Raw genomic sequence first — 57671 nt, forward strand, 5'->3', positions numbered from 1 at the left:
CAATGCGGCGCCAGCGCCACGTCATAGGCCTCCGCCATCGCCGCGATCTTGCGGCATTCCGTGATGCCGCCGGCATGCGACAGGTCCGGTTGCAGGATGTCGACGTAGCCGTCGGACAGCACCGACTTGAAGTCCCAGCGCGAATAAAGCCGTTCACCGAGCGCAATCGGCGTCGAGCAATGGTTGGCGATCTCCTTCAGCGCCTCGCGGTTTTCCGACAGCACCGGCTCCTCTATGAACATCAGTTTGAACTGTTCGAGTTCCTTGGCCAGCACCTTGGCCATCGGCCGGTGCACGCGGCCATGGAAATCGACGCCGATGCCGATATAGGGGCCGACGGCCTCGCGGATCGTCGCGATGGTTTCGACCGCCTTCTCGACCTTGTCCCAGGTATCGACGATCTGCATCTCCTCGCAGCCATTGAGTTTGATCGCCTTGAAGCCGCGGGCAACGACCTCGCGCGCATTGTTGGCGACGTCGGCGGGGCGATCGCCGCCGATCCAGCTGTAGACCTTAATCTTGTCGCGCACCTGGCCGCCGAGGAGCGCATGGATCGGCTGGCCATAGGCCTTGCCCTTGATGTCCCAGAGCGCCTGGTCGATGCCGGCAAGGGCTGACATATGCACGGCCCCGCCACGATAGAATCCGCCGCGGTACATCACCTGCCAATGGTCTTCGATCAGCAGCGGGTCCTTGCCGATGAGATAGTCGGACAATTCCTCCACGGCGGCCTGCACCGTCAGCGCACGGCCTTCCACCACCGGCTCACCCCAGCCGACGATGCCCTCGTCCGTCTCCACCTTCAGGAACAGCCACCGCGGCGGCACGATATAGGTCGTCAGCTTCGTGATCTTCATCATGATACTCGTCTTGGAAGGGTAAAGGGCGCGGTCATTCGCCGGCGGGCGGATGTTTCCGGATGGCGAGCGCCAGGTCGCGTGCGGCAAGGTCGAGCATGCGGTGCGAGCAGTCGCGCGCCGCCGCCTTGTCGCGCATGCGCAGCGCCTCGACGAGCTGCTTGTGGATCTCGACCGCTTCTCCGCGCGCATCCACCGCCTCGTTGGAGGCGTAGAGCGAGAATTCCAGTGCCGCGCGGATGATGCTCGCAAGCTGCATGAACACCTGGTTGTGGCTGGCCTTCAGCAGGCCGGCATGGAAGGCGACGTCGGCCTCGGTGAAGCGCGCGACATCGCCCTCGGCGTCGCGCATCTGCTCCCAGGCCCGCTCGATCTCGGCCACTTCCTGAACCGTCGCGCGCTCGGCGGCGAATTCGGCCGCAAAGGGTTCGATGGCGCGGCGCGCGTCGAGCACGCATTTCAACAGGTCGAGTTCGAAGATGCGCGGCCCGATCCATTCCAGCACCTGCTGGTCGAGGATGTTCCATTCTTCCTTGGCACAGACCACGGTGCCGACGCGCGAGCGCCCGCGCACCAAGCCCTTGGATTCGAGGATCTTCAGCGATTCCCGGATGACCGTGCGGCTGACGCCGTAGCGCAGGCACAGTTCGTTTTCCGTCGGCAGGAAGCCGCCGACCGGAAAGACGTCGGCGCAGATATCCGAGGCGATCGCCCGCGTGACGTTCTTCTGCACGCGCGGGCGGCGCACGATCGCCTCGCCTTCGGGCGCGTTTACGCGCTCATCCTGTTCCTGCACAGCCATTCTCCACCCCATTCCGTCCGCGATGCATATCCCGTTTCCCGCCTGAAGGCGACGACCGGATTCGCGTCATCCCGACACTACTATCATACACTGATATTTAATTCATCATACAAACGCAATTGACGAATATGATGAAAGACATTACACCAAAGCCCACTGCAAGCGCAGTTAATTTGGGAGAGAGACAATGGGCTTTATTAAAGCAGCCATCCTGGCTGGCACCGTCGCCGTGTTCACCGCGACCTCCGCCTTCGCCGCCGACGTGAAAATTGGCTTCATCGTGAAGCAGCCGGAAGAGCCGTGGTTCCAGGACGAATGGAAGTTCGCCGACGAGGCCGCCAAGGAGAAGGGCTTCACGCTCGTCAAGATCGGCGCGGAAGACGGCGAGAAGGTTCAGTCGGCCATCGACAATCTCGGCGCACAAGGCGCGCAGGGCTTCATCGTCTGCACGCCTGATGTGAAGCTCGGCCCCGGCATCGTCGCAAAGGCGGCCGCCAACGACCTCAAGCTGATGACCGTCGACGACCGCCTGGTCAATGCCGATGGCAGCCCGATCGAGGATGTGCCGCATATGGGCATCTCGGCCACGAAGATCGGCGAGGCCGTCGGCCAGACGATCGTCGAGGAAATCAAGAAGCGCGGCTGGGACATGAAGGACGTCGGTGCGATCCGCGTTTCCTACGACCAGTTGCCGACCGCCGTCGACCGCGTCGATGGTGCGCTCTCCGTGCTGAAGGCCGCGGGTTTCCCGGAAGCCAACATTTTTGACGCCCCGCAGGCCAAGACCGACACGGAAGCGGCGCTCAACGCTTCGACCGTCGTGCTCAACAAGAATGCCGGCATCAAGCATTGGGTCGCCGTCGGCCTCAATGACGAGGCCGTGCTCGGCGCGGTGCGCGCTACGGAATCGGTCGGCATTGCCGCCGACAGCATGATCGGCGTGGGCATCGGCGGCGCGGATTCGGCTATCAACGAGTTCAAGAAGCCCTCTGCCACCGGCTTCTTCGGCACCGTGATCATCTCGCCGAAGCGTCACGGCTACGAGACCGCGCTCAACATGTATGAGTGGATCGCCAACGGCAAGGAGCCGGAAAAGCTGATCCTGACCGCCGGCCAGGTCGCGCTGCGCGACAATTACGAGACGGTTCGCAAGGACCTCGGCATCGAATAATCATCCTCCCAAGGTGATGTCATCCCGGCGGCGTGCTGCCGCCGGGCCTCTTTTCGGGGTGGAGAGATGCAGGACTTTCTTGAATTCAAGGCGATATCCAAGGGATATCCGGGCGTGCAGGCGCTCGCCGACGTTTCCTTCTCGGTGAAGAAGGGCGCGGTGCACGGCCTGATGGGCGAAAACGGTGCGGGCAAATCGACCCTCATCCGCGTGCTCTCGGGCGATCAATCCGCCGATACCGGCGAGATCCGGATCGACGGCCAGTTGCAGCACTATCGTTCGGTGCGCGACGCCTTCGACGCAGGCGTCATCGTCATCCACCAGGAACTCCAGCTCGTGCCGGAGCTGACGGTTGCCGAAAATCTCTGGCTCGGCCGCTTTCCCGGCAAGGCCGGCGTGATCGATCGTTCGCGCCTTGTCGGCGTGGTGAAGCAGAAGCTTGCGGACATCGGCATCGACATCGACCCGGCCGCCAAGGTCGCATCGCTGTCGATCGGCGAACGCCAGATGGTCGAGATCGCCAAGGCCGTGATGGCCGATGCGCGCGTCATCGCGCTCGACGAGCCGACCTCCTCGCTCTCGTCCCGCGAAAGCGAAATCCTTTTCACGCTGATCGATCGCCTGCGCGCGCAGGGCAAGGTTATCCTCTACGTCTCCCACCGCCTCGACGAGATCTTTCGCCTCTGCGACAGCCTCACCGTGCTGCGCGATGGCAAGCTCGCCGCCCATCACCCCGAGATCGCAGAGATCACGCGCGAGCAGATCATCGCCGAAATGGTCGGCCGCGAGATTTCCAATATCTGGGGTTTTCGCCCGCGCGACCGCGGCGCCGTGCGTCTGGAGGTCAAGGACCTTGCCGGCCGCAAGCTGCGCACGCCGATCAATTTTTCGGTCCGCCAGGGCGAAATCCTCGGCTTCTTCGGCTTGATTGGCGCCGGGCGCAGCGAGATGGCGCGTCTCGTCTATGGTGCGGACAGCCGCTCGCAGGGCGCCGTCAGCGTCGATAGCGTCACGGTCACGCCCGACAGCCCGCCGCACTCCATCCGCTCCGGCATCGTGCTCTGCCCGGAAGACCGCAAGTTTGACGGCATCGTGCAGGGGCGCAATATCGAGGAGAACATGGCGATCTCCTCGCGCCGCCATTTTTCGCCCTTCGGCATCTTGCAGCCGAAGAAGGAGGCGGAACTGGCAGACCGCTTCATCGCGAAACTGCGCGTGCGCACGCCCTCCCGCAAACAGGAGATCGTCAACCTCTCTGGCGGCAACCAGCAGAAGGTCATTCTCGGCCGCTGGCTTTCCGAGCAGGGCGTGAAAGTCCTCATCATCGACGAGCCGACGCGCGGCATCGACGTCGGCGCCAAGTCGGAAATCTACGAGATCCTTTACGAGCTCGCCGGCCAGGGCATGGCGATCGTCGTCATCTCCAGCGAATTGCCGGAGGTGATGGGCATCACCGACCGCATCCTCGTCATGTGCGAGGGCCGGGTCGCCGCCGATATCGAGCGCGCCGATTTCGACGAGCGCCGCATCCTCGCCGCCGCCCTTCCCGATGTGGCGAACGCCAGCGAACTTCCAACCCAGCAGGTCCAGTCACGATGACGTCCTTGAAAAAACTCCTCCTCGGCGAACAGGGTCTGGTCGTCATCTTCGCCATTGCCTTCGCCATCGTGGCCCTGACGGTCCCGAATTTTTTGACCGAGCGTAACATGCTCGGCCTCTTACAATCGGTCGTCACCATCGGCATCGTCGCCTGCACGATGATGTTCTGCCTCGCCTCGCGTGACTTCGACCTGTCAGTTGGTTCTACGGTGGCTTTTTCCGGCATGGTCGCCGTCATGGCCTCGAATGCCTCGGGCTCGATCATCATCGGCCTCCTCGCGGCCCTGCTCTGCGGCGGCGCCGTCGGCCTCGTCAATGGCGTGGTGATCGCCCGCTTCCGCATCAATGCGTTGATCACGACGCTTGCCACCATGCAGATCGTGCGCGGCCTGGCGCTGATCGCGTCCGATGGCCGCGCCGTCGGCATCAACGATCCGGGTTTCTATCAGCTCGCGCTGTCGAAATTCCTCGGCATTCCTACACCGATCTGGGTGATGGCTGTGTTCTTCATCATCTTCGGCTTCGTGCTGAACCGCACGGTCTTCGGCAAGAACACGCTGGCGATCGGCGGCAATCCGGAGGCCTCGCGCCTGGCCGGCGTAAACGTCTCCAACATGCGCATCTGGATATTTGCGCTTCAAGGCCTCGTCTGCGCCGTTGCCGGGGTGCTGCTCGCCTCGCGCATCACATCCGGCCAGCCGAATGCCGCGACGGGCCTCGAACTCTCGGTCATCTCGGCCTGCGTGCTCGGCGGCGTGTCGCTGGCCGGCGGGCGGGCGGCGATGACGGGCGTCATCGTCGGCGTGCTGATCATGGGCATCGCCGAAAACGTCATGAACCTGCTCAACATCCAGGCCTTCTACCAATATGTCGTGCGCGGCCTGATCCTTCTGCTCGCCGTGCTGCTCGACAATCTGCGCTCGGCCGCTGCGGGACGGCGCACCTAGCCCGGAGGCGGAAAGCTGCCGGGAAAGGCCTCGCGCAGCAGCGTCATCGCTGTCTTTTGCAGGGCGTCGGAGCGGACCTGGTCGGGATTGAACGTGTCCCAGTACCAGGCGCCCTGCACGAGATAGTTGAGGCCTTCGGCGAGTGTTTCCGTATCGACGCCCGCATGGCCGCCCTCGCGGGCGACCTCGGCAAGCAGCGCGCGGGTTTCGGCGAGATAGGCGCGGTCGTTGGGCAGGCTGATCTGGCGATCAAGCTGGAGGGTCTGGCGGTCGCTGCCGAACAGCACCCAGACGGAAACCCAGTCCGGATGCCGGCTGCGGAAATGCCGGGCGCAATCGAGCGCCGCGACGATGCGCCCCGCCGCCGAAAGGTCCGGCCGGCGCACGGTCTCCTGCCAGAGGCGCGCGAACTGGTCGTTGAGATATTCCAGCACGGCACGAAAAAGCTTCTCCTTCGTGCCGAAATGGAAGACGACCAGCGCATTGGACGAGCCGATCTCGCCGGCGATGCGCTGCATGGTGACCGCGGCCATGCCATCCTCCGCGATCAGGCGGATGGTCGTGTCGATGATGCGCTGGGCGCTCGCTTGCCCGCGCAGGTGACGGCGATCGGCCTTGCCGGCCTTTGTGATCGGCGCATCGTCGGCGGGGGCGGCTTTGGGTGTCTTCACTGCAAGGGTCTCGGATTGCCAGACGGTCCGTCGCCTTATCGGACGACGGACCGTCTGGGTCAACGTTACAAGGCCGGACGGCCTGCCGCATCGCGATACCAGCCGCCCTGTGCTTCCTCGAAGGCGATCCCGGCGCGAAAAACGTCGGCGTCGCAATAGGTGCGCCCGACGATCTGGATGCCGGTCGGCACGCCGTTGCCGGCATGGCCCGTGGGCACGGACAGAACGGGGCAGCGGCTCATCATGTTGAAGGGCGTCGTCATCGCCCAGCCGAGCATGGGATGCACCACCTTGCCATTGATCTCGACCGTATCCTTGGACTGGTCGAAATCGGCCGGTACGGCGGGCAGCGCATTGGTCGGGCAGACGAGCACGTCATAGCGCTCCAGCAGCGGCCCCAGCGTCTGGTACATCTCGCCGATCACCTCCAGGGTCGCGACGAAATCCGTCGACCTGGAGACCCGGCCCCGCTCGGCGAAGTGCCGCGCATAGGTCGTCATCTCGTCGCCGTGCGCGTCGAGCAGTTTCGAGACGTAGCCTCCAAAGAGATGTTGCAGGTAGCCGATGCCGGCATCGAGCACGTTCTGCTTCCAGCCAAGATCGACCTCCTCGACCGTCGCGCCGAGCGAACGGAAGGCGTCGAGAGCCGCCAGCGTGTTTTTCTGCACATCCGGATCGACCTCGAAGAAACCGAGATCCATGGAAAAGGCGATCTTCCAGCCCTTGATCGGCTTGTATTCCAGCGGCAGGCGCAGTTTCGGCCGAAGCGTCGTGATATCGTGCGGGCTCGGGCCGCTCATGACGTTCTGCAGCAGGATCGCATCCTTGACCGTGCGCGCCATCGGGCCGGTATGGCAGAAGAAATCCAGGTTGAACGGCGGGTCGTCCGGGTTGCGGCCATAGGGCGGCTTGTAGCCGACGACGCCGCAGGCGGCGGCCGGAATGCGGATCGAGCCGCCGATATCGGAGCCGGTCGCCAGCGAAGACGTGCCCGCCGCAAGCGACGCGCCGGCGCCGCCGGAAGAGCCGCCGCAGGTGAAATCCGGGTTCCAGGGATTGCGCGTGACGCCCCACAGCCGCGACCAGGTGGCGCCGGAGCAGCAGAATTCCGGCGTCGCCGTGCGCGCATGCACGATGCCGCCGGCCGCCAGGATGCGCGCATTCATCGTCGAGGTGCGCGCGCTGACATGGTTCTTGTGGATGAGCGAGCCCATGGAGCTCGGCTTGCCCTCGATCTCGCTCTCGTCCTTGATGCCGACCGGCAGCCCCTCCAGTGCGCCGGTGCGCGCACCCCGCGCATATTTCGCCTCCGCCTTGCGGGCGAGATCCATCGCTTCGTCGAAATGGGTATAGGTCAGCGCATTGATCGGCGCCTGCACCGCCTCCGCCCGGCGGATCGTCGCCGCCATCACGTCGACGGGGGAAAGCTCCCGGCTCTTGAAACGGCGGAGCGCTTCGTGGGCGGGCAGGTAGCAGAGATCGAGATCGCTCATGGGTCCTCCGGTGTGAAATCCTGTCGGCCGCGCGGCTCCTCCCCGCTGGCCGATGAAGCAAAATAAAAAACAAACTGAACACTCAGTCAAATAGTTTTCGCGCGATGGCCGACCTTTCTCCACCCACAAAATCCCGCGCAAGTGCCCTGGCCATGTCGGCCATATGAAACTTCAGAGAAAACAAGGACCCCACCCCGTTTTGGGCAATCCGGATATTGACTTTACTTGGCAGGTCGCATTCCATGAAGAACAGCTAAACCTGAGTGGGGCAGGGTCATGACCAAATTTGTTGCCGCAAAATGGACTTCACTCGCGGCCATGTTGTCAGCGTCTCTCTTCTTGAGCGGCTGCGAAACAACCGCTGGCAAGCCGACGGTCACGACCGTCAAGTGCAAACAAGGCCCCTGTAAAGTCGTGAAGAAAAAGCCCAATCGCGAATTGGCAACGACGACCCGCGGCCGTAGCAATTATTGATCCTTTCTCTCGATCCGGCACGAATCCGGCTATCGGCGCGGTCTTTCAGTGCCGGTAAACGATACGCCGCGGCTGTTCTACAGGCTGCCAGCGATATCCAGAATGCTTCTTTACTCGAGCTAGAGCGGGAAGACGGGCGGGACGTCATTCTGCCAACCAGCCGCAAGCTGATCGACCGTGTCGCGACGCTGGCCATCGCCGATTGCCTCACCGGCGGCAGCACCCATCGCAGACGGGCGATCCGCGAAGTTCTGAACGCCGCAGAGTTCCCGAGCTGGAATCCCGCCCATTTCCTGGACACTGCCGAAATGACGACGGGCGTGGCGCTCGGTCTTCTCTGGACCCGCCCCCTCCTCTCGCGCACCGAGCGCGACACGCTGGCGACGGCAATCGTCGAAAAAGGGCTTTCCTCCGGCCTTGCGGCAGCCGCGGCCGGTGCGCCCTGGATGACCGCGGAAAACAACTGGAACATCGTGTGCTGCGCTGGGATGATCGCCGGTGCAGCCGCGCTGGAGGGCACTCACAAGGAGGTGCGAGACGCCGCGCTCGGCTGCTTCGTGCCGGCGATCGACCACGGCTTGCGTGCTTTTGGGGCGGATGGCGGTTATAAGGAAGGCCCTGACTATTGGGAATATGCCGTGCGCTACGCCGTGCTTGCCCAGGCATTCATGAAGGACCTGTGCATCGGCCCCGATGCACCGGCCGCACTCCTCAACACCTGGCGCTACGGACGCGATCTCACCGGTCCGAGCGGACGGGTGTTCAATTTCGGCGATGCGACGGAAGAGCCGCGCCGTTCGCCCGTGCTCGGCTGGCTCGCCAACCGCACGGGCGATCCGGAAGCCATGGCCTGGCAACATGCCGCTCCCGGTGATCCGCATCCCTTCGATCTCCTCTGGTGCGCACCGGACCTTGAAACGGCGAGCGCGAGCGAAGGACCCGTTGCCTATGAACCGGCGGGCATCGCGGTGCTGCGCAACGGCACCACCTGGCTGGCGCTCAAGGGTGGGCGCAACGATGTCAACCACGCCCATCTGGACCTCGGCACTTTCGTGCTGGAAATGGCAGGCCAGCGTTTTGCCGGCGAACTCGGCCGCGAGAATTATGCCCTGCCCGGCTACTTCGATCGGGCGCGGCGGTTCGGCTATTTTCGCACACAGACCGCCGCCCATAATATACTGCTGATCGATGGGGCAGAGCAATCGTTCGACGCCTACGCAACTCTCCTCGGCACCGGACAGGAGGGCGAGAACCGCTTTGTGGCCTACCAGATTTTTGACGGGGAGCGGCGATCGGTCTGGCGTCGGGGCGCCGCGCTGGCGGATGGCGGCGCAGTTTTCATCGTCGACGAACTGGAGGCGGGCAACGGTCCCCTGCCGCGTGCGACATGGCAGGTCTATACGCAAGCGACGGTGACCCTCGATGGTGCACGCGCCAAACTCGCCTTGGGGGATGTGATGGCGGAGGCGGAAATCCTGGAACCGGCAGGGCTCGTCTGGTCGTTTGAAAGGGCTCCTTCCCCCGCGGGCGAGAGCAGCAACGCGGCCTTCGGACGCTTGTTCTTTGACGTGCCGGCGTCAAGGGAGGCGCAATCCATTACCGTCAGGTTCTCCCTCGCCGGTGACACCGGGACGTGGAAACCAGCCGCGATCGACGGCTGGCCGCTTGGCACCTGAGCGCCGTCTCACCCCGCTATTTCCACCCGCATCGTGCAGACTTCGTTTGACTCCGCCAAATCCCGGCAATAGCCTTGATTCATCGGCGCTTTCCGGCCTGTCCGGGGGATCGAGGAGGAGGCGGAATGGGGATTTTCGGCTGGTTGCCGCGGCGCGGCCCAAAGCCTGCAACACCGGAGGCCGAGCCGGAGCCGCCCCTCGCAATCTATGCCTCGCAGCCCGCGCTCACCGCAATTATCGTCACCCTCATCGGTGTTGATGCCGCGCAGGTCGATGAGATCATCGACGTGACGAACCAGCGTTTCGGCAGCCGGCACAAGATCGTCTATCTCACCGACAGTCTTGACTTCATGCATTTCCGCAACCGCGGTGCGATCTTCGAATATCTGCCCTCGGCGCTTGAACAGAAGCTGCATGCCGCCGAGATTTCGTGGAATGCCTATCTCGCCAAGCGCTGGCAACTGCTCGTTTCGAAATGGCAGCCGGTGCATGTCGTCAGCTACGGGCAGAACATCGATGCCTTCCTCGCCGCCGCTCCGCGCATGACGGCCCGGAACGAGCGATGAGTGCAACGCTCGACATCCTCTTCGTCGCCGACGTGCGCTTCGAGGGAGGGACATCGACCGCGCTTGCCGTCGAGATCCGGGCGGCGGCCCGGGCGGGCCTCCGGACGGGGCTTCTTGCCATCAAAGGCCCCCTGCTCGGCCTGCCCTTTCCCATGCATCCCGATTTGCGAAAACTGATCGACGACGGGCTGACGGAGCGCATCGATCCCGACATGCGGCTCACGGCCCGCCTGACGCTGATCCACCACCCGACGATCGTCGAAAACCGCCCGACGCGACGGCTGTCGATCACCACCGACAAGCTGCTGATCGTGCTGCACCACCCGATGTATGACGGTAACGGCCGCCGGCAATACGACTTGGACCGCGTCATCGCGCATGCCAGCGATGCCTTCGGCGCCGACGTGCATCTCGCGCCCGTCAGCGCCGTCGTGCGCGACAGCCTGCCGCGCCTGCTGCCGCCCTATGCGCATATGCTGGAGGAAGACTGGGGCAACCTCATAGAGTTCGACGACTGGCCGGCAAAACCGGTCCGCCCGCCCGCCTACCCCGTCGTGATCGGCCGCCATTCGCGCCCCGACCCCCTGAAATGGCCGACCGCGGAAGACGCGCTTCTCGCCTATCCCGCCGATGGCAGCCGTTTTCGTGTGCGGGCGCTCGGTGCCGATGCGTATCTTTCGGAGAAATATGGCACGCTTCCGACCAATTGGGAGCTGATCCCCTTCGCCTGGGATGGCGTTCCGGATTTCCTCGGCACGCTCGATTTCTACGTCTATTTCCACGATCCCGCCTGGTCGGAGGCTTTCGGGCGAACGATCCTCGAAGCGCTGGCGACCGGTCTTGTCGTCATCCTCCCCCCGCATTTCGCAGTGCTGTTCGCAAAAGCGGCCGTCTATGCGGAACCGGCCGAAGTCGAAAGCGTCATCGCGCGTTTCGTGGCCGATCCGGCACTCTACCGGTCCCAATGCGAGCAGGCCCGCCGCTTCGTCGAGAACAATTACGATGCGGCGATCTATGGCGATCGCGTCGCCCGCATCATGGGTGACGAAACGACATCACCGGCCGCTGCCGCGCTTTTCCCACCCCTTCCGCAGCGCAACGTACTCTTCGCCTCCAGCAACGGCATCGGCGTCGGCCATCTCACCCAGCAGCTGGCGATCGCCCAGCGCCTGCCGCCGGATTTGACGCCCGTCTTCGCGACCATGTCCTATTCCATGAAGGCGGCCGTGCAGCACGGCTACCAGGCGCATTTCCTGCCGCATCACCGCATTCTCGAAGCAGACCCGGAGGACTGGAACACCTGCCTTGCCGAAGAACTGTTCGAGCTCGTCGCCCATCTGCGCCCGGCCGTCTTCGCCTATGACGCGACGGCCGTTTTCGAGGGCGTGACGCGGGCGCTCGACATGTTTCCGGATATTTTCAAGATCTGGGTGCGTCGCCCGCTCTGGCAGGAATCCCACCGCGTCTTCCTCGAATTCTCCGACAATTTCGACGCCGTCATAGAGCCCGGCGAACTGGCGGAGACCTTTGACCACGGCCCGACGGCCGCCTGCCGCAAGGAGGTTTTCCTCGTGCCGCCGGTGCTGCACCTCGATCCGGCGGAGCGCATGTCGCGCGAAAGCGCGCGCGCCGCGCTGGGTGTTCCGGATGGCATGACGGTCGTGGCGTTCCAACTCGGCGCGGGCGCCAATTTCGACGTCAAGGAGCTGCGCGCAGAGCTTCTTGCCGAAGTACTCAGGCGTCCCGATACGATCGCGCTGGAAATCCAGTCGCCGATCACGCCGAATGCCGCAGGCCTCGAAATTCTCGGCGAGCGGCATCGCACGGTCGAACTCTTCCCGAGCTTTCGCTTCAGCCGGGCCTTCGACGCGGCGATCTCGGCGGCGGGCTACAACACGTTCCATGAGCAGGTGCTGGGCTCAATTCCAACGCTCTTCGTGCCCAACGAGGGCGACGAGATGGACCTTCAGGCAAGCCGCGCCCGCTGGGCCGAACTCACCGGCCGCGGCTGGATGATGCGCCGCGACTACGATCTCGGCTTCGCCGCCCAGCATGTCGAGCGCCTGCTGGACCCGGTGGAACGCGCGGCCGTCATTCGCCGTTGTCAGTCGATCGTGTGGAAGAACGGTGCCGTGGACATCGCCCGCTATGTGGAGGATCACGCGCGCATGCTGCGCACCGATTGGGACATAACGAAGCTCGGCAGCACGTGAGGATGTGGTGACCCCACCAGCCTGCAACATCTGTGGCAGTTCGGCCTTCGGGGATACCTATGGCAAGGCGGGCAGTGCCTTCATCCGCAGGAATGTGCGGTGCGAGGGTTGCGGCTCGCTGGAGCGCCACCGGCTGATCTTCGAAATGCTGCGTATGCGCGGCCTGCTGTCCGGAAACCGCCGCGTCCTGCATCTGGCACCCGAAGAATGCCTCGCCACCATCCTGCGCAGCCGCTTCGGCGGCAACTATCTCTGCGGCGATCTTGATCCGGGCCAGTTCTCCTTCCCCGTCACGCGCATCGACCTGTGCAGCGATCTCGACCGCTTCGCCCCCGGTTCCTTCGATATCGTGCTGCACAATCATGTGCTGGAGCATGTCGCTTGTGATTACAAAGCAGTGGCCGTGAGGTTGGATAACCTTCTGAAGCCCGGCGGCCTTCACATCTTCAGCGTCCCCTTCCTCGAAGGCGGCTTTCGCGAGGCGCTGGACGAGCGGAGCGACGATTACCGCACCGACCAATTCGGCCAGTGGGATCATATGCGGATCTTCTCGCCGGAGGATTTTTTGCAGACTCTGGGATCGGCCCTGCCGCTGCCTGGAGATTATGACGCGACCCGCCTCGTTCCAGCCGAACGGCTCCTCGCCATCAACGTGCCGGAAGACGCCTGGCGCGGCTTCAACAACAATTCCGTCTTCCTGATCGAAAAGCGGCAGCCGGAGGATGCCGTTGCGGTCTCCCCGGCCACGCGCCTCGCAGCCTCCGCGCCCTCTTCCCATCGCCCGGATGCGGTGCTGTTCGTCTCGGCCAACGGCATCGGCCAGGGCCATCTCACGCGCCAGCTCGCGGTCGCCCGACGCCTGAAGCACCGTCCGGCCGCTTTCCTGACGATGAGCTACAGTGCTGGGATCGTGCGCGACATGGGGTTTCCGGTGCATTTCGTTCCGCACCACGCCCTCTCAGGCGAAGAGCCCGGCGCTTGGAACGCCCGGCTCGCCGCGGAGATCGAGCTGCTGCTTGACGCCTACCACGTCACGACCCTGATCTACGACGTCAACTTCGTCTTCGACGGCATCATTGAGGTGCTGCGCAACAATGCGAAGCTCCAGGCGGTTTGGATTCGGCGCGCCATGTGGCCGAGCCATCATGCCAGCTATATCGGCGCCGGCGTGCATTTCCCCATCATCATCGAGCCGGACGACTATGCCGCAGCCCGCGATGCGGGGCCGACCACGACCGATCGCACGAAGACCACGCTCGTGCCGCCGATGTTGCTGATCGACCCCTCGGAGCGGCTGGAGCGTGGCGCCGCCCGTGAGGCGCTCGGCCTGCCGCAGGAGGGCTTCGTCGTCCTCGTCGATCTCTCTCGCTCCTCCAATCCAGACCTCACGCATCTGCATGGAAGGCTGCTCGACGATCTGCTGACGAGGCCGGACGTCCACATCGTGGAGCTGAAATCGCCGCTTACCGGAAACGTCGCGCCACGCCACCCGACGCGTCACCGCCTGGTCACCCTCCATCCCGCCTATGCCCATAGCCGCGCCTTCGATGCCGCGATCGTGCGGGCGGGATACAACACCTTCCACGAGCACATTGCCGGCGGCATTCCCACCCTGTTCGTGCCGGACGAAAGCCCGGACATGGACCGCCAGGTCGATCGCGCCCGCTGGGCGCAAGAGCGCGGCGCCGCCTTGATGCACCGCCTGGGCGACGGCAAAGCGGGGCTTTCGGCCGCCATCGACAGGTTGCTGTCGGCCGACGCGCGAGCTGCACTCACCGCCGCCTGCGCCGCCATCGCCGGCGAACGCTGGCGAAATGGCGCGGAAGCGCTCGCCGGCATGCTGGAAGGCCGCTTCGATGGCGGGAACACAGAATAATGCGCCGACGCATCCCGTCTTGCTCAATATCAGGCTGCGGGACTATGCTGTAATGGCTGGTCGGACTTTCATGGGATGCCGATGCACATGCAACGTTTCTTTCTGCTTCTCGCGTTCCTTCTCTGCACGGCGACGGCAACGTTCGCCGCCAAGGAAAACCGTGTCGCGCTGGTGATCGGCAACGGCAAATACAGCGCGCTCCCGCATCTGCCCAATGCGGAGGGTGACGCGCGGCTGATGGAGAAGGCGCTTTCGGCGGCGGGCTTCAAGACCTTCCCGGTCATCGACGGCAACCGCCAGCAGATGGTGCGCGCGATGCGCAGCTTTGCCGATGCGCTGACGCCTGAAACCAATGCCGTTATCTATTATGCCGGCCACGGCATCCAGTTTGCCGACGAGAACTACCTGATCCCGACGGACAGCCAGCTCACGAGCTCGTCCGACCTGCCGCTTGAGGCTTTCAGCCTGAAGATGGTGACGGAGCAGATCGAACGGGTTCGGCCTCGCATCGCCGTCTTCATCGTGGATGCCTGCCGCAACAATCCGCTGGAGACCAACCGCTCGGCGGGCGCCGCGGCCAATGATGGTGCGACCCGCGGGCTTGCGCGCGCCACCGGCCCGCTCGGCACCTTCATCGCCTTCGCCACGGCGCCGGGCAAGGTCGCGACCGATGGCACGAAGGGCAACAGCCCGTTCACGAAGGCGCTGGCCGAGCTGATCACGGCGCCGGGCCTGCCGATCGAGCAGGTTTTCAAGCGCGTGCGCGAACGAGTGGTCGACGAGACCGGTGGCGAGCAGGTGCCGTGGGACAATTCCTCGCTGACCAAGGATTTCTTCTTCACCGAAGCGCTGCCGGAAGAGCCGAAGTTCTCGGCCGAAGCGACGCAGGATGCGGAGGCCTGGCAGGCCGCGGCGGACGAGGACAACGCCGCAAGCTACAAGTCCTATCTCGCGACCTTCCCGCAGGGGCTCTTCGCTGACATTGCCGAGATGCGGGTGGAGGTGCTGGAGGAGGCTAAGAAGCCCAAGGAAGAGGAAGTCGCAGCTCTTGCCGTCGACCGCAGCATTAATGCCGCCGAAGACCTGCTGATGTGGAACGACATCCAGGCCGCAGGCACCGCCGAACAATACCGCATCTACCTCGAAAAGTTCCCTGAGGGCGTCTTCGCCAAGCTCGCGCGCCTGCGGCTGGAGGACGCCACGAAGGGTTCCGACGAGACGGTGCCGGCAATTTCCGGGCGCGTCACGGCGAACTACGAGGAATTCTCGGAAAACCCGCTCTATCCGGAAATCACCGACTGCGACCGCGAGGCCGGCCATGTGCAGGAGATCGCCGACCCCGCCGTCGGCGTCTATTTCAAGCAGATTAAGCCGGAGACCGCCGTTCCCGCCTGCATGGCCGCGCTCAAACAATATCCAGACAGCTTTCGCATTCTCATGAACTATGGCCGGGCGATCGACGCCGCGGGCCGCCACGCCGAGGCGCGCGAAATCTATCGCACGGGTGCCGCCGCCGGCTTCCCGATCGCCTATCGCTCGCTCGGCGACGTCTATCGTGACGGCCGCGGCATCGAGAAGAACCTGAATGAAGCTCGCTACTGGTATGTGCTGGGGGCTGCGAAGAAGAACGTCTTCGCCGAATTCAACCTCGCGCTCATCTACGAAAACGGCCTTGGCGTCAGCGCCGACCCGCAGAAGGCGGCCTATTGGCTCTGGCGGGCCGCAAAACAGGGTTTCGCCCCGGCCATGGAGAAGCTTTCGGCCTATTACCTCGACGGCAAGGCCGTGCCGAAGGATGTCGCACAGGCCGAAATCCTGCTGACGGGGGCCGCCGAGATGGGGCATATCTATGCCGAACTGCGGCTCGGTGACCTCTATATTGACGGCAGCGCCCTGAAGCAAAACCCGGCCGCCGGCGCCGAGTGGATCCGCAAGGCTGCGCGGCAGGGCTATAATGAGGCGCAGTTCCGGCTCGCCACGCTCTATCTCGACGGCATCGGCCTGAAGAAGGACCCCGTCGAAGCGCTCGCCTGGTTTACGTTGGCCAAGACCAACGGCGTCGAGCGGGCGCAGGAGAATGTGGCGACGCTCAGCGAGAAACTCGGCAACAAGGCGGTCAAGAAAGCCGAAAAATTCGCCTCGACCTTCCAGCCGATAGCCGTCAAATAAACCGCTTTAACGGATGATCACGCGGTCTCGGCCGGATTTCTTGGCGTCGTAGAGGGCGTTGTCCGCGCGGGAAATGACCGAGCCGACGCTTTCGCCGGTCTCGCATATCGCGCCGCCGGCACTGACCGAGACTTTGAAGGGTTCGAGGCCGACGGCGAAAAGGTCTGCGCCGATTGCGCTGCGAATGTTCTCGGCCACCGCGTAGACGGTTTCCCGCGTGCCCGCGCCCAGAACCACGGCGAACTCCTCGCCGCCCATCCGGCCGAAGCAATCGCCGGGATGCAGCACCTCGCGGCAGCGCCGGGTGAACTCGATGAGCACGAGATCGCCGACGCCATGGCCGTATCTGTCGTTGATGGACTTGAAGTGATCGATGTCGAGCATCAGGAAGGCGATCGGCGTGCCGCGCCGCTGGCTGTCCGCATGGATGCGATCGGCTTCCTCGAAGAAGCGCCGCCGGTTCATCGCGCCGGTCAGCGGATCGGTATCCGCCAGAACCTTGAGCTCTTCGGCATAGGCCCGCTCGCGCGTCACATCGATATAGAGATTGACGTTGAAATTGCCGATGGTGCGGTGGCGGAACTGGATGGTGCGCCGGGCGCCGCTGGCCGTCATCACGTCCAGGTCGAACGGCGTCATCTCGCGGTCCTCGGCGCGCGCCGCGGCGATCGACGTGTGCCACTGCGTGCGGGCGAATTCGCGATATTCGGGGTCCGGGTAGGCAAGCCGCCACCAGTCCTCGATATTGGCGATGTCGTCCATCGTGTAGCCGAACAGCTCCTTGAAGGTCGAATTGGCGAACTGGATCTGGTCTTCGGAACTGGCGATCTCGAAGCCGAACGGCAGCCAGTTGAGCAGCGAGATGACGTTTTCCTGCCAGCCGGCGAGCGTCACGGAACCTTGCGGCGGCGCATCGACGAAGCTGAAAAGGCGCAGGATCTCGTCTTCCACCGCGAGCTTGGTGACCTGCACCATGAGCGTGCGCTCCTGGCCCTGGACGAGCGCGCGGATGAGGAAAGGTTCCCCCGGGACGCCGACGGGCGCTACGCTCCAGATCTGGCCAAGCATCAGCGCTGCTTCCGGGCCGACCAGCTCGTCGACCGGGCAGGCGCCAAACGGCTCCAGGCCGAGGCCGAAGAGGATCGCGGCATTGCGGTTGGCATAACGCACCGTCAGCGCCTGCTTCTCCATGAGAACCAGCGGCGCGCCGACGCAATCCATCCAGAAATCCACCTCCTGGCGTGATCGTGCACGAGCCGGATCGCCTGCTGCCCCATCATGGGGCGAAAGGGCGTTCGTCTTGGCGGCTTCAGGCATGCTCATGCGCTCGGTACTCGCTACGGATAAGGCGTGACCATCCAGGGTCCGAGGAGATTAGTGCGTCGGTGTAAGGATTTGGTTTACGTGGGGCACAAACGTTATTCGGCTGCGGATAAGCTCGCCGCCGGCACACCGTCCCGTACAACGATGCGGCCACGGCGGATGACGGTGCGCTTTTGCGGCGTCAGTGCGACGGCTTCGGCGAGCGTGCGGGCCGGCACCAGCACGAGGTCGCCGAAATCGCCGTCCGCGAAACCGTAGCCGGCAAGACCGATGCTCTCGGCGCCGCCGAAGGTGCAGATGCGGGCGGTCTCGGTGAGGTCGGCATCGTTGGTCATGCCGTTGCGCTGCGCGAGATATTTTGCGCGCTCCAGCATGTCGCCATTGCCCCACGGCTCCCAGGTGCCCTGGATGCCGTCCGAACCGGAGGCAACGACCAAGCCGCATTGCCGCATCACGCGTAGCGGCAGGGCGGGTGCGGCGGGACTGCCGACCGTCATCCCGGCGATCCGCTCGGTCGCAAGCGCCTCTATGAGTGCGCGCTGGCGGGTCGGCTCCAGCATGCCGAGGCAATAGGCGTGGCTTACCATCACGCGGCCCTGCACGGCGAGCGCGCGGGTGCGCTCGATGATGAGTTCCAGGCAGAAGGCGCCGAGGTCGCCGAGTTCGTGCAGGTGGATGTCGATGGGCTTTGCATAGCGGTCGGCGAGCGCGAAGATCGCATCGAGATGCCGCACCGGGTCGCGCTCGATCGTGGCGGGATCGATGCCGCCGACGATATCGGCGCCGGCCCGCATCGCCGCGTCCATCAGTTCCAGCGTGCCCGCGCGCGGCAGCATGCCGCTTTGCGGAAAGGCGACGACCTGCACGTCCACCAAGTCGCGCAGCGCCTCGCGGGTTTCGAGAACGCCCTCGATGTTGGCGAGACCGATCTCGGTGTCGATATCGACATGGCTGCGGATGTGCAGAACGCCGTATTGCAGCGTCTGCATGATCTGGCGGGCGGATTGCCGGCGGGCATCGATGGCGAGTTCGCGCTTGGCCTTGCGGTCAGCGAGGATGCGCTCGTTGCGGGTCGGGCCGATGCGGTTTTCGAACCAATCCATGCCGATCAGCGTCTTGTCGAGATGGGTATGCGCCTCGACGAGCCCCGGCAGTGCGATATGGCCTGAGGCATCGATCTCCTGTTCCGGCCGGTCGCCGGCCGCGCTGAAACGGCCGTTGCGGATGACGAGGTCCACCGGCTCGCCGCCCATGGGGCGGGCGTTGCGGATGAGAATGTCTGCGGTCATGTCCGGTCCTCCCTCAGGCCAGCACGGCGCGTTTCATCGCCAGCCGGAACGCCGCTTCCGCGCGGTCGAGGATCGCACCTTCGTCCTGGTGCACCAGTTTGCGCCCGCGCATCAGAACGCGGCCGTCGACGATGGTCGTGTCGACATCCGCACCGTTGGCGAAGCGGGCCAGGCGCTGCACCGGATCGACCGGCGGCCAGAGATGCGGCTGGCGCATGTTGATCAGCAGGATATCGGCGCGCTTGCCGACCTCCAGCGAGCCGATCTCGTCCTCCATCGAAAGCGCGCGCGCACCCTCGATCGTCGCCATTTCGAGAAGCTGGAGCGGCGGCAGCACGGTGTCGTCGCAGAAATGGCGGGCGTGATAGCGGTGCGCCTGGAACATGTTACGGAACATGTCGAAGGAGCGGTCGGGCGCCGCCGCATCGGTGCCGAGCGAGACGGTCACGCCGTCCGCCATCAGCTCCGGCGCCGGGCAGCGGGCGTAGACGGACATCAGCGCGCTCGGGTTGTGGGCCACCTTGGCGCCGGTGCGCTTCAGCACTTCCCGGTCGGCGTCGGTGAGATCGACGCAATGGGCGAGCAGTGAGCGGTTGTCGAAAAGGTCGAGGCGGGCGTCGTTTGCGGCAATCGAGCCGTCGCGATGGCCATCCTGCACCAGCAGCACGCTCTTTTCCCGTGCCAGCGCCCGGGCTTTGCGGGAGAGCGCAAAAACGGCATCGTCTTCCAGCTCTCGCGCGGTGAACACCGGCAGCGAGACCGCCAGCCGCAACCGGTCATTGCGGCCCGCCCAGGCATCGATCAGGGTCGCTGTGACCACGAGTTGCGTATCCGTAGATATGACAATCTCATTATACAATTCACCGTGGTAATTTCTGTATACACTAGCCGCTGACGGACGGTTAGGGCCGATGGCGAGCACCTCGCGCACGCCCATTTCGGCGACGGCGGCAAGGTGGGCCTCGGCGGCCTCGGGGGCTTCGCTGCGCATGATATCCGGGCCGCCGCCGAACAACAGCGCGGCGGTGGTGGTGCCGCATTTGATGCGCTCGGCGGCGGAAAGCGCGGCCTCGGCCGCCCAGAAGTCCGGATCGGTCGCCTCGGCGTAGATCCGCCCGGTTACCGTCATCCATTCTTCGGAATCGCTGCCTAATCCCTTGGTTAGCATGTGCCCGGCATGGGCGTGCGTGTCGATCAGCCCCGGCATCACCACCATGCCTACGGCATCGATGCGTTCGGCTTCCGGCGCGATGGCGGGCGCGTCAACGCCGATCGCGGCGATGCGGCCGTCTTCCACCAGCACATAACCGCGCTCCAGGACGCGCCGGCCGGCATCCATGGTGACGATCACGCCATTCTCGATCAACAGGGTTTTGGTCATCGAATCTCTCTCCCAACAAGGATCGCATACACATTTTACAGATTATGTACGCAAAATCTAATTCTGCCATCTTGATATTGTGCGTGTATTATGTACAGTCATATTGAGAATTATCGTATGCAAATTTTTTGGGAACCTGCATACAAATTGGGAGAACCCTCGTGAAATCCACCGTAAAAGCCCTTCTGGCGGGGCTGGCCATCCTGGCGCCGCTCTCCGCCCCCGCCTTTGCCGAGACGCTGCGCTGGTCGGCCTCCGGCGACGTCATATCCTATGATCCGAACGCCCAGGTCGACAGCTTTACCCAGAGCGTGCAGCACATGGTGTTCGACCCGCTCGTTCGCCGCAACAAGGAACTGGTGCTGGAACCGGCGCTTGCCACCTCCTGGGAAATCATCGAGCCGACCCGCTGGCGCTTCAAGCTGCGCCAGGGCGTGAAATTCCACGAGGGCCAGGCCTTCAATGCCGACGACGTCGTGGCGACCATAGAGCGCCAGATCGATCCCGGCGCCCGCAACCGCGAAAACCTCTCCGCCGTCACCGGCGTCGAGAAGGTGGACGACTATACGGTCGACCTCATCCTGCGCGGTCCCTATCCGCTGCTCCTCAACGACCTTGCCGCCATCTACATCATGAGCAAGCCGTGGATGGCCGAGCACGATGCGCTGAAGCCGGGCAACACGGCGACCGGCGTCGTCACCTATGCCAGCAACCACGCCAACGGCACCGGCCCTTTCAAGCTGAAGAGCTACGAGCCGGATTCGCGCTCGATCTTCGAGGTGAACAAGGAGTGGTGGGACAAGCCGCAGCATAACCTGACCGAGGTCGAGTTCCGCCCGATCGCCTCCGATGCCACCCGCGTCGCCGCCCTCCTGTCCGGCGAAGTCGACATGGTCGTGCCGGTTCCGTTGCAGGATGTCGACCGCATCGCTTCCACCGAGGGTCTGAAGGTCGTCGAGAACCCATCGCTGCGCACCATCATGCTGGCGCTGAACTTCAAGAAGGAGCTGCACGCCGCGCCGGGCGTCGCCAACCCGATGCTGAACGTCAAGGTGCGCCAGGCTCTGTGGCATGCCATCGACCTCAACACGATCCAGAAGCGCCTGATGCGCGGCAAGTCGCGCGTCGCCGCCATGCTCGTCGCCCCCGCCGTCACCGGCCACGACGATGCGATCGACGTGCCGCTGGACTACGATATCGACAAGGCTAAGGCCCTACTCACGGAAGCCGGCTACCCGGATGGCTTCAAGACGGGCCTTTCCTGCTCGAACGACCGTTACATCGCCGATGAGCAGATTTGCCTGGCGATCTCCTCCATGTGGGCAAAGATCGGCGTGCAGGTCGACCTCAGCGTCGAGAGCAAAACGACCTATTTCCCGCGCATGGATAATGGCGAACTCGACGTCTACATGCTCGGCTGGGCCTCGCTCCCGCCGATGGACGGCTTCAGCGTGCTCCAGGCGCTGCTCGCCACCAATGACGGCACCTATGGCGGCTCGAACCCGAACGGCCTTTCCGATCCGCGCATCGATGCGCTCGCCCGCTCGGCGGCTGTCGAACTCGACGAAGCCAAGCGCGTCGACATGTTGAAGGAAGCCTTCCGCATCACCCATGACGAGGCGCTGTTCATCCCTCTGCACCAGCAGCCGGTCGCCTGGGCCATGAGCAACAAGGTCGATATCCCGCAGTTCCCGGATGAATATGTTCGTCCGTGGTTCGCGCAGGTCAAGCAGTAACGGGTTTCTCCCGAGACGCGATCCCGGCAGGCGAAAGCTTGCCGGGATCGCTTGGCAACCGGCCCGACCCCTCCTGAAGCCGCTGGCATGGAGGGGAACAGAGCGAAACGGCCCGGTTTTTCGCTCACTTTGTTTCGACGCAGTTCCGGACGCAAAACCGCGTTCCGCACTTTTGCTGGAACTGCTTCTGGGGCCTGATCGCTCGCAAGGACTATTCCGATGTTCAGACTTTTCTCGATGAGGCTGCTACAGGCCATCCTCGTGATGATTGCCGTGACGGCCATCGCCTTCGTCATGTTCCGCTTCGTCGGCGATCCGATCTCCTCCATGGTGCGCGAAGGTGCCACCCAGGCGGAAAAGGATGCGCTGCGCATGGCGCTCGGCCTCGACAAGCCGATCCTCACGCAGTTCTTCGATTTCCTCGGCCAGGTGCTGACCGGCGATCTCGGCACGAGTTTTCGCTATCAGCAGCCGGTCGTGAGCCTGCTGATGAGCCGGCTGCCCGCAACGCTGGAGCTGGTGATCGTCGCCACCTTCCTGGCGCTCGCGGTCGGCATTCCGCTCGGCGTGCTCTGCGCGCTGAAGCCGCATTCCTTCCTGTCGCGGCTTACCCAGGCAACGACGCTCATCGGCATTTCCATGCCCACTTTCGTCACCGGTCTGCTCCTGATCCTGGTCTTCGCCGTGACCCTGCGCTGGCTGCCATCCTCCGGGCGCGGCGATCTCGTCGATCTCGGTCTTTGGAAGACCGGCTTCCTGACGCTTTCGGGGCTGAAATCGCTGATCCTGCCGTCGATCACGCTGGCGCTGTTCCAGCTCACGCTGATCATGCGGCTGGTGCGCTCGGAGATGATCGACGTGCTGTCGTCAGATTACATCCGCTTCGCCTTCGCCCGCGGCCTGCCGCGCGCCTATATCTACGGGCGCCTTGCGCTGCGCAACGCGCTGATGCCCGTCGTCACCGTCACCGGCCTGCAGATCGGCCAGCTCATAGCCTTCGCCATCGTCACCGAAACGGTGTTTCAGTGGCCGGGCATGGGTCTGCTCTTCACCAATGCCGTCGGTTATCCGGACGTGCCGGTGCTCGCCGCCTACCTGCTCTTCGTCGGCTTCCTGTTCGTCATGATCAACATGATCGTCGACATTCTCTACACCTTCATCGATCCGCGCCTGAGGACACGATAATGGCCACGCAATCCCTGATGCGCCGGCTGCCGCCGGTTTCCGTGATGATCGCCGGCCTGGTGCTCGCCATCATGCTCGTGCTCGTCGTCTTCGCGCCGCTGATCGCGCCGATGGACCCGCGCGACGTCTCCTCCTATTCGCTCATCGACATGGAAATTCCTCCATCCTTCATGGATGGCGGCGATCCGCGCTTCCTGCTCGGCACCGACAACCAGGGGCGAGACCTCGTCTCGGTCATCCTGTTCGGGCTGCGCATCTCCGTCGTCATCGGCCTCGGCGCGGTGCTCTTCGCCGCAGCCCTCGGGGTCGTGCTCGGCCTCGTCGCCGGCTTCTTCGGCGGCGTCGTCGATAGCATCGTGATGCGCATCGCCGACGTGCTCGTCAGCTTCCCGACCATCCTCGTGGCGCTGCTCATTAGCGGCATCGCGCGGGCGCAGCTCAGCGCCGATACGATGCTGACATGGGCGCCGCTGGTGCTGATCTTTTCCATCGCCGTCAACGAATGGGTGCAATATGCCCGCACGGTGCGCGCCTCCACCATGGTGGAAGTTGCGCGGGACTATGTGCGCGCCGCCAAGGTCATCGGCCTTCCCGCCGGGCGCATCATGGGCCGTCACATCCTGCCGAACGTCATGAGCTCGGTCATGGTCATCGCCACGATCAACCTGGCCGGCGCGATCCTGACCGAGGCGACGCTGTCCTTCCTGGGCGCCGGCATGCCGCCGACCTATCCCTCGCTCGGCACGCTGATCCGCATCGGCAACCAGTTCCTGTTCTCCGGCCTCTGGTGGATCGCCGTGATGCCGGCGGCGGTTCTCGTCGTCCTCGTGCTCGCCGTCAATGTGATCGGCGATTATCTGCGCGATCGCTTCAACCCGAAACTGATGGCCCGCTGATATGACCGACACGAAAACCCCTGTCCTCGACATCCAAAAACTCCGCGTCGAATATCCGCTGGCGAGCGGCGACACGCTCGTCGCCGTCAAGGATATCGACCTTCTCATCCGCCCCGGCGAAATCCACGCCCTCGTCGGCGAATCCGGCGCGGGCAAGACCACCGTCGGCAACGCACTGATGGGCCTGTTGCAGGCGCCGGGGAAAATCGTCTCCGGCTCCATCGAGATCGCCGGCAAGCCGATCGATCTTCGCACCGGCCGCACCGAGGGCATCGTGCCCGGCCGCGATGTCGGCGCGATCTTCCAGGACCCGATGACGAGCCTCAACCCGCTCTTCACCGTGGAAAGCCAGCTCAGCGAGGGCATGCTCGCCCACCTGAAACTCTCCAGAGCGGAGGCGAAGGCCCGCGCGCTGGAGCTGATGAATGCCGTCGGCATTCCCGAACCGGAACGCCGGCTCGGCTCCTATCCGCACCAGCTTTCCGGCGGCCAGCGCCAGCGTGTCGTCATCGCGACGGCGCTCGCCTGTAGCCCGCAGCTCATCGTCGCGGACGAGCCGACCACAGCGCTCGACGTCTCCGTGCAGGCGCAGATCCTCAAGCTGATCCGTGATCTCGCGGACCAGCGCGGCGTCGGCGTGCTGCTCGTCACGCACAATATGGGCGTCGTCGCCGAGATCGCCGACCGCGTCACCATCATGCAGAACGGCGCTGTCGTCGAAAGCGGCTCGGCCCGCGAGGTGCTGACGTCACCCAAGGCGCCCTATGCCCGCACACTGATCGCCGCCGTGCCGCCGATCGAGATCCGGCTCGACCGCCTGCCGGTGCCGAGCGAGGAGACGCAGGTGACGCTCGATGCCCGCGCCGCCGTGCGCAGCAAGAGCACGAAGAGCGAGACGGGCAGCCGCGACGACGTCGTGCTGTCCGTGCGCGATCTTGCGGTTGAATATGGCGCCCGCTCGCTGATCCCCGGCCGCAAGGCTTCGGTGTTCAAGGCGGTCAAGGGCGTTTCCTTCGATGTCCGCCGCGGCGAGGTCTTTGGCCTCGTCGGCGAATCCGGCTGCGGCAAGACCACCGTCGCCAACACCATTGCCGGCCTCGTCACCCAGAGTTCCGGCAGCATCGATTTCCAGGGCACGGCGCTCGGCGCAAGACGCGAAAAGTCCGTGCGCAAATCCCTGCAGATGGTATTCCAGGACCCGTATTCGGCGCTCAACCCGCGCCTGCGCATCAACTCGACCATCGCTGAGCCGATCCTGTTCTACAAGCTCGCCTCCAATGCAGAGGAAGCCCGGCAGGACGCCAGGACGCTGCTGGAAGCGGTCGGATTGCCGGCGGATGCGGGCAGCCGCTTCTCGCACGCCTTTTCCGGCGGCCAGCGCCAGCGCATCGCCATCGCCCGCGCGCTCGGTCCGCGCCCGTCGCTGCTGATCTGCGACGAGCCGACCTCGGCGCTCGACGTGTCGGTGCAGGCGCAGCTTCTCAACCTCCTGAAGGACCTGCGCGATCTTGCCGGCCTCTCCATGCTGTTCATCAGCCACGATCTGGCGGTGATCCGCCAGATGTGCGACCGCATCGCGGTGATGAAATCGGGCGAGATCGTCGAGCTGGCGGAGACCGAGACGCTGTTCACCGCCCCGCAGCACGACTACACCAAGGAACTGCTGCGCCTCGCGCCCTCGCTCGACCGTATCCTGTCGCGGCAGGCCGCGGAATAAACCGGAGATCTCGCCATGGCCGACATCCTCATCAAGAACGGCACCGTCATTGCCATCGACCCGGACCGCCGCATCATCGCCGACGGGGCGGTCGCCATCACCGGTGACCGCATCGTCGCCGTCGGCAGGACGGATGAGGTCGAGGCCGCGCACCCGGCCGGGGAGGTCATCGATGCGCGCGGCATGGCGATCATGCCGGGCTTCGTCGATGCCCACGCCCATGCCGGCCACGGGCTGATCAAGACGCTCGGCGGCGGCAAGAGCGATCCTTGGTATCAGGCCTGCCGTGGTGCCTACACGGTCGGCTCGACGCCCGACTTCTGGTTTGCCGAAGCACAGCTTGCCGCTCTGGAACGCCTGCGCTTCGGCGTCACTACCGGCGTCTCGCTGCTTGGCGGCGGCGATTCCGTCATGCGCACGGACGAGCCCGTCTATGGCGATGCCCATATGGAGGGCGTGCTCGGCATCGGCACGCGCTCCGTGGTCGCCGTCGGCACGACGCGCCCGCCGCATCCGCTGACTTATGCGCGCTGGGAGGGCGAGACGCGTACCGACTATCCCGTCTCCTTCGACCAGCAATTTTCCACCTGCAAGACGCTGATCGACCGCTGGCACGGCAGCCATGACGGCCGCCTGCATCTCGCCCTGCTGACACCGACGCTGCATCGCGGGTATCAGGAGGCTGCCGGTGCGGAAGAGGCCGTCGCCCAGTCGCGCGCAGTCAAGCAATTCGCGGAGGACCGCGGCCTCGTCTTCACGCAGGACGGTCACACCAAGGGCAGCGTGCGCATCGCCCGTGAGATCGGCATTCTCGGCCCGCGCACCCTCTTGTCCCATGCGACGGGTCTCGATGAAGAGGAAGTCGCGATCTGCGCCGAGACGGGCACGACCATCGTGCACAATCCGAGCGCCGTCGCCGCCATTCTAGCGCGCTGCCCGGTGACGGAGCTGCTGGATGCCGGCGTCACCGTCGTCATCGGCTCGGACGCCACGGCGCCGGACCGCTCGGCCGACATGTTCCGCCACATGCAGCAATGCATGCACTACCACCGCACGCATTTCCACGATCCGAGCTGGCTTCCGCCGGGCAAGGCCTTGGAAATGTGCACGATCGACGCCGCCCGCGTGCTAGGTCTCGAAGCCGAGATCGGCTCGCTTGAGCCGGGCAAGAAGGCCGATATCATCCTCGTCGACCTGCGTCGCCCGCACCTTTACCCGGCTCACATGCCGGAATTCCGCGTCACCTATTTCGCCAATGGCAATGACGTGCACACCGTGCTTGTCGGCGGTAAGGTGCTGCTGCGCAATCGCGTCGCCATCCATGTGGATGAGGATGCCGTGCTTGACGCCGCCCAGCGCGAAGCCGAGCTGATGATCGACCGGCTCGGCCTGCGCTATGCGCTGGAGACGCCACGCATGTTCTGGGGCCACAGCCGCGACACGGACGTGCTCGACTAGGCGGTCACGGTGATGCGGCTTTCCAAGGCCAGCGTCTCGCCCGGCGCCAGGATTTTCAGGCCGTGATCTTCGGCTGCGCCGGGAAGGTTGAAGGCGTCGACGGGGTGCGTGACGGGCTCGAAGCAGAAGAAATCCGCATCCGCCGCGGGAGAGAAGACGACATAGTGGCGTAGCGCCTGGCTCGCGGTGACCTCCGCGACAAGGCCGCGCGCGGGCCACTCGATGCGGGCCTCGCCGTCCCAACCATCGAACCAGTTGTTGATCCAGCGCGCGGGCAAGGGTAGCGGCTGGTTGAAATCCATGTCTGGATGCGCGGCAATCGGCTCATACGCCTTCGGAAGATGGTCGGGTTGCTCCAGCCAGACGCCGCGGGCCGGTGCCGACAGCGTCGTATCCGCATCGCGCGAGAACCAGGGGTGGAAGCCCGCGCCATATGGCAGGCGGATTCCCGCGCGGTTGACCACGCTCAACGCCATGACGAGGCTTATGCCTTCGAGCCGATAGTTCATCGTCGCATCATAGCGGAAAGGCCCCGGCCCCTTGGAGGAGAGGCTGAGCGAGATGGCATCCGCGCTCTGCGAGATCACATCCCAGTTCGCCGAGAAGCCGTTGCCGTGCAGCGGATATTTCTCCGCCTCCACGTTGCGCGGCAGGGCGTGAAAAGTCCCGTCGAACGAAAGACCACCACCCGACACCCGCCCGGAAAACGGCATGAGCAGGATGTTGGAAAGGGCGAAGGGATGCGCCGTCGCCGGATCGACCCTGCGCAAGATCGCTTGCCAGCCGCCGCCCTGCCGCACATCGAAGGCCGTCAGGCCGGCGCCGAGATCGGGGCGCACGACGATCCGGGCCGTACCATTATTGAGTTCGATCGCAGTCATCACCAGCCGCCGTCAATTGCAATGTTCTGGCCGGATCATATCGGAGGTCAGCGAGACAAGGAAATGCTCGCGTTCGGCCACGTCGATCCGCTGGAGGCTGGCCTTAGCGACTGGTTTTCGAAGATTGCACGGCGATGACGTGCGCTTCTGTCTCCAAGACCACTGCGCTTTTGGAGGCGACATAGGCGTTTTCCGCCTACTTCTCAATTGTTAACGCGAATTTGGCGGCACCGAAATCCGCAGCAAATTTTACAAATGACAGTCATAGATCATCTTTTGTCATTTTCATGTATTGACATATGTCGACGTAAGGGTGTTATTTGTCAGTACGCGATGGGAGTGTCGTGGGAATGCCGGGAGGGAAGCATGCAGCCGCTCTTGAAGGTGGAAGGGCTAAGGAAGTCGTTTGGTGGCGTTGCGGCCCTGCGCGACGGCCGTTTCGAGCTCGCAGCCGGCTCGGTGCATGCGCTTTGCGGCGGTAACGGCGCCGGCAAATCGACGTTTCTTTCGATACTCATGGGCATTCACAAGCGCGACGGCGGCACCATCCTGCATCGCGGCAAGCCGGTCGAATTCGGCAGTCCGGCGGAGGCTCTGCGCTCGGGCATCGCCATCATCGAGCAGGAACTGAGCCCGGTTCCGCACATGACGGTGGCGGAAAACATCTATCTCGGCCGCGAACCTTCGGCCCGCTTCGGCGGCATCGATTTCAAGACGATGAACCGCAATGCGCAGGCGCTGCTGGACCGTCTCGAATTCAGCATTTCCGCACGCGAATACATGATGAACCTCTCGGTCGCGCAGATGCAGCTCGTCGAGATCGCCAAGGCGCTGAGCCATGAGGCGGACGTCATCTTCATGGATGAGCCGACCTCGGCGATCGGCGAGAAGGAAGCCCAGCATCTCTTTTCGGCGATCCAGCGCCTGAAGGCGGACGGCAAGGGCATCGTCTACGTCTCGCACCGGCTGTCCGAAATCTTCCAGATCGCCGACAGCTACACGGTCTTCCGCGACGGCGGCTTCGTCGGTGCCGGAAACCTGGCCGACATCGACCGGCGCGGCCTCATCCGCATGATCGTCGGCCGCGAGCTCGGCGAGGAATATATCAAGACGAACACGCCGACCGAGATCGCCGGCCTCGAAGTCGCCGGGCTCTCGGCTCCCGGCAAGATCGAGGACATTTCGTTCACCGCCCATAAGGGCGAGATCTTCGGCATCTATGGCCTGATGGGCTCCGGCCGCACGGAAATCTTCAATTGCCTCTTCGGTATGGATCGCCCGTCCGCCGGCGATATCCGCCTCGACGGCCGCGCCGTGACCATCCGCCAGCCCGCCGACGCCATGGCCGAGGGCATCGCCTTCGTCACCGAAGACCGCAAGGTGACGGGCCTCAACCTCATCGACAGCGTGCGCAACAATATCTGCCTCGCCAGCCTGCCGGACATGAGCCCCAGTTTCGTCATGCAGAAGAGCCGCGAACAGGCGTCGAGCGCCGAGATGATCGAGCGTTTCGCCATCAAGGCGGCGCGTGACACCATGCCGGTCTCCGGTCTTTCGGGCGGCAACCAGCAGAAGGTGGTGCTGGGAAAATGGTTCCTGCGCCAGCCGCGCGTGCTGCTGCTCGACGAACCGACCCGCGGCGTCGATGTCGGCGCCAAGCGCGAGATCTACCGCATCATCTGCGACTTCGCGGCCGCCGGCGGCACGGTCGTGATGATCTCCTCCGAAATCGACGAAATCCTGGGCATGTCCGACCGCATCCTCGTCATGCGGCAGGGACGCTCCGCGGGCATCCATGACCGGCGGGATACGGACGCCCAGTCGCTCGTGCACCTGTCGACCTGAAGAACCACGACGACCGCCGCACGCATTGAACCCGCATGGCAAGAGGTGACACCCGTGTCCAGCATTGAGAACAAGTCGTCCAGCTCCTGGCTGAATTCCGATCGCCGCCGGCTGATCTTGCAGGAATACGGCATCTTCCTCGCCTTCCTGCTGCTCGTCGGCATTTTGGCGCTCTCGAACGAGTTCTTCCTGACGCCGGGCAACATTTCCAACGTGCTGCTCCAGACGTCGATCAACGGCGTGCTCGCCATCGGCATGACCTTTGTGATCCTGACGCGCGGCATCGACCTGTCGGTCGGCTCGGTCGTGGCGCTGGCCGGCATGGTGAGCGCCAGCTTCGTCACGAGTTCGGCGACGGCCGGCATCGCCGGAGCGCCCTATCCGATGGTGGTGGCGCTGGCGGCCGGCATCCTCGTCGGCGTCTGCTGCGGCGCGCTGGTCGGCTTCATCGTTTCGCGCTTTTCCGTGCCGGCCTTCGTGGCGACGCTCGGCATGCTGTCCGCCGCCCGCGGCGCCACCCTCATCTATGGCGGCGGCAAGCCGGTACCGGCGCTGTCGCCGGACTTCCGCTGGATCGGCACCGGCAACATCCTCGGCATTCCGATGCCGGTCATCCTGCTCGGCATCGTCTTCGCCGTCTCCTGGTGGGTGCTGACCCGCACGCGCTTCGGCCGCTACATCTACGCCGTCGGCGGCAACCCGCATGCCGCCAAGACCTCCGGCCTCAACGTCACGCGCATCCGTTTCCTCGTCTATGTCATCTCGGGCGCGCTTTCCGGACTTGCCGGCATGATCCTCTCGGCGCGCACCGGCTCCGCCCTGCCGCAGGCCGGCATCGCCTACGAGCTCGATGCGATCGCGGCGGTCGTCATCGGCGGCACCTCGCTTTCGGGCGGCGTCGGCCGGGTGACGGGCACGCTGATCGGCGCCCTCATCATCGGCGTCATGAACAACGGCCTCGATCTGATGGGTATCCAATCCTACTACCAGCAGGTCCTCAAGGGCGCCCTCATCGTCGGCGCCGTCATGCTCGACCAGAAGCGAAACCAGGGCGGCTAGCCCCCGAAATGCGGGCGCCCTGCGCCCGTCGTCGAAACGGTTTGCCAGAGGGCAGCCGGAATCTCAAAGGAGGAGAATGTCATGAAGAAACTGATGATTGCCCTTGCGTCCGCGACGGTGCTTTTCGCCTCGTCCGCGATCGCCCAGGAGAAGCTGAAGATCGGCGCTGCGCCCTACGGCCTCAACGCTGAATTCATGCAAATTTGGTCCGCTGCGCTCGAAGAGCACCCGGCCGTGAAAAGCGGCGAAGTCGAGCTCACCGTCTTCGACGGCCGCTATGATGCGCTGGTCCAGCAGGAGCAGTTCAACACGATGATCACCCAGAAGTTCAACGCGATCATCTTCGTGCCGATCGACATCGAAGCCGGCGCCACCGCCGTGCAGGCGGCCTCCGATGCCGGCATTCCGGTCGTCGGCTCCAACACCCGCGTGAACTCCGACCTGCTGGCCGCCTATGTCGGCTCCGACGACACGATCTCCGGCTACATGGAAGCCAAGGCCGTGCTCGACAAGATCGGCTGCAAGGGCAACGTGGTCATCATCGAAGGCCCGATCGGCCAGTCGGCGCAGATCTCGCGCCTCGAAGGCAACCAGAAGGCGCTCGCCGAGTGCCCGGACGTCAAGGTGCTGGAACAGCAGACCGCCAACTGGTCGCGCGCTGAAGCCCAGACGCTGATGGAGAACTGGCTCACGTCCCATCCGGGCCAGATCAACGGCGTCATCGGCCAGAACGACGAAATGGCGCTCGGCGCGGTCGAGGCGATCAAGTCCGCCGGCCTCAAGACGAGCGACTTCGCCATTGCCGGCATCGACGGAATCACGGATGCGCTGACCGCCGTCAAGGAAGGCACGATCACCTCGATCCTGCAGGATGCCCGCGCCCAGGCGCAGGGCGCTCTCGACCTCGCGATCCTTCATGCCAAGAAGGGCGACTACAAGCCGCAATCCGACATCTGGGCGCAGTATCCGGACATGCCGTTCAACGACGGCAAGGACAAGGAGTACAATGTTCCGTGGACGCCGGTTACGGCCGACAATGTCGATAAGCTCCTGGAAATGCGTAAGTAACACATGATCTGCGGGGCGGCCCTGCCGCCCCGTTTCTCCCGAACACGAAGGCTGGACCGATGACCGATACCCCTCCCAAGATCGACCTCAACTTCCCGCTCGACGGCAAGGTCGCGCTCGTCACCGGCGGCGCCTCCGGCATCGGCGCGGCCATCGCCTCGGCTTTCGCGTCGAAGGGCGCCAGGGTCGCCGTGCTTGACATCAATGCCGATATCGCGAGGGCGAAGGCGGAAGAGCTTGGCGGCGCGGCACGGCCCTTCGTCTGCGACGTGGCCGATGCCGCCTCCGTCCAGAAAGCCGTCGATGATGTGGTCGCAGCCTTCGGCGGCATCGACATCGCGGTCAACAGCGCCGGCATCGTGGCGCTTGCGCCTGCGGAAGACCTGACGCTCGCGCAGTGGGACAAGACGATCGACATCAATCTGAAGGGCAGCTTCCTCGTCACGCAGGCGGTTGGCCGCCGCATGATCGCGGCCGGCAAGGGCGGCAAGATCGTCAATCTCGCCTCGCAGGCGGGCTCCGTCGCGATCGAGGAACACGTTGCCTATTGCGCCTCGAAATTCGGCGTCATCGGCATGTCGAAGACGTTCGCCGCCGAGTGGGGCAAACACGGCATCACCGTCAACACCATTTCGCCCACCATCGTGCTGACCGAGCTCGGCAAGAAAGCCTGGGCCGGCGAGAAGGGCGAGGCCGCCAAGAAGCGCATCCCGACCGGCCGCTTCGCCTTCCCGGAAGAGATTGCCGCCGCCGCCGTGTTCCTGGCCTCGCCGGGCGCCGACATGATCAACGGCGCCGATCTCGTCATCGACGGCGGCTACACCATTCTGTGAGAGGACTTGTCATGCAGCGTTTCATCAACGATCCGGATCTGGTGGTCGAGGATACCGTCAAGGGTTTCGTCAAGGCCCATTCGGATATCGTGCGGCTGGCGGAAAACCCGCGCGTCGTCGTCGCAAAACACGCGCCCGTTGCCGGCAAGGTGGGCGTGGTGACGGGCGGCGGCTCGGGCCATGAGCCGGCCTTCATCGGCTATACCGGCAAGAACATGCTCGACGCCGTCGCGGTCGGCGAACTGTTCTCCTCGCCGACCGCCAAGAGCTTTCACGATGCCATCCGCGCGGCCGATGGCGGCAAGGGTGTCGTCGTGCTCTACGGCAACTATGCCGGCGACAACATGAACGTGAAGATGGCGACGAAACTCGCCGCCAAGGACGGCATCGAGATCGCGACCGTCGTCGCCAATGACGACGTCTGCTCCGCGCCGCTTACCGAGCGCGAAAAACGCCGCGGCGTGGCCGGCGAAATCTTCATGTGGAAGATGGGCGGCGCGAAGGCCGCGACAGGCGCCAGCCTTGAGGAGGTGCGCGCCACCGCCCAGAAGGCGATCGACAATTGCCGCTCGATCGGCGTCGGCCTCGGCCCCTGCACGCTGCCCGCCGTCGGCCATCCGAATTTCCAGATCGAGCCTGGCACGATGGAGGTCGGCATCGGCCATCATGGCGAGCCGGGCGTGCGCGTCGAAAAGCTGAAGACGGCGGAAGAGGTTGCCAAGGACATGGTGAAGATCGTGCTCGACGATCATGACCTGCCGGAAGGCACCGAGGTCGCCGTGCTCGTCTCGGGCCTCGGCGCCACGCCGCTCAACGAGCTCTACATCCTGAACGACACGATCGAGAGCGAGATTTCCGCCCGCGGGCTGAAAATCCACAAGACCTGGATCGGCAACTACTTCACCTCGCTGGAAATGGTCGGCGCGACGCTGACCGTGATGGCGCTCGACGACGACCTGAAAACGCTGCTCGATGTCGAGACGCGTTGCACGATGATCCTGTGACGGGAGGACACCTCATGCAGACCTTCGACAATGCATCCTCCGGCGCCATCGTGCTGTCCATGGCCGAACGGATCGTGGAAAACCGCGCCTATCTCAGCGAGATCGACGGCAAGATCGGCGACGGCGACCACGGCGTGAACATGGCCAAGGGTTTCGGCATGGCGGCCGAGCGGCTGAAGGGCAAGGATGTGGCGCTCGCCGAATCGCTCGACACGCTCGGCACCGTGCTGATGACGGAAATCGGCGGCTCGATGGGGCCGCTCTATGGCGTGATGTTCACGGAATTCGCCGAGACGATCCAGGGCGTGGAAAAGATCGACGCGGCGGCCTACAGCAAGATGCTGCATGCCGGTCTCGCTGGCATCCAGGCGATCGGCTCCGCCAAGGTCGGCGACAAGACGCTGATCGATACCTTCGTGCCGGCCATCGAGGCCTTCGACAAGGCTACCGCGGAAGGAAAACCCTTCGGCGAGGCGCTGGCGGCCCTGGTCGTCGCAGCGGAGGCCGGTCGCGACTCGACGATCAACCTGGTTGCCAAGATCGGCCGCGCCAGCCGCCTCGGCGAGCGTTCGCTTGGCGTGCTCGATGCGGGGGCCACCTCCTGTGCGATCATTCTCAAGGAACTGTCCGATGGCGCGCGCGCGCGTCTCGCCTGAGCAAAGGGTCCTCCCAGGATGCGCGGCCCGTTTCCTCCCGGGCGGGTCGCGCGCCGCCTTTTTTCGATTCCGGTTGCAAACCGGCGGCGTTGCTCCCATGTTCGCCGCCAAAAGGGGGACCGGCGAAACCGATGGCATTGAAGACTTCCTCGCCGCGCAAGGGCGGCATCGGCCGGGTGAACGGGCCGGAAGGCGTGGATTCGATCCCGCTGCGCTACGGCGACGACCCCTATGTCTGGGCCTGCTGGCTCTATTATGAAGACGGCATGACGCAGGGCGAGATCGCCGAGGCGATGGGCGTGTCGCGTGCCACCGTCAACAGCTACCTCGCCGACGCCCGCGAAAAGGGCATCGTCAATATTTCCATCGAGCCCGCCCGGCTCGCCTCCCTCACCATTGCGCAGGAACTCAAGCGCCATTTCGGCCTTTCCGACTGCCTCGTCGTGCCGAACGACGACGATTCGCGTCCGCTGATTGGCAGGCTGGGAGCGGCCGGCGCGCAGGCGCTCGCCAAGATGATCAAGTCCGGCGACACGCTCGCCGTCGCCTGGGGCCGCACGATCCTGTCGGTTGGCGAACACCTGGAAATGGGTCCATTGCAAGATGTCACCGTCGTGCAGGCGACTGGCGGCACGACCGCCAGCTTCGCCTATACGCCGGAGCTGACCACGGCAGCGGTTGCCCGCGCGATCGCGGCGCGCTGCGTCAACATCACCGCACCGGCTGTTGTCGCCTCGGGCGAAATGCACCGTATGCTGCTCGCCGAGCCGCTGATCCGCGAACAGTTCGACACGCTCGCCCGCGCCAACCGCATCGTCTTCGGCATCTCGTCGCTGCGCCCCAACTCGACGATCCACACCAGCGGCTTCTTCGAATCCGTGCCCCTGCAGCACTATCTCGCCAAGGGTGCCGCGGGCGTTCTCGCCGGGCGCTTCATCGACGAACGCGGCCGCCCCGTCGCCGGCCCCCTCGATGATCGCACGATCGGCATTTCGCTGGAAATGCTGCGCGGCATCGGCACCCGCGTCGCCGTCGCCGGCGGCTTCGATAAGGTACCAGCGCTGCTCGCCGCACTTCGCGGCGGTTACGTCAACGTGCTGGTGACGGACGCCGCGACGGGCGCCGGCATCCTGCGCGCCGATGGCGTGACGAGCCTCGACGGCAAACTCTCGCAGCGCCAGAAGAGCGTGCCGGTCGCCAACAGTTACCGCAGCCACGTCAAGAAATTCCTCAACAATCCTAATGACGTGGTCGAGGAAATGCTCGACGGCCTGATCGCCGCCCACAAGCCCTATCTTGAGCCGGTCGCCGGCTCGCGCCGCGCGCTCGTCGCCCGCGACGGCCCGCGGCCGGGCAAGGTCGGCCTCGTCATCGGCGGCGGCGCGGGGCACGAACCCTGCTTCGTCGGCTATGTCGGCAAGGGTCTCGCCGACGCGGTGGCGATCGGAAACATTTTCTCCTCGCCGCCGCCCGACCCGATCGTCAAATGCGCGGTCGCGGCCTCCGGTGGTGCCGGCGTACTCTTCGTCTACGGCAACTATGCCGGCGACGTGATGAATTTCGAGATGGCGGCGGAGCTTGCCGAGGAGCAGGGCATCCCGATCCGCACGGTTTTGACGACCGACGACATCGCCTCCTCGCCGGTCGAGGACAAGGAGGGGCGTCGCGGCGTCGCCGGCAATTTCTTCGTCTTCAAGGTGGCGGGGGCGGCCTGCGACCGCGGTTTGACGCTCGACGAATGCGAGGCCGTCACCCGCAAAGCCAACGATCGTACCTTCACGGTGGGCGTCGCGCTCGAATCCTGCTCCATGCCGCAGACGCGGCGGCACAATTTCGAGATCGGCCCGGACGACATGGAGCTCGGCATGGGCATCCATGGCGAGCCAGGCGTCTCGCGCGAGCGCATCCGCACGGCCGACGAGATCGTCGACACGATCATGGACAACATCTTCAAAGAAATGAAAGCCGAGGCCGGCGACCGGGTAGCGGTGCTGGTCAATTCCTTCGGTGCCACGCCGCTGATGGAACTCTACATCCTGTTTCGCCGGGTGGAGCAGCGGCTGTCGGCCAAGAACATCACGATCGAGGCGAGTTGGGTGGGGCACTATTGTACCTCGCTCGACATGGTCGGCGCCTCCATCTCGATCCTGCATCTCGACCGGCAGCTCACCGACCTCATGCATCATCCATGCCGGTCGTCGATTCTAACCGTCAACACGCCCTGAAATGCCTTAGTGTGGAGGAAGACATGTCGGAAAGCGCGGCGCGGGCTCTCGCCAGGATGTTCGGGCGCATGGCCGAGGCGATCGAGGCGGAGAAGGATCATCTTTCCGAGCTGGACGGCGCGATCGGCGACGGCGACCACGGCATCACCATGTCGCTCGGCTTCAAGGCGGTGAACAAGGCGCTCGCCGCGCTCGATCTCGACACGGCGAGCCCGTCCGAGGTGATGCAGACGGCCGCGACCGGGTTCCTCGACGCCGTCGGCGCGTCCACCGGTCCGCTCTACGCCACCGGCTTGCGACGCGCGGCGCAAGCGCTCGCCGGCCGCAAGGAACTCGACCTTGCCGCCTGCCGCGACATGCTGGCCGCCTTCTCCGAGGGCATCCGCGATCGCGGCAAGGCGCAGCGCGGCGACAAGACCATGCTCGACGTCTGGCTGCCGGCGGCCGAGGCCGCCGCAAGCGCGGTCGCCGATGGCCGGTCGAAACAGGATTTCTGGAAAGCAGTCACGATCGCTGCCGACAATGGTGCGGCCGCGACCGCCACCATGGTCGCCACCAAGGGCCGCGCCGCCCGCGTGCGCGAGCGCTCGCTCGGCCATCTCGACCCCGGAGCCGCCTCCGCGGCTGCCCTCGTGCGGGCCATGGCGGAAACGCTTTAGCGAGCACAAACTTTGGGCTTGACCTTCCCATGGGGGAAGGCGGCATCCTGCTGGCAAGACATCAGGAGACTAATCATGAGCAACAGCACCACCCTCGCCTTCACTGTGCCGGACATGACCTGCGGCCATTGCGCAAAGACCATCACCGGCGCGGTTGTCGCCGCCTATCCGGCCGCCAAGGTCGATATCGACCTCGCCACCAAGCGCGTGTCGATCGAAAATGCTGGTGATCGGGCCGCCGTCGCCTCCGTTATCGCGGCAGAAGGCTATTCGCCGGCCTGAGCGGCAAAAAGCCGCTTGACCTTGACATGATGGGAAGGTGCACGATCTATCCGACACAGGATGAAAGGTGCATCATGCTCACCACCACACCGCCGGCAGACCGCCGGACCGTAAAACTCTCCATCTCCAACATGACCTGCGCGTCCTGCGTGCGCCGCGTCGAGAAGGCCATCGAAACGGTGCCGGGCGTCACCGGCGCCGCCGTCAACCTTGCGACGGAAAAAGCCGATGTGACCTTTAACGGCACGCCCGACGTGGCGGCCGTGGCAGAAGCGGTGCGCAAGGCTGGTTACGGCGTCACGGAAGAGGTCATCGAGTTCCCCGTCGAGGGCATGACCTGCGCTTCCTGCATCGGCCGGGTTGAAAAGGCGCTGAAAGCCGTGCCGGGCGTGATCGAGGCGACCGCCAACCTCGCGCAGGAACGCGCCCGCGTCCGCCTCGTCAAGGGTGCCGCGAGTTTCGAGGATCTTTCCGCCGCGATCGAACGCACCGGCTACAAGGCCATCCGTGAGACCGCCGCGACACCCGCCGAGGACGACCGCCGCGCCGCCGAGGCAAAAATCCTGCGGCGCGACCTGGTGATCGCCGCGCTGCTGACCGCGCCGCTCTTCGTGATGGAAATGGGCGCGCATGCCTTCCCGTCCTTCGGCCACTACATTCACGAGACGCTCGGCATGCAGACGAGCCGGATCATCCAGTTCGTGCTGGCGACGCTGGTGCTGGCCGGTCCCGGCTTGCGCTTCTTCCGCAAGGGCATTCCGGCGCTCGCGCGGCTGGCGCCGGACATGAACTCCCTCGTCGTCATCGGCACGCTCGCCGCCTGGAGTTTCTCCACCGTCGCGACCTTCGCGCCGGGCCTGCTTCCAGGCGGCACGGCGAATGTCTATTTCGAGGCAGCCGCCGTCATCGTCACGCTCATCCTCGCCGGGCGCTACCTGGAGGCGCGCGCCAAGGGCCGCACCGGCGAGGCGATCCGCCATCTCGCCGGCCTGCGCGCCAAATCCGCCCGCGTGCTGCGCGATGGAAAAGCGGAGGATATAGCCCTCGAAAGCGTCGTGCCGGGCGATATCGTTTTGGTGCGGCCGGGTGAAAAAGTGCCGGTCGACGGCGAGGTGACGGAGGGCAGCTCGTACATCGACGAGTCGATGATCACGGGTGAACCGATGCCCGTCGCGCGCCAGGCCGGCGACCTCGTCACCGGCGGCACGGTCAACACCACCGGCTCGCTCACCTTCCGTGCCACCCGCGTCGGCGCCGATACGGTGCTCTCGCAGATCATCCGCATGGTGGAAGATGCGCAGGCGGCAAAGCTGCCGATCCAGGCGCTCGTCGACCGCGTCACGCAATGGTTCGTGCCGGCCGTCATCGCCGTCGCCCTCGTGACCTTCGGCCTCTGGCTGGTGTTCGGCCCGAGCCCGGCGCTCGCCCATGCCCTGGTCAATGCCGTCGCCGTGCTCATCATCGCCTGCCCCTGCGCCATGGGGCTTGCGACCCCCACCTCCATCATCACCGGCACGGGGCGCGCGGCGGAACTTGGCGTGCTCTTCCGCCAGGGCACCGCGCTTCAGACGCTGGAAGGCACCGACATCGTGGCCGTCGACAAGACCGGCACGCTGACGCTCGGCCATCCGACGCTGACGGAGATCGTGCCGGCGGATGGCTTTGCGCGCGACGAGGTGCTGGCGCTGGTCGCCGCCGCGGAGGTGCATTCCGAGCACCCGATCGCCGCCGCCATCCATGAAGCGGCGGTCGCGGAGGGCATCGACCTTCCGGCGGCAACCGGCTTCGTGGCGAGTTCCGGCCAGGGCATTTCGGCGGAGGTTTCCGGCCGCAGGGTGGAGGCGGGTTCGGTCGGCTTCATGCAGGCGCGCGGCCTCGATGTTTCGCCGTTCTCAAGCCACGCAAACCGGCTCGCCGCCGAGGGCGCCTCGCCGCTCTACGTCGCCATCGACGGCCGGCTGGCGGCGCTCTTTGCCGTCACCGATCCGGTCAAGCCGACGACGAAGGAGGCGATCGCCGCGCTGAAGGCGCTCGGGATTGAAGTGGCGATGATCACCGGCGACAACCGCCGGACCGCCGAGGCAGTGGCGGAAAAGCTCGGCATTGACCGGGTGCTGGCGGAAGTCCTGCCGGACGGCAAGGTCGCGGCGGTGCGCGAGCTATCGGCCGGCGGCGCGAAGAAGGTCGCCTTCGTCGGCGACGGCATCAACGACGCGCCGGCGCTTGCCGCGGCCGATACCGGCATCGCCATCGGCACGGGCACGGATGTCGCCATCGAAAGCGCCGACGTGGTGCTGATGGCGGGCGACATGCGCGGTGTCGCCGTCGGCATCGCGCTGTCGCGGGCGACGATGCGCAACATCCGCCAGAACCTGTTCTGGGCCTTCGGCTACAATGTCGCGCTGGTCCCGGTCGCGGCCGGCCTGCTCTATCCGGCCTTCGGCATCCAGCTTTCACCGGCGCTCGCAGCCGGCGCCATGGCGCTTTCCAGCGTGTTCGTGGTGTCGAACGCGCTGCGGCTCAAGCGTTTTCGTCTCGCATTCCGCAAGGGAGATCAGGCATGAATATCGGCGAAGCGGCGGAGGCGACGGGTGTCTCCGCCAAAATGATCCGGCACTACGAATCGATCGGCCTCATTCGCGAGGCCGGGCGCACCGGCGCCGGCTATCGCACCTATGGGCCGAAGGATCTCTCGACGCTCTCCTTCATCCGGCGCGCGCGCGACCTCGGCTTTTCCATCGCCCAGATCCGCGACCTGCTGGCGCTCTGGCAGGACCGCGCGCGGGCCTCCGGCGACGTGAAGCGCATCGCCAACCAGCATGTCGACGAGATGAAGGGAAAGATGCGCCTGCTGCAGGAGATGGTGCACACGTTGGAGCACCTTTCGGCCCATTGCCACGGCGACGACCGGCCGGACTGTCCGATCCTCGAACAGTTGGCGAGCGGCAAGGCGGAGGAGGCATGTTGCTAGATCAGGCGGCGGCTGAAAGATGTTCGTGCACGGCGAGCCAGCGGCCGGCGGGATCGCGCGAGAAGACGATCGTCTCGCGCTCGTTGTTCGTCATGGTCTCGCCACCCACCGAAACGTCGGTCTCCACGGCATGGGTGAAGATCGCCACGTCGCCGACGAGCCGGACTTTGCGGTCCGTCGAACGACAGCCGAGCACGCGAAAGCCATCGCGCGTCTCCCACAGCGCCCACTCCGCTTCATAGGCGGCGCGGTCGTCGAGCGTGCGGTCGAGATTGTAGAAGAGGAAGGTCGCTTCCGGCGCGAAGGCGGCAAAGTATGCTGCGCGGTCATGCCGGGCGAAGGCGCTCACCAGGGTATCGGCGGCGGTGAGGACGGCGGATTCCGTATCGGTCATGGCATTTACCTGCGGCTCAGACGATCTTGATGCTGCTGATGAGGGCGGCGATGGGCTCGTGCTGGGCGTTGACGCGCGCCTTCAGCTCTTCGAGCGGCATGGCATCGACCTTGCAGAACTCGATGAACATCATGTTGAGATTGTTGAAGAAAACTTCGCCCATGGCCTTGGCGTCGACGCCGGCCTGGATCACGCCGCGCGCCTTCAGCGTCTCGACGAGTTGCACGACCTGGGCGCAGAGCTGTCCGTCGAGCTCGGTATAGCGCCGCGACAGCGGCGTCTCCGGCTGCTGGATGGAGATCGCCATGGCGGTGCGCCACATCTCCTTGGAGAGATAATAGAGCGAGTGGTCGTAATATTGATCAATCAGGGTGCGCAGCGCCTCCGCCACGTTGAGCGGCGGATTGGCGACGATGCGCGCACCGCCCTCCAGCACCTCCGTCACTTCCATCGCCACGGTGGCGACGAGGATGTCGCCCTTGTTCTGGTAGTAGTTGTAGAGCGTGCCAACGGAAACCTCCGCCATCTCGGCGATGTCCTCGATGCGGGCGCTGTCATACCCCTGCTCGCGGAACAGCGTGGTCGCGGCTTCAAGGATGCGGCGGGTCTTGTCCGCCTTCTGTTTTGCACGCAATCCAGCCATGGAATCCTCCGTTGGAATCTCCTCAAAAATGAGATTGACTTAAAAAATGAATTCGTTCAATCTTTTTCTCAAGGCACCGGAATGAGTGCCATTCGCCTGGGCCAAAAGCCTTCAGCCAGAGGGAAAGATGATGACGAAAACCGTTTCCAGCGGGTTCTCCCGCCGCATGCTTCTTGCCACCGCAGCCGTGTTGGTTCTCGCTCCCGCCAGCGCGCAGGCGCAGGACGAGCTGAACGCGCTCGTCTGGTGCGACCACACCGACCCGGCACTGGTCGAGCCCTTCGAAAAGGCCAACAACGTCAAGGTCAACCTCAAGGAATATGAGGGCACGGGTGCCGCTATCTCGATCATCGAGCAATCCCGTCCCGGTGACTGGGACGTGCTGGTGATCGACGCTGTCGACGTGCCGCGCGCCATCGACATGAACATCCTTGGCGAAATGCCGGCCGACAAGCTGCCGCTCGGCGATCTCTTCCCTGAAGTCCGCATGGAAGAGACGACGACCAAGGACGGCAAGGTCTACGCCGTTACCGAAAAATTCGGCTACAACACCATTTCCTTCGACAAGACAAAGGTCGATCCGGCCGATATGGACGATCTTTCTGTCATCTGGTCGGACAAGTACAAGGGCCGCATCGCGCTCTACGATTATTACCTGCCGATGGTTGGCCTGACCGGCGTCGGCATCGGCAAGAAGACCGCAGACCTCAAGCAGGAAGACCTGCCGGCGATCAAGGAAAAGCTGTTCGAGATGAAGAAGGTCGCCCGCCAGGTGAGCGATGTCGTCGCCTCGCAGACGGCACTGGCGACCGGTGAGGTGGACATCGTCGTCGGTGGCGGCGAGTGGCTGACGGCGGGCCTTTCCGGCGAAAAGCCGAATCTCGACTGGACGATCCCCAAGCAGGGTGCGCTGCGCTGGGCGCAGTCGATCGGCGTCTTCAAGGACTCCGAGAAGCAGGATCTCGCGCTGAAATTCGTGCAGTACATCGTCAGCCCCGAGGGCCAGGCGCGGCTTGCCACTTCGTCCTGCTACTGGGCGATGCCAGCCAATGCCAAGGCGGGCGAGCACCTCACCGACCCGCAGAAGGCGGCGCTGCGCTGGGACAAGCAGCCGGAATATCTGAAGAACTCGCAGCTCTACCCGGTGGCAGATGCCGACATGGATGCGGCGATGCAGGACGTCTGGACGGAGATGTTGCAGCAGTAAGGTTCGGGGGGATGCGTGGATCCTCGGGTCAAGCCCGAGGATGACGGTGGGGAGGGTGTGAGCCTGCCCTATCGAACGGCTCGGCATGCGATGCCGTTTCTGCGTCGCCCCACTTCTCTTCTTTCGTCATCCTCGGGCTTGACCCGAGGATCCAAGCTCCAAGCACTGACGAGGACCGACCCCATGACCGCCACTGCCTATGAGCGCGCGGAGCGCCGCAAGGCCTGGGCCTTTGCCCTTCCGGCTTTGCTCTGGACGGGGTTCTTCTTCCTCGCACCCTTCGCCTATATGGCGGCGATCAGTTTCTGGACGCGGCAGGGGCGCGAGATCGTCGCGACGTGGACGCTCGACAATTACGTCGCCTTCTTCGAGAAGGCGCATCTCTTCAAGGGGCTCGTCGTCTCGCTGGAGATCACGGCGGCCGTCACCGTCATCTCCATCCTGCTCGCGTACCCGCTCGCCTGGATAATCGCCGAGCGCGTGCCGAAGAAGTGGCAGCGTTTCGCCCTCATCATGGCGATCCTGCCCTTCTGGACCTCCTATGTCGTGCGTTCCTATTCCTGGCTGCTGGTGCTCTCCAAGGGCGGCGTCGTCAACCAGGCGCTGCTCTGGCTCGGCGTCATCGCCGAACCGCTGGAGCTTTCGGCCAACCGCACCGGCACGATCATCGGCTTCGTGCACTTCTTCGTCATGCTTTTGACGCTGACGATCTACGCCAACCTCATCCAGCTTTCACCGAACTACCGCCGTGCCGCAGCCGATCTCGGCGCGAATGCCTTCCAGACCTTCTGGTTCGTCGTGCTGCCGCTGACGCTACCCGGCATCATGGTCGGCGCCTTCCTCACCTTCGTGCTGTGCATCGGCGATTACATCACGCCGCAGATCCTCGGGGGCAACAACGAGCTCGTGCTGCCGCAGGTCATCATGCTGCAACTCGGACGGCGGGCGGATTTCCCGATGGCGACAGCACTCTCGCTGGTGCTGATGGTCGTCGTCACGCTCGCCTATATCGCCTGCGCCCGCTGGCTGAAGATGGAGCGGACATAAACATGCGCCACCTCACCACCGCCCTTGCCGCGCTCTATGCCGGCCTCATCTACCTCTTCATCTTCCTGCCCGTCGTCGTGCTGGTGCTCTTCTCCTTCCAGGATGGCACGCTGCCGGTGCCGCCGCTGAACGGGCTGACGCTGCGCTGGTACGAGGCGATCTTTTCCGATGGCAAGCTGATGGCCGCGCTCGGCAATTCGCTGATCGTCGCGGTCGTTTCATCGGCGGTCGCCTGCGTACTCGGCTTCCTCGCGGCCTATGCCTTCGCCCGCTACACGCTGCCCGCCTCCGGCCTCCTGCGCGGCCTCATCGTCGCGCCGATGACGGTGAGCACGCTGATCATCGGCCTCGGCCTGCTTTCGGTGCTGAATCTTACCGGCCTCAGGCTTTCGCTCGTCACCGTCGGTATCGGCCATGTGGTGATCAACCTGCCGCTCTGCTTCGCCATCATCTATGCTTCGATGGGCGGGCATCAGGTGAACATCGAGCGGGCGGCGCGCGATCTTGGCGCGAAGGACTGGCAGGTCATGCTGCTGATCACCGCGCCCATGCTGCTGCCGTCGATCCTCGCCGCCTTCTTCCTCTCCGTCACCTTCAGCTGGGACGAGTTCATCGTCGCCTTCCTGCTGTCGCGCTTCGATGTGACGCTGCCGGTAGAGATCTGGAGCATGCTGCGCTCCGGCCTCGACCCCAGGACCAATGCCATCGGCAGCGTCGTCTTCCTCGTCTCGGTCGCGTTCCTCGTCGTCATGGAACTCACCGTCTTCAGAAAGAAAGCCTCATGACCGCCGACGTTTCCATTCGCAACGCCACCAAGGTCTTCGGCGCATTCCGGGCACTTGACGACGTGTCGCTCGATATCGCCGCCGGCGAGTTCATCGTGCTGCTCGGCCCGTCGGGCTGCGGCAAGACGACCCTGCTCTCCATTCTCGGCGGCTTCATCGAGCCGACCTCCGGCACGGTTTCGATCGGCGGGCGCGACATGACCCATGTCTCGCCGGCCAAGCGCCCGACCACCACCATGTTCCAGGACTACGCGCTCTTCCCGCATATGTGCCTGCGCGACAATGTCGGCTTCGGCCTGCGCATGCGCGGCATGGGCAAGGCGGAACGCTACGAGAAGGCGTTCTCCCTGCTCGATCTCGTCGGCCTCAGGGCCTCCTCCGCCAAAAAGCCGCATGAACTCTCGGGTGGCCAGCGGCAGCGCGTGGCGCTTGCCCGCGCGCTCGCGGTCGATCCGGACGTGCTGCTGCTCGACGAGCCGCTCGGGGCGCTCGACCTGAAGCTGCGCCGGCAGATGCAGGACGAGTTGAAGGCGATCCAGAAGCGGGTCGGCACGACCTTCGTGCATGTCACGCACGACCAGGAAGAGGCGATGGCGATCGCCGACCGCATCGTCGTCATGAACAAGGGCCGCATCGAGGATGTCGGCACGCCGGCCTCGATCTATATGCGACCGCGCTCGCTGTTTTCCGCCGGCTTCATGGGCGAGGCGAACTTTTTGCCGGCCAAGGTGTGCGGCACGGCGGCGAACGAGGCGGAAGTGGAAACCGCGCTGGGCCGCGTCGCCCTGCCCGCCTCCGCCTTCGTGTCCGGCCTGCCGGCGGCAGGTCGCGATGTCACGCTCTGCATCCGCCCGGAGCATTTTCGCAGCGGGAGCACGGATGTGCCGACCGTCTCGCTCGGCCGCGGCCGCATCACCGGCAGTGCCTTCTTCGGCACGCACCACCGCTGCCATGTCGCGGCCGACGGCACCACCCTCACCGCCCATCTTCCCCAGACCGACAATCCGCAAGTCGGCGCCGAGCTTGACCTTCGGCTAAAGGCGGATAGCATCGTCGTGCTTCAGGACGGAGCGGGAGTCGTAGAGTAAATGCAGCGCATCCGCCCGGAGGATTGGTACAGCGTTCGTCGCCTCGACGACGATGTCACTTATATTTCCGAGCCTTACATCCAGGAATTCTACCGCTGCAACATCTGGCACATACGTGGGCGCGACCGCGACATGCTGGTGGATAGCGGCATGGGCGTCGTTTCGCTGCGCGAATGGGTGCCCGTCGTCACGGAGCGCGAGCTGATCGCGGTGGCGAGCCACACCCATTTCGACCATATCGGCTGCCATCACGAATTCGAGTGCCGCGCCGTGCATTCCGCCGAAGCCGATCTTCTCGCCAACCCGACGCGGGAAAACACGCTCGCCGAACCCTACGTTACCGACGACATCTTCGACGCGCTGCCGCCCGAACCTTATTGCTCGAAATGTTACGCGGTGAAGCGCGCGCCCGCGACGCGCATCCTCGAAGATGGCGACATCATCGACCTCGGCGACCGGCAGTTCGAGGTCATTCACACGCCGGGACACTCCCCGGGGGGTATTGCGCTCTACGAAAAGGCGACAGAAATTCTCTTCTCGGGCGACATCGTCTACGATGGCCCGCTGATCGAGGACACCTACCATTCCGACTTGGGGGATTACATCGCCTCGATGGAACGGCTCCTGACCCTGCCCGTGCGGCTGGTGCATGGCGGCCATTTTCCAAGTTTCGGCGGAGACCGCTACCGCCAGCTCATCAAGGGCTGGCTTGATGAAAAACAGAAGTGACGGGAGAAAAACATGCTCGACAAGCGCAAATTCTACATCGACGGCCAGTGGGTCGATCCGCTGAAGCCCAACGACCTTTCGGTGATCAACCCGGCAACGGAAAAGCCGATCGCGGTCATCTCCATGGGCACCGCCGCCGATATCGACCGCGCCGTCGCTGCCGCCAAGAAGGCCTTTGCGACCTACAGCCAGACCAGCGTGGAAGAGCGCCTCGCGCTGCTCGAAAAGCTGCTCGACATCTACAAGCGCCGCTATGAGGAGATGGCGCACACCATCACGCTGGAACTCGGCGCGCCGATCACCATGAGCACCGAGCAGCAGGCGGATGTCGGCGTCGGCCACCTCCAGGGCTTCATCGAAGGCCTGAAGCGCCTGAAGGGCCGCGAAGTGCTGCCGAACGGCGACGTCGTGCGCCGCGAGCCGATCGGCGTCGCCGGCCTCATCACGCCGTGGAACTGGCCGATCAACCAGATCGCGCTGAAGGTCGTCCCGGCGCTCGCGACCGGTAGCACCTGCGTGCTGAAGCCGTCCGAATTCACGCCGCTGAACGCCCTGCTCTATGCGGAAATGGTGCATGAGGCCGGCTTCCCGGCGGGCACGTTCAACCTCGTCAACGGCGACGGTCTTGAATGCGGCGCGGCGCTTTCCAAGCACAAGGACGTCGACATGATGTCCTTCACGGGTTCCACCCGCGCCGGCATCGCCGTCAGCAAGGATGCGGCCGAGACGGTCAAGCGCGTGACGCTGGAACTCGGCGGCAAGTCGCCGAACATCGTCTTCGCCGATGCCGACCTCGAAGACCGCGTCGCCGGCAGCGTGCGCGAATGCTTCAACAATTCCGGCCAGTCCTGCGACGCGCCGACCCGCATGCTCGTCGAGCGTTCGGTCTATGACAAGGTCGTCGAGATCGCCGAGCGCACCGGCAAGGAAGCCAAGGTCGGCAACCCGGAAGAGGCCGGCGAACATATCGGTCCGCTCGTCTCCCACATCCAGTTCGGCCGCGTGCAGGCGCTGATCGAGGCGGGTGTCGCCGAAGGCGCACGCGTTCTGGTCGGCGGCCCCGGCAAGCCGGAGGGTTTCGAGACCGGCTATTTCGTCAAGCCGACGATCTTTGCCGACGTCAACAACGAGATGCGCATCGCCCGCGAAGAGGTGTTCGGTCCTGTCCTCTCGATCATCCCCTTCGACACTGAAGAGGAAGCGATCGCGATCGCCAACGACACCGCCTACGGCCTTGCCGCCTATCTCCAGACCGGCAATCCGGACCGCGCCGAGCGCGTCGCCGCCCGGCTTCGCGCCGGCATGGTGCACATCAACGGCGGCCCGCACCGCTACGGCAGCCCCTTCGGCGGCTACAAGCAGTCCGGCAACGGCCGCGAAGGCGGCATCTTCGGCCTTGAGGATTTTCTTGAGGTGAAGACGGTTCACCGGCCGGATGCGGCGTAATCCAGCCAGATAAATCCGAAGGCGGCGCTCGAAAGGGCGCCGCTTTTTCATGGGTGCAAAGTTTTCCGCTAAATTAGCGGCGCCCGTCTGGTTCAACCCGGTGCAGTCTGATAGCTCGCTGGCATCCTGATGCCCGGACCGCTGCCTTGTCCCCGATTGCCGTTTCCACCCATCGCCGCCTCGCGCTCGCAGCCCTTCTGATCGGGGGCGCGGCCATCGGCGGCTCGCCGATTTTCGTCCGCCTGTCGGAAGTGGGGCCGCTGGCAACGGCGTTCTGGCGGGTCTCGCTGGCGTTGCTGCCGTTCTTCCTGATATCGCGCGTCGCCAGGGAGGCGGACGAAGAGCCGGCCGGACTGCGCGACTATCTCGTGCTTCTGCTGCCCGGTATCTTCCTGGCCATCGATCTCGTCGCCTGGCACCTGTCGCTGCACATGACCTCCGTCACCAATGCGACGTTGCTGGCCAATCTGGCGCCCGTCTTCGTGACGCTCGGCTCCTGGCTGATCTTCCGCACGCGCATTACGCCCATTTTCCTGGCGGGGCTTGCGCTGGCACTGGTCGGCGTCATCGTGCTGAAGGGTGGGCCGGCGGCAATCGGCGGCGGGCAGCTTGCGGGCGATGCGACCGCCATCGTCGCCGCCATCTTCTACGCCTGCTACATGCTGGCGCTCGGCCATGTCCGCTCGCGCTTCTCGACGCTGCGCATCATGGTCTGGACGACGTTTTCGGCCGCCGTCTGCATGTTGCCGATCGCCTTCTTCTTCGAGGGCAGCATGTTGCCCATCACCCTGTTCGGCTGGGCGATGGTTGTCGGCCTCGCCTTCATCAGCCATGTCGGCGGGCAGGGTCTCGTGACCTATGCGCTGGCCTATCTGCCGACGGCGTTTTCTTCGCTGACGCTGCTCCTGCAGCCCGTGGTCGCCGCCATCCTCGCGTGGTTCCTGCTCGCCGAGCCGGTGGGCATCATGCAGGCGGTGGGCGGCGTTATCGTGCTAGCCGGGATTCTGGTCGCCCGGCGGGGTTGAAGCCTGGCCTTCCGCCTGTTTTGCCTGCATGACGGCCCGTATGCCGGAAAACAGGATCAGGCCGTTGATGGCGATCCCGAACAGGAAGCGGCCCGGCGCGAGGCTGAAGCTCAACGGCGCGTCGGGATTGTAGCCGAGGCTCGCAAGACCGCCCATGTCGTTCGTCAGCAGGCCGGAGGCCAGCCACCAGGCGCCGGCGACGATCATCACCCAGCCCCATACCTTGCCGTTCTTCATGCTGCACCTCCGTTGACGTGGCCATGCTCCTGCGAAGGAGACGGCTGGGTGCCGCGCAATATTCCGCCGGGCTGATCAGTGGTTGTGCCGCGGCGGCGTTTTGGCGATTTCGCGGAAATCCGCGGCCCCCTCGATGACCGCGCCGTCCGAAAGCTGGGTGACCGTCTTGCGGTAGAGCCGCTGCCACGGCGTCGCGTCAGCCGGCACCGAAGGAATGCCGTCGGCCTTGCGGCGCTCGATTTCCCCCGCCTCCACCAGCATGTCGCACCGCCCGTTTTCGAGGTCGATGCGGATCATGTCGCCGGTGCGCAGCCACGCAAGCCCGCCGCCGGCCGCACTTTCCGGCGAGGCGTTGAGGATCGACGGGCTGTCGGCGGTGCCGGACTGCCGCCCGTCGCCGATCGTCGGCAGGCTGGTGATGCCGCGTTTCAGAAGGTGGTCCGGCGGCTGCATGTTGACGACCTCTGCCGAACCCGGCCAGCCGAGCGGCCCCGCGCCGCGGATGACGAGGATGGTGCGTTCGTCTATGGCGAGCGCCGGATCGTTGATGCGCCTGTGGTAATCCTCCGAGCCATCGAAGACGACGGCCTTGCCCTCGAACGTGCCTTCCCGGCCCGGCTCGCTCAGATAACGCGTACGGAACTCCGGCGAGATCACCGAGGTCTTCATGATGGCGAAATCGAACAGGTTGCCCTTGAGAACGAGGAAGCCCGCCCGCTCCTTGAGCGGTTCGCCATAGGGCCGGATGACCTCGCGGTCGCTTGCCGCACGCCCTTCCAGGTTCTCCGCAACAGTGCGCCCGGTGACGGTGGGACAACCTCCATCGAGCTTTCCGACATCCAGCAGCTCGCACATGATCGCCGGCACGCCGCCTGCCCGGTGAAAACGCTCACCGAGGAAACGTCCGGCCGGCTGTACGTCGGCGAGTAGCGGGACGTCGTAGCCGTGCACCTGCCAGTCGTCCGGCTTCAGCTCGACGCCCGCATGTTTCGCCATCGCCATCAGATGCGGCTGCGCATTGGTCGAGCCGCCGATCGCCGAATTGACGCGGATCGCGTTGAGGAAAGCTTCGCGCGAGAGGATGTGCGAGGGGCGGATATCCTCCAGCACCAGCTCCACCGCGCGCCGGCCGGTGCGATAGGCCATCTGGCCACGTTCGCGATAGGCGGCCGGGATGGCGGCGCAGCCCGTCAGCGACATGCCGAGCGCTTCGGCCAGCGCGTTCATCGTCGAGGCGGTGCCCATGGTGTTGCAATGGCCGATGGAGGGCGCGGAATCCATGGCTGCCTGCAAAAACTCCTCCTCGTCCATCCTGCCGGCTGCAAGCTTGCGGCGCGAGCGCCAGATGACGGTGCCGGAGCCGGCGAGGTCGCCTTCGTGCCAGCCATCGAGCATCGGCCCGCCGGAGAGCACGATCGCCGGAATATCGACCGTCGAGGCCGCCATCAGCGCCGAGGGCGTGGTCTTGTCGCAGCCGGTCGTCAGCACGACGCCGTCGAGCGGATAGCCGTAGAGAATCTCGACGAGGCCGAGATAGGCGAGGTTGCGGTCGAGAGCCGCGGTCGGCCGCTTGCAATTCTCGAAAATCGGATGCGTCGGGAACTCGATGGGAATACCGCCCGCATCGCGGATACCGTCGCGCACCCGCTTGGCGAGGTCGACGTGATGGCGGTTGCACGGCGTCAGGTCGCTGCCGCTCTGCGCGATGCCGATCACCGGCTTGCCGGAGCGCAGCTCCTCCGGCGTGATGCCGTAGTTCATGAAGCGTTCGAGATAGATCGCGGCCATGTCGATATGGTCGCGATTGTCGAACCAGTCCTGCGATCGCAGCCGGCGCTTGCCTGTCTTTTCGTCCGTCATGAAATGACCCTTGTAAACAATATCCACCCGCACTGTTCCATCCCTCTCGTTCGGGATCAACAGATGCTTGATGCAGCTATCAAAATTGCTGACTGGATCGGCCCCGTGGAATGTGTCACAGCCCTCCCATCCCGAGATCCGAGTTTCCGCCATGACCGATATCACCGCCTCCTCGCCCGCCTCCGGCACCGCCCGCCTTGGCGTGATGCTGATGCTGCTCGGCATGGCCATGTTTTCGCTGAACGACGTGCTCGGCAAGTGGCTGGTGGCCACCTATTCCGTCAGCCAGCTCATGCTGATCCGCAGCGCCGCCGCGATGCTGGTGCTGACGCCCTTCCTGTGGCGCACGGGATGGCGGCAGCTTATCGACGTCGATCGCCCGAAACTGCATTTCCTGCGCTCTGCGCTTTATGCGTTCGAGGCATCCGCCTTCTACTTCGCCGTCGCCTACATGCCGCTCGCCGATGCCATGACCTACTGGCTTGCCGCGCCGATCTACGTGGCGGCGCTGTCGCCTCTGCTGCTGCGCGAAAAGGTCGGCTGGCGGCGTTGGACGGCCATCATCATCGGCTTTATCGGCGTGGTCATTGCGCTGGAGCCGTCGAAGGACACGTTTACGCTGCCCGCCCTTATCGCGCTTGCCGGCAGCCTTGCCTTCAGCGTGGCCATGGTGCTCGGCCGGTCGTTGCGCGCCGCGCCCGATACGACGCTGGTCTTCTGGCAGATGGGGGCGGCGGTGATCTTCGCGGGTGTCTGGTGTCTCGCTGATCCGTCCGGCTGGGCGCCGGTCAGCGGCGCCGGCCTCGGTCTGCTGAGCCTGCTCGGCATCGTCGCGATGAGCGCACACATGCTGGTCAACCGCTCGCTGAAGCTGGCGGATGCCGCAACTGTCGTGCCGCTGCAATATACGCTGCTGCTCTGGGCCGTCATCTTCGGCTGGATTTTCTTCGGCGATCTCCCCCGCCCGGCCATGCTGATCGGCGCCGGCTTCATCGTCGCTTCCGGCCTCTTCATCTTCTTCCGCGAGCAGCAGCTGAAACGCCGCGCCCGCGGCTGAGACCGTCAAAGCGGCAGTTCGGTGGTGTATTTCACGCTCTTCAGTGCGAAATGCGACGACGAGTTCGCGACCGCCTCATGGGTCAGAATCGCCTGCATGAGAAGCTGCTCGTAGTCCCGGACGTCCTTCACGACGACGCGGATCAGGTAATCCCATTCGCCGGACATGGAATAACATTCCAGCACTTCCTCATGCGTCTGCACGAAGCGCTCGAAATCCCGCCGCGCGATGGGGTCGTGCGATTTCATGCGCACCTGGCAGAAGACATTGAGGCCGCGGCCGATGCGGTCCGGATCGAGCAGGCGGACGGTGGGGCCGAGAACACCCGCCTCCTCCAGCGCCTTGATCCGCCGCCAGCAGGAGGCACTTGAGGCACCGACTTCCTCGGCGAGCGCCGCATGGCTGATATCGCCGCGTCGCTGCAGGACTTTCAGGATTCTCCTGTCGATGGCGTCAAGCTGAATGGAATTCATCGTAAAACCCAGAAATGAGATACAGACGTTTCATTTCTATCGCAGACTGCGCGCTGTTTGAAACGCTTTTTCGCCTCCCGCGTCCTACACTTTCCATCCATGCACATGCGGGAGGAAACCATGGCACAGGCCGCGCTCAAACCCATCGCCCGAAACGCGCCGGATGAAACCGTCGACTGGAAACGCATCACCTATCTGATGCACCTGTCGCGCGCGCTCGACGAGATGGAGGAAACCCGCCTCGTGCCGGAGAAGAAGGTGCTCTACCAGTTCTCTGCCCGCGGCCACGACATGGCGCAGATCATGCTCGGAAGCCACCTGACCGACCGGCATGATGCGACCTGCGGCTATTATCGCTCGCGCCCGCTGCTGCTGTCGCTCGGCGTCGATCCCGCCGATGCGCTCGGCTCGGCGATGGGCCGTGCCGGTGGCTATTCCGACGGGCGCGACATCGGCGTCGTCTTCAATTATCCGAACCTCGATGGCGCGTCGGCGCTCCCCATGTGCGGCGGCGTCGGCGCGCAATATACGCCGACGGCCGGCTGGGCGCAGGCAGTCAAATATTATGCCGACGTGCTGGGCAAGGCGGAGTACCGCGAGAGCATCGCCGTGGTGCTCGGCGGCGATGGCTCGGTCGCCTCGAACGGGTTCTGGTCGGCGCTGACGATTGCTACGACCCAGACCCTGCCGATGCTCTTCTACATCGAGGACAACGGCTACGGCATCTCGGTCCCCTCTACCATCCAGACACCCGGCGGCAACATCGCCGCCAACCTTTCCGGCTGGAAGAACCTGACGATTTTCGAAGGCGACGGCACCGATCCCGCGGCCGCCGCGCGCCTCACCGGCGATGCGGTGGAGCATGTGCGCCGCAGCCGTGGCCCTGTCCTGCTGCGTCTCACCGTGCCGCGCCTGCAAGGCCACAGTTTCCAGGATACCCAGGCGTACAAGAACGAGGAGACGGTGCGCAGCGAATGGGCGCGCGATCCGCTGCCGCGCCTGAAGGGCTATATCGTGCCCGCCGTGCTGAGCGAGGCGGAGTGGAATGCCGCGGACGAGGATGCACGGCAGGCGGCGGAGACGGCGCGCATCGCAGCCGAAGCGCGCCCGACCGCCGTCCCCGAGACGGTGACCCGGCACGTCTTCTTCGATGGCGAGGTGCAGGTGATGGGCGGGCAGATCCGCCACGGCTATAGGGCGCCGGAGACAGTCGCCACGGTGCAGGCGGACGGCCAGCGCATCAACATGGTCACCGCCATCCGCCGCACGCTCGACCATGAACTGTCGATCAACGAGCGCGTCGTGCTGTTCGGTGAGGATATCGGGCCGAAGGGCGGCGTGCATGCTGTGACCCTCGGGCTTCAGGAAAAGTTCGGCAGCGAGCGGGTGTTCGATACCTCGCTTTCGGAGGAAGGCATTGTCGGCCGGGCTGTCGGCATGGCGCTTGCCGGCCTGATGCCCGTGCCGGAAATCCAGTTCCGCAAATATGCCGAGCCCGCCACCGAGCAGATCAACGACTGCGGCACGATCCGCTGGCGCACCAACAACCGATTTGCGGCCCCCATGGTGCTGCGCATGCCGGGCGGTTATTTCAAATGCGGCGACCCCTGGCACAGCCAGACGAACGAGGTCGCCTTCGTGCACCAGCCCGGGTGGAAGGTCGCGGTGCCCTCCAATGCCGCCGACGCTGTCGGCCTGCTGCGCACGAGTCTCCGCGGCAACGACCCGGTGATCTTCTTCGAACACCGGGCCATGCTGGACCACGCGTGGGCGCGCCGCCCCTATCCCGGCGACGATTATGCCCTGCCTTTCGGCAAGGCCAGCTTCACGCGCCGGGGTGACAGGATCACGCTCGTCACCTGGGGCGCGATGGTGCATCGCTGCGAGGAGGCCGCGGATGGCGTTTCGGCCGATGTCATCGACCTGCGTACGCTGATGCCCTGGGACAGAGAGGCGGTGCTCTCCTCCGTGCGCCGCACCCGGCGTTGCCTCATCGTGCATGAGGATCTCTGCACCGCCGGTTTTGGCGCGGAAATCTCGGCCGTGGTGGCCGACGAGGCCTTCATGGATCTCGACGCGCCGGTCTCGCGGCTCACCATGCCGGACATACCGAGCCCGCACAATCCCGTGCTGCTCGACTGGGCGGTGCCCTCGGTCGGGAAAATCCGCGCCAAGATCGACGCGCTGCTGGAGTTCTGAGTATGACCGATCTGATCGATGTTCTTGCACCTGAGGAACAGGAAGGCACCAAGGCGGTCGTGCGCAACTGGCTGAAGGCCGTGGGCGAGACGGTGGCGCTCGACGATCCGCTCGTCGAGCTCGAAACCGACAAGGTGACCCAGGAAATACCCGCGCCCATCACCGGCACCCTGCACGAAATCCTCATGCAGAGCGGCGAAAAGACGGAGCCCGGCGCGGTGCTCGGCCGGATCAAGCTTGCGGGTTCCGCTGAGGCGCGCGTGGTGGCCGCACCCGCCGCCGCGAAGGAGACCGCGCCGGCAGTGTCGGAAGCGGTGCACCATTCCCCGGCGGTGCGACGCGCGGCCGAGGAGTACGGCATCGACCCGGCAACGGTGGCAGGCTCCGGCAAGGGCGGGCGCGTGACGCGCGCCGACATGGATGCCGCGCATGAGGCGGCGCTTGCAACGCCTGCGCTGCAACCCGCCAGAACGCCAACGCCGCAGGCGGAAAAGCCGAGCGGCGACCTGCGCTCCCGCTCGATCAAACATTCGCCCATGCGGCTCGCCATCGCCGAGCACATGCAGATGTCCGTCTCCACGGCACCGCATGTCACCGCGGTGTTCGAGGCCGATTTCAGCGCCGTGATGCGCCATCGCGAGAAGAACAAGGCCGCGTTTGCCGCTTCCGGCGTGTCGCTCTCCTACACGGCCTATATCGTCGCTGCTTGCGTTGCCGCGATGAAGGCCGTGCCGGCGGTCAACAGCCGCTGGTTCGACGATTGCCTGGAGGTCTTCGAGGATGTGAACATCGGCATCGGCACCGCCCTTGGTGACGACGGCCTCGTCGTGCCCGTCATCCGCGAGGCACAGAACCTCTCGCTCTCCGGCATCGCCGTGCGCCTGCAGGATCTCACCGCCCGCGCGCGGGCGAAAGCGCTGACGCCGGCCGACATGCGCGGCGGCACGTTCACCATCTCCAACCATGGCGTTTCCGGTTCGCTGGTCGCCACGCCGATCATCATCAACCAGCCGCAATCGGCGATCCTCGGCGTCGGCAAGCTGGAAAAGCGGGTCGTCGTGCGGGAGGTTGACGGCGTGGACACGATCCAGATCCGCCCAATGACCTATGTCTCGCTCACCATCGACCATCGCTCGCTCGACGGCCACCAGACCAACACCTGGCTGACCCGCTTCGTCGAAACGCTCGAAAGCTGGCCGCAATGACCGCTTCCCATGACTATGATCTGCTGGTGATCGGTGGCGGTCCCGGCGGCTATGCCTGTGCCATCCGCGCCGCGCAACTCGGTCTGAAGACGGCCTGCGTCGAGGAGCGCCCGACGCTGGGCGGCACCTGCCTCAATGTTGGCTGCATCCCCTCGAAAACCTTGCTGCACGCAACGCACCTGCTTGAAGCCGCCCGTGACGGCCACATGGCTGACTTCGGCATCGAGACTGGCCCGGTCTCCGTCGATCTCGCCAAACTGATGGCGCGCAAGGACGCGACCGTCGCCTCGCTCACCAAGGGCATCGACTTCCTGTTTCGCAAGAACGGCGTGACCCGCCTTGCCGGCCGGGCGCGCCTTGCCGGACCGGGCCGCGCGGAAATCGCCGGCAAGACGGTCGGCGCGAAATCCATCGTGATCGCCACCGGCTCGCAGCCGGCGACGCTTGCAGGCGTGACGGTGGACAATGCCGCCGGCATCGTCGTCGATTCGACCGGCGCGCTGTCCCTCTCCCGCGTGCCGGAACGGCTCGTCGTCATCGGCGGAGGCGTCATCGGCCTCGAACTCGGCTCCGTCTGGCGCCGTCTCGGCGCCAAGGTGACGGTCGTCGAATATGCCGAGCGCATCCTTCCCGGCATGGACGAGGATATCCGCACGGCGATGACGAAACTCCTCACCCGCAAGGGCATGACGATCCTCGCCTCGACCGCCGTCACCCATGTCGAGACCGGAAGCGGTGGCGCGACCCTCACCCTCCGCGCCGCCGATGGCGGCACGTCGGAACTGACGGCGGATGTCGTGCTCCTCGCCACCGGCCGTAAGCCGAACACCCGTGAGCTTGGTTTGGAGACGGTCGGCATCACCTCGGATGACGGCGGCTTCGTGCCGGTCGATCATCGCGGCTGGACGGGCGTTGCGGGCATCCACGCGATCGGCGACGTGACGCGCGGCCCCATGCTGGCGCACCGGGCGGAGGACGAGGGCATCGCGGTTGCCGAACGGCTCGCCGGCAAGCCCGGCATCGTCAACCACGCCATCATCCCGGCCGTGGTCTATACCGACCCGGAAGTTGCCGCCGTCGGCAAGACCGAACAGGCGCTGAAGGCCGAGGGCATCGCCTACCGCGCCTCGACTTTCCCGATGCTCGCCAACAGCCGCGCCAAGGCGAACGGCGACACCGAAGGTTTCGTGAAACTGCTGGCCGAGGAGAAGACCGGCATCCTGCTCGGCGCCCATCTCATCGGTGAAGTGGCCGGCACGATGATCGCGCAGATCGCGCAGGCGATGGAGTTCGG

General features: G+C 64.8%; 49 protein-coding genes (1 of these 49 running past the window's edge). 36 read left to right on the forward strand and 13 right to left on the reverse strand.

All coding sequences use genetic code 11. The annotated features are described in order from the left end of the window. Both dgoD and AC1Q6Z_RS11285 read right to left on the reverse strand, forming a co-directional pair. A partial coding sequence (gene dgoD, locus AC1Q6Z_RS11280; RefSeq protein WP_492647863.1) for a galactonate dehydratase occupies positions 1–857 on the reverse strand: 857 nt, incomplete at its 3' end. Positions 858–891: 34 nt separating this feature from the next. Next, on the reverse strand, positions 892–1659 hold the full coding sequence (locus tag AC1Q6Z_RS11285; RefSeq protein ID WP_492647864.1) for a FadR/GntR family transcriptional regulator: 768 nt from the start codon (positions 1657–1659) through the stop codon (positions 892–894). A 187-nt stretch (positions 1660–1846) separates the two neighbouring features. Here AC1Q6Z_RS11285 and AC1Q6Z_RS11290 point away from each other — a divergent pair, with 187 nt between their 5' ends. The 3 genes from AC1Q6Z_RS11290 (at position 1847) to araH (ending at position 5376) form a co-directional block, all read left to right on the forward strand. Next, positions 1847–2830 (forward strand): arabinose ABC transporter substrate-binding protein, encoded by a 984-nt coding sequence (locus AC1Q6Z_RS11290; RefSeq protein ID WP_492647865.1) that lies wholly within the window; start codon positions 1847–1849, stop codon positions 2828–2830. Between the two features lie 66 nt (positions 2831–2896). Continuing rightward, a complete protein-coding gene (gene araG / locus AC1Q6Z_RS11295) occupies positions 2897–4429 on the forward strand; it encodes an L-arabinose ABC transporter ATP-binding protein AraG (protein ID WP_492647866.1) in 1533 nt (510 codons plus the stop codon). Next, on the forward strand, positions 4426–5376 hold the full coding sequence (gene araH, locus AC1Q6Z_RS11300; RefSeq protein WP_435265919.1) for an L-arabinose ABC transporter permease AraH: 951 nt from the start codon (positions 4426–4428) through the stop codon (positions 5374–5376). The genes araG and araH overlap by 4 nt, the downstream gene beginning before the upstream one ends. On the opposite strand, the gene AC1Q6Z_RS11305 is transcribed toward araH, so the two are convergent. Both AC1Q6Z_RS11305 and AC1Q6Z_RS11310 read right to left on the reverse strand, forming a co-directional pair. Then, positions 5373–6047 carry a TetR/AcrR family transcriptional regulator gene (locus tag AC1Q6Z_RS11305; RefSeq protein ID WP_492647867.1) on the reverse strand — a complete coding sequence of 225 codons (675 nt, stop codon included), beginning with the start codon at positions 6045–6047 and terminating at the stop codon, positions 5373–5375. The two genes, araH and AC1Q6Z_RS11305, sit on opposite strands and share 4 nt — an antisense overlap. Positions 6048–6112: 65 nt before the next feature. Next, positions 6113–7540: an amidase gene (locus AC1Q6Z_RS11310; RefSeq protein ID WP_492647868.1), complete on the reverse strand. Its 1428-nt coding sequence runs from the start codon at positions 7538–7540 to the stop codon at positions 6113–6115. Between the two features lie 276 nt (positions 7541–7816). Here AC1Q6Z_RS11310 and AC1Q6Z_RS11315 point away from each other — a divergent pair, with 276 nt between their 5' ends. From AC1Q6Z_RS11315 to AC1Q6Z_RS11340, 6 genes are all read left to right on the forward strand, one after another. Further along, positions 7817–8014, forward strand: coding sequence for a hypothetical protein (locus tag AC1Q6Z_RS11315; RefSeq protein WP_256116214.1), 198 nt, complete (start codon positions 7817–7819; stop codon positions 8012–8014). Next, the gene (locus AC1Q6Z_RS11320; RefSeq protein ID WP_492647869.1) at positions 8011–9690 is read left to right on the forward strand and encodes a heparinase II/III domain-containing protein; all 1680 of its coding nucleotides are present in this window, start codon (positions 8011–8013) and stop codon (positions 9688–9690) included. Before AC1Q6Z_RS11315 ends, AC1Q6Z_RS11320 begins: the two co-directional genes overlap by 4 nt. A 125-nt stretch (positions 9691–9815) precedes the next feature. After that, entirely contained in the window at positions 9816–10256 is a 441-nt protein-coding gene (locus AC1Q6Z_RS11325; protein ID WP_492647870.1) for a hypothetical protein, read from the forward strand. Next, complete coding sequence (locus tag AC1Q6Z_RS11330) at positions 10253–12469, forward strand: glycosyltransferase family protein (protein ID WP_492647871.1); 2217 nt, start codon at positions 10253–10255, stop codon at positions 12467–12469. Before AC1Q6Z_RS11325 ends, AC1Q6Z_RS11330 begins: the two co-directional genes overlap by 4 nt. 7 nt (positions 12470–12476) lie before the next feature. Then, positions 12477–14345, forward strand: a complete 1869-nt coding sequence (locus tag AC1Q6Z_RS11335; RefSeq protein ID WP_492647872.1) for a methyltransferase domain-containing protein — start codon at positions 12477–12479, stop codon at positions 14343–14345. 87 nt (positions 14346–14432) lie between these two features. Next, positions 14433–16514 (forward strand): caspase family protein, encoded by a 2082-nt coding sequence (locus AC1Q6Z_RS11340; protein ID WP_492647873.1) that lies wholly within the window; start codon positions 14433–14435, stop codon positions 16512–16514. A gap of 6 nt (positions 16515–16520) precedes the next feature. On the opposite strand, the gene AC1Q6Z_RS11345 is transcribed toward AC1Q6Z_RS11340, so the two are convergent. The 3 genes from AC1Q6Z_RS11345 to AC1Q6Z_RS11355 form a co-directional block, all read right to left on the reverse strand. Further along, a complete protein-coding gene (locus tag AC1Q6Z_RS11345; protein ID WP_435265910.1) occupies positions 16521–17837 on the reverse strand; it encodes a GGDEF domain-containing protein in 1317 nt (438 codons plus the stop codon). Between the two features lie 95 nt (positions 17838–17932). Then, entirely contained in the window at positions 17933–19126 is a 1194-nt protein-coding gene (locus tag AC1Q6Z_RS11350) for an amidohydrolase (RefSeq protein WP_492647874.1), read from the reverse strand. A gap of 13 nt (positions 19127–19139) precedes the next feature. Further along, a complete protein-coding gene (locus tag AC1Q6Z_RS11355; protein WP_492647875.1) occupies positions 19140–20507 on the reverse strand; it encodes an amidohydrolase family protein in 1368 nt (455 codons plus the stop codon). A gap of 161 nt (positions 20508–20668) precedes the next feature. Between AC1Q6Z_RS11355 and AC1Q6Z_RS11360 the strand changes: the two genes are divergently transcribed. The 5 genes from AC1Q6Z_RS11360 to AC1Q6Z_RS11380 all read left to right on the forward strand — a co-directional run bounded on the left by AC1Q6Z_RS11360 (position 20669) and on the right by AC1Q6Z_RS11380 (position 27499). Continuing rightward, positions 20669–22243, forward strand: coding sequence for an ABC transporter substrate-binding protein (locus AC1Q6Z_RS11360; RefSeq protein ID WP_492647876.1), 1575 nt, complete (start codon positions 20669–20671; stop codon positions 22241–22243). Between the two features lie 219 nt (positions 22244–22462). Next, positions 22463–23428 carry an ABC transporter permease gene (locus AC1Q6Z_RS11365; RefSeq protein WP_492647877.1) on the forward strand — a complete coding sequence of 322 codons (966 nt, stop codon included), beginning with the start codon at positions 22463–22465 and terminating at the stop codon, positions 23426–23428. Beyond that, positions 23428–24324 (forward strand): ABC transporter permease, encoded by an 897-nt coding sequence (locus AC1Q6Z_RS11370; RefSeq protein ID WP_492647878.1) that lies wholly within the window; start codon positions 23428–23430, stop codon positions 24322–24324. The genes AC1Q6Z_RS11365 and AC1Q6Z_RS11370 overlap by 1 nt, the downstream gene beginning before the upstream one ends. A gap of 1 nt (position 24325) precedes the next feature. Then, positions 24326–26041 (forward strand): dipeptide ABC transporter ATP-binding protein, encoded by a 1716-nt coding sequence (locus AC1Q6Z_RS11375; protein WP_492647879.1) that lies wholly within the window; start codon positions 24326–24328, stop codon positions 26039–26041. Positions 26042–26056: 15 nt separating this feature from the next. Then, positions 26057–27499 carry an amidohydrolase family protein gene (locus AC1Q6Z_RS11380; RefSeq protein ID WP_492647880.1) on the forward strand — a complete coding sequence of 481 codons (1443 nt, stop codon included), beginning with the start codon at positions 26057–26059 and terminating at the stop codon, positions 27497–27499. On the opposite strand, the gene AC1Q6Z_RS11385 is transcribed toward AC1Q6Z_RS11380, so the two are convergent. Beyond that, a complete protein-coding gene (locus AC1Q6Z_RS11385) occupies positions 27496–28380 on the reverse strand; it encodes an aldose 1-epimerase (RefSeq protein ID WP_492647881.1) in 885 nt (294 codons plus the stop codon). The two genes, AC1Q6Z_RS11380 and AC1Q6Z_RS11385, sit on opposite strands and share 4 nt — an antisense overlap. A 366-nt stretch (positions 28381–28746) precedes the next feature. On the opposite strand from AC1Q6Z_RS11385, the gene AC1Q6Z_RS11390 reads away from it, so the two are divergent. The 11 genes from AC1Q6Z_RS11390 to cueR all read left to right on the forward strand — a co-directional run bounded on the left by AC1Q6Z_RS11390 (position 28747) and on the right by cueR (position 40982). After that, positions 28747–30225, forward strand: a complete 1479-nt coding sequence (locus tag AC1Q6Z_RS11390; RefSeq protein WP_492647882.1) for a sugar ABC transporter ATP-binding protein — start codon at positions 28747–28749, stop codon at positions 30223–30225. A gap of 54 nt (positions 30226–30279) precedes the next feature. Further along, the gene (locus AC1Q6Z_RS11395) at positions 30280–31284 is read left to right on the forward strand and encodes an ABC transporter permease (RefSeq protein WP_439625185.1); all 1005 of its coding nucleotides are present in this window, start codon (positions 30280–30282) and stop codon (positions 31282–31284) included. 81 nt (positions 31285–31365) lie between these two features. Beyond that, on the forward strand, positions 31366–32352 hold the full coding sequence (locus tag AC1Q6Z_RS11400; protein WP_435265899.1) for a substrate-binding domain-containing protein: 987 nt from the start codon (positions 31366–31368) through the stop codon (positions 32350–32352). Positions 32353–32411: 59 nt separating this feature from the next. Continuing rightward, on the forward strand, positions 32412–33185 hold the full coding sequence (locus AC1Q6Z_RS11405; RefSeq protein WP_492647883.1) for an SDR family oxidoreductase: 774 nt from the start codon (positions 32412–32414) through the stop codon (positions 33183–33185). An 11-nt stretch (positions 33186–33196) separates the two neighbouring features. Continuing rightward, positions 33197–34189 (forward strand): dihydroxyacetone kinase subunit DhaK, encoded by a 993-nt coding sequence (locus AC1Q6Z_RS11410; RefSeq protein WP_492647884.1) that lies wholly within the window; start codon positions 33197–33199, stop codon positions 34187–34189. Positions 34190–34203: 14 nt separating this feature from the next. Further along, positions 34204–34845 carry a dihydroxyacetone kinase subunit DhaL gene (gene dhaL, locus AC1Q6Z_RS11415; RefSeq protein ID WP_492647885.1) on the forward strand — a complete coding sequence of 214 codons (642 nt, stop codon included), beginning with the start codon at positions 34204–34206 and terminating at the stop codon, positions 34843–34845. Between the two features lie 131 nt (positions 34846–34976). Continuing rightward, a complete protein-coding gene (locus tag AC1Q6Z_RS11420) occupies positions 34977–37070 on the forward strand; it encodes a bifunctional sugar-binding transcriptional regulator/dihydroxyacetone kinase subunit DhaK (protein WP_492647886.1) in 2094 nt (697 codons plus the stop codon). 23 nt (positions 37071–37093) lie between these two features. After that, positions 37094–37729, forward strand: coding sequence for a dihydroxyacetone kinase subunit DhaL (dhaL, locus tag AC1Q6Z_RS11425; RefSeq protein WP_492647887.1), 636 nt, complete (start codon positions 37094–37096; stop codon positions 37727–37729). Positions 37730–37804: 75 nt separating this feature from the next. Continuing rightward, the gene (locus tag AC1Q6Z_RS11430; protein ID WP_492647888.1) at positions 37805–38011 is read left to right on the forward strand and encodes a heavy-metal-associated domain-containing protein; all 207 of its coding nucleotides are present in this window, start codon (positions 37805–37807) and stop codon (positions 38009–38011) included. Positions 38012–38085: 74 nt separating this feature from the next. After that, the gene (locus AC1Q6Z_RS11435) at positions 38086–40575 is read left to right on the forward strand and encodes a heavy metal translocating P-type ATPase (protein ID WP_492647889.1); all 2490 of its coding nucleotides are present in this window, start codon (positions 38086–38088) and stop codon (positions 40573–40575) included. Further along, entirely contained in the window at positions 40572–40982 is a 411-nt protein-coding gene (gene cueR, locus AC1Q6Z_RS11440; protein WP_492647890.1) for a Cu(I)-responsive transcriptional regulator, read from the forward strand. The genes AC1Q6Z_RS11435 and cueR overlap by 4 nt, the downstream gene beginning before the upstream one ends. A 1-nt stretch (position 40983) precedes the next feature. Here cueR and AC1Q6Z_RS11445 read toward each other — a convergent pair whose 3' ends face one another. Then, on the reverse strand, positions 40984–41376 hold the full coding sequence (locus AC1Q6Z_RS11445) for a YybH family protein (protein ID WP_492647891.1): 393 nt from the start codon (positions 41374–41376) through the stop codon (positions 40984–40986). 16 nt (positions 41377–41392) lie between these two features. Next, positions 41393–42019, reverse strand: a complete 627-nt coding sequence (locus AC1Q6Z_RS11450; protein WP_439625207.1) for a TetR/AcrR family transcriptional regulator — start codon at positions 42017–42019, stop codon at positions 41393–41395. Positions 42020–42149: 130 nt separating this feature from the next. Between AC1Q6Z_RS11450 and AC1Q6Z_RS11455 the strand changes: the two genes are divergently transcribed. The 7 genes from AC1Q6Z_RS11455 (at position 42150) to AC1Q6Z_RS11485 (ending at position 49346) form a co-directional block, all read left to right on the forward strand. After that, the gene (locus AC1Q6Z_RS11455) at positions 42150–43226 is read left to right on the forward strand and encodes an ABC transporter substrate-binding protein (RefSeq protein WP_492648341.1); all 1077 of its coding nucleotides are present in this window, start codon (positions 42150–42152) and stop codon (positions 43224–43226) included. 183 nt (positions 43227–43409) lie between these two features. Continuing rightward, positions 43410–44273: an ABC transporter permease gene (locus AC1Q6Z_RS11460; RefSeq protein WP_492647892.1), complete on the forward strand. Its 864-nt coding sequence runs from the start codon at positions 43410–43412 to the stop codon at positions 44271–44273. 2 nt (positions 44274–44275) lie between these two features. Beyond that, positions 44276–45058, forward strand: coding sequence for an ABC transporter permease (locus AC1Q6Z_RS11465; protein WP_435265888.1), 783 nt, complete (start codon positions 44276–44278; stop codon positions 45056–45058). After that, positions 45055–46146, forward strand: a complete 1092-nt coding sequence (locus AC1Q6Z_RS11470) for an ABC transporter ATP-binding protein (protein WP_492647893.1) — start codon at positions 45055–45057, stop codon at positions 46144–46146. The genes AC1Q6Z_RS11465 and AC1Q6Z_RS11470 overlap by 4 nt, the downstream gene beginning before the upstream one ends. Then, entirely contained in the window at positions 46147–46875 is a 729-nt protein-coding gene (locus tag AC1Q6Z_RS11475; protein ID WP_492647894.1) for an MBL fold metallo-hydrolase, read from the forward strand. It begins immediately after the preceding gene. 12 nt (positions 46876–46887) lie between these two features. Next, entirely contained in the window at positions 46888–48321 is a 1434-nt protein-coding gene (locus tag AC1Q6Z_RS11480) for an aldehyde dehydrogenase family protein (protein WP_492647895.1), read from the forward strand. Positions 48322–48467: 146 nt separating this feature from the next. Then, entirely contained in the window at positions 48468–49346 is an 879-nt protein-coding gene (locus tag AC1Q6Z_RS11485) for a DMT family transporter (protein WP_492647896.1), read from the forward strand. Here the strand turns inward: AC1Q6Z_RS11485 and AC1Q6Z_RS11490 are convergent. Beyond that, the gene (locus tag AC1Q6Z_RS11490) at positions 49314–49583 is read right to left on the reverse strand and encodes a hypothetical protein (RefSeq protein ID WP_492647897.1); all 270 of its coding nucleotides are present in this window, start codon (positions 49581–49583) and stop codon (positions 49314–49316) included. The genes AC1Q6Z_RS11485 and AC1Q6Z_RS11490 overlap by 33 nt on opposite strands. Positions 49584–49658: 75 nt before the next feature. Next, entirely contained in the window at positions 49659–51443 is a 1785-nt protein-coding gene (locus AC1Q6Z_RS11495; RefSeq protein WP_492647898.1) for an IlvD/Edd family dehydratase, read from the reverse strand. Positions 51444–51594: 151 nt separating this feature from the next. On the opposite strand from AC1Q6Z_RS11495, the gene AC1Q6Z_RS11500 reads away from it, so the two are divergent. Next, complete coding sequence (locus tag AC1Q6Z_RS11500) at positions 51595–52500, forward strand: DMT family transporter (protein WP_439625225.1); 906 nt, start codon at positions 51595–51597, stop codon at positions 52498–52500. A gap of 5 nt (positions 52501–52505) precedes the next feature. Here the strand turns inward: AC1Q6Z_RS11500 and AC1Q6Z_RS11505 are convergent, their stop codons facing one another. Then, positions 52506–52973, reverse strand: coding sequence for an Lrp/AsnC family transcriptional regulator (locus AC1Q6Z_RS11505; RefSeq protein ID WP_256116258.1), 468 nt, complete (start codon positions 52971–52973; stop codon positions 52506–52508). Between the two features lie 120 nt (positions 52974–53093). On the opposite strand from AC1Q6Z_RS11505, the gene AC1Q6Z_RS11510 reads away from it, so the two are divergent. The 3 genes in view from AC1Q6Z_RS11510 to lpdA are tightly spaced (at most 2 nt apart) and all read left to right on the forward strand, a layout consistent with a single transcriptional unit that may run on beyond the window. Continuing rightward, on the forward strand, positions 53094–55172 hold the full coding sequence (locus AC1Q6Z_RS11510) for an alpha-ketoacid dehydrogenase subunit alpha/beta (protein WP_492647899.1): 2079 nt from the start codon (positions 53094–53096) through the stop codon (positions 55170–55172). Positions 55173–55174: 2 nt separating this feature from the next. Continuing rightward, entirely contained in the window at positions 55175–56377 is a 1203-nt protein-coding gene (locus tag AC1Q6Z_RS11515) for a dihydrolipoamide acetyltransferase family protein (protein WP_492647900.1), read from the forward strand. Then, a protein-coding gene (gene lpdA / locus AC1Q6Z_RS11520) for a dihydrolipoyl dehydrogenase (protein WP_492647901.1) crosses the window boundary here: on the forward strand, positions 56374–57671 show its 5' portion. 106 nt of this gene lie beyond the right edge of the window; 1298 of the gene's 1404 nt are visible here — the first part of the coding sequence; its start codon is at positions 56374–56376; its stop codon lies beyond the right edge, outside the window. Before AC1Q6Z_RS11515 ends, lpdA begins: the two co-directional genes overlap by 4 nt.

This window comes from Shinella sp. GW835-FHT14H05 (assembly GCF_058793575.1).

What these genes read in the sequence shown, in the direction of transcription:
- AC1Q6Z_RS11380 (WP_492647880.1), top strand. Translation starts at nt 26,057, where the DNA reads ATGGCCGACATCCTCATCAAGAACGGCACCGTCATTGCCATCGACCCG.
- AC1Q6Z_RS11505 (WP_256116258.1), bottom strand. Translation starts at nt 52,973, where the DNA reads ATGAATTCCATTCAGCTTGACGCCATCGACAGGAGAATCCTGAAAGTC.
- AC1Q6Z_RS11480 (WP_492647895.1), top strand. Translation starts at nt 46,888, where the DNA reads ATGCTCGACAAGCGCAAATTCTACATCGACGGCCAGTGGGTCGATCCG.
- AC1Q6Z_RS11500 (WP_439625225.1), top strand. Translation starts at nt 51,595, where the DNA reads ATGACCGATATCACCGCCTCCTCGCCCGCCTCCGGCACCGCCCGCCTT.
- araH (WP_435265919.1), top strand. Translation starts at nt 4,426, where the DNA reads ATGACGTCCTTGAAAAAACTCCTCCTCGGCGAACAGGGTCTGGTCGTC.
- AC1Q6Z_RS11285 (WP_492647864.1), bottom strand. Translation starts at nt 1,659, where the DNA reads ATGGCTGTGCAGGAACAGGATGAGCGCGTAAACGCGCCCGAAGGCGAG.
- AC1Q6Z_RS11420 (WP_492647886.1), top strand. Translation starts at nt 34,977, where the DNA reads ATGGCATTGAAGACTTCCTCGCCGCGCAAGGGCGGCATCGGCCGGGTG.
- AC1Q6Z_RS11460 (WP_492647892.1), top strand. Translation starts at nt 43,410, where the DNA reads ATGACCGCCACTGCCTATGAGCGCGCGGAGCGCCGCAAGGCCTGGGCC.
- araG (WP_492647866.1), top strand. Translation starts at nt 2,897, where the DNA reads ATGCAGGACTTTCTTGAATTCAAGGCGATATCCAAGGGATATCCGGGC.
- AC1Q6Z_RS11310 (WP_492647868.1), bottom strand. Translation starts at nt 7,540, where the DNA reads ATGAGCGATCTCGATCTCTGCTACCTGCCCGCCCACGAAGCGCTCCGC.
- AC1Q6Z_RS11390 (WP_492647882.1), top strand. Translation starts at nt 28,747, where the DNA reads ATGCAGCCGCTCTTGAAGGTGGAAGGGCTAAGGAAGTCGTTTGGTGGC.
- AC1Q6Z_RS11345 (WP_435265910.1), bottom strand. Translation starts at nt 17,837, where the DNA reads ATGAGCATGCCTGAAGCCGCCAAGACGAACGCCCTTTCGCCCCATGAT.
- dhaL (WP_492647887.1), top strand. Translation starts at nt 37,094, where the DNA reads ATGTCGGAAAGCGCGGCGCGGGCTCTCGCCAGGATGTTCGGGCGCATG.
- AC1Q6Z_RS11430 (WP_492647888.1), top strand. Translation starts at nt 37,805, where the DNA reads ATGAGCAACAGCACCACCCTCGCCTTCACTGTGCCGGACATGACCTGC.
- AC1Q6Z_RS11510 (WP_492647899.1), top strand. Translation starts at nt 53,094, where the DNA reads ATGGCACAGGCCGCGCTCAAACCCATCGCCCGAAACGCGCCGGATGAA.
- AC1Q6Z_RS11325 (WP_492647870.1), top strand. Translation starts at nt 9,816, where the DNA reads ATGGGGATTTTCGGCTGGTTGCCGCGGCGCGGCCCAAAGCCTGCAACA.
- AC1Q6Z_RS11370 (WP_492647878.1), top strand. Translation starts at nt 23,428, where the DNA reads ATGGCCACGCAATCCCTGATGCGCCGGCTGCCGCCGGTTTCCGTGATG.
- AC1Q6Z_RS11475 (WP_492647894.1), top strand. Translation starts at nt 46,147, where the DNA reads ATGCAGCGCATCCGCCCGGAGGATTGGTACAGCGTTCGTCGCCTCGAC.
- cueR (WP_492647890.1), top strand. Translation starts at nt 40,572, where the DNA reads ATGAATATCGGCGAAGCGGCGGAGGCGACGGGTGTCTCCGCCAAAATG.
- AC1Q6Z_RS11490 (WP_492647897.1), bottom strand. Translation starts at nt 49,583, where the DNA reads ATGAAGAACGGCAAGGTATGGGGCTGGGTGATGATCGTCGCCGGCGCC.
- AC1Q6Z_RS11470 (WP_492647893.1), top strand. Translation starts at nt 45,055, where the DNA reads ATGACCGCCGACGTTTCCATTCGCAACGCCACCAAGGTCTTCGGCGCA.
- AC1Q6Z_RS11445 (WP_492647891.1), bottom strand. Translation starts at nt 41,376, where the DNA reads ATGACCGATACGGAATCCGCCGTCCTCACCGCCGCCGATACCCTGGTG.
- AC1Q6Z_RS11450 (WP_439625207.1), bottom strand. Translation starts at nt 42,019, where the DNA reads ATGGCTGGATTGCGTGCAAAACAGAAGGCGGACAAGACCCGCCGCATC.
- AC1Q6Z_RS11330 (WP_492647871.1), top strand. Translation starts at nt 10,253, where the DNA reads ATGAGTGCAACGCTCGACATCCTCTTCGTCGCCGACGTGCGCTTCGAG.
- AC1Q6Z_RS11455 (WP_492648341.1), top strand. Translation starts at nt 42,150, where the DNA reads ATGACGAAAACCGTTTCCAGCGGGTTCTCCCGCCGCATGCTTCTTGCC.
- AC1Q6Z_RS11405 (WP_492647883.1), top strand. Translation starts at nt 32,412, where the DNA reads ATGACCGATACCCCTCCCAAGATCGACCTCAACTTCCCGCTCGACGGC.
- AC1Q6Z_RS11350 (WP_492647874.1), bottom strand. Translation starts at nt 19,126, where the DNA reads ATGACCGCAGACATTCTCATCCGCAACGCCCGCCCCATGGGCGGCGAG.
- dhaL (WP_492647885.1), top strand. Translation starts at nt 34,204, where the DNA reads ATGCAGACCTTCGACAATGCATCCTCCGGCGCCATCGTGCTGTCCATG.
- AC1Q6Z_RS11410 (WP_492647884.1), top strand. Translation starts at nt 33,197, where the DNA reads ATGCAGCGTTTCATCAACGATCCGGATCTGGTGGTCGAGGATACCGTC.
- AC1Q6Z_RS11340 (WP_492647873.1), top strand. Translation starts at nt 14,433, where the DNA reads ATGCAACGTTTCTTTCTGCTTCTCGCGTTCCTTCTCTGCACGGCGACG.
- AC1Q6Z_RS11365 (WP_492647877.1), top strand. Translation starts at nt 22,463, where the DNA reads ATGTTCAGACTTTTCTCGATGAGGCTGCTACAGGCCATCCTCGTGATG.
- AC1Q6Z_RS11515 (WP_492647900.1), top strand. Translation starts at nt 55,175, where the DNA reads ATGACCGATCTGATCGATGTTCTTGCACCTGAGGAACAGGAAGGCACC.
- AC1Q6Z_RS11435 (WP_492647889.1), top strand. Translation starts at nt 38,086, where the DNA reads ATGCTCACCACCACACCGCCGGCAGACCGCCGGACCGTAAAACTCTCC.
- AC1Q6Z_RS11355 (WP_492647875.1), bottom strand. Translation starts at nt 20,507, where the DNA reads ATGACCAAAACCCTGTTGATCGAGAATGGCGTGATCGTCACCATGGAT.
- AC1Q6Z_RS11315 (WP_256116214.1), top strand. Translation starts at nt 7,817, where the DNA reads ATGACCAAATTTGTTGCCGCAAAATGGACTTCACTCGCGGCCATGTTG.
- AC1Q6Z_RS11375 (WP_492647879.1), top strand. Translation starts at nt 24,326, where the DNA reads ATGACCGACACGAAAACCCCTGTCCTCGACATCCAAAAACTCCGCGTC.
- AC1Q6Z_RS11400 (WP_435265899.1), top strand. Translation starts at nt 31,366, where the DNA reads ATGAAGAAACTGATGATTGCCCTTGCGTCCGCGACGGTGCTTTTCGCC.
- AC1Q6Z_RS11465 (WP_435265888.1), top strand. Translation starts at nt 44,276, where the DNA reads ATGCGCCACCTCACCACCGCCCTTGCCGCGCTCTATGCCGGCCTCATC.
- AC1Q6Z_RS11495 (WP_492647898.1), bottom strand. Translation starts at nt 51,443, where the DNA reads ATGACGGACGAAAAGACAGGCAAGCGCCGGCTGCGATCGCAGGACTGG.
- AC1Q6Z_RS11290 (WP_492647865.1), top strand. Translation starts at nt 1,847, where the DNA reads ATGGGCTTTATTAAAGCAGCCATCCTGGCTGGCACCGTCGCCGTGTTC.
- AC1Q6Z_RS11385 (WP_492647881.1), bottom strand. Translation starts at nt 28,380, where the DNA reads ATGACTGCGATCGAACTCAATAATGGTACGGCCCGGATCGTCGTGCGC.